This window comes from Flavobacterium sp. (assembly GCF_013823965.1).
In the GTDB taxonomy this organism is placed as follows: Bacteria; Bacteroidota; Bacteroidia; order Flavobacteriales; family Flavobacteriaceae; genus Flavobacterium.
In genome coordinates this window covers 1-57,671 of sequence record NZ_PNNA01000066.1, presented here as the reverse complement: position 1 = coordinate 57,671, position 57,671 = coordinate 1, and the positions used below count along the sequence as shown (strand labels likewise).

Genomic DNA, 57,671 nt, shown 5'->3' with positions numbered 1-57,671 from the left:
GGATTGGCTTGATTTGGGATAATTTTTTTAGTTACGCTAAAAGGAACAGCCATAAGGATTGAAATTGAGATTGATACCCACAAATATACTAATTCATCCTGATGAATCAAATAAATGGCCGCGACCAAATGATTATTTTGCCGCGACCATTTTATTAATTGGCCACGGCCATTTTAAGGTCTCGTCTTGATCAGTGGAATGGTTTAGCAGGATGTTTTAAAAAAAAAGTCCCACCGAAGCAGGACAAAAGATTTTAATCTACGGCATATAGCCTTATTGTGATAAGATTAAAGATTAGAAATTTTAATCAGTTACAAATGTAAATAAAAAAAACTTTAGTTTGAATGAGGAAAACCGTAAAAGGGGTAATTATTTTTTCAGTAACTTTAAAAATCTTAAAAAGACAGATTATTATGGCTAAAATATTAGGATTGGATTTAGGTACAAACTCGATTGGATGGGCTTTGATTGATGATAAATTGAATAAAATTATTGGAATGGGAAGCAGAATATTTCCTGTTGGTGTTGATAATTTAGGAGATGGTGAAGGAGAACTTTCCAAAAATGCAAGCAGAACAGGAGCAAGAGGAACGCGAAGACAATTTTTTAGAAGAAGATTAAGGAAGCGAGTTTTATTAAAAGAATTGGCATCGTTAAATATGTGTCCTTTGTCTAATGAAGATTTCGAGAATTGGAAAACCACTAAAAAGTTTCCAACTCAGGAGTTAGCTTCTTGGTTTGCCCTCAATCCTTATGAATTAAGACATAGAGCATTAAATGAAAAGTTGTCTTTTGAAGAAATTGGTCGTGTTTTTTATCATTTAATTCAACGAAGAGGATTTTTGAGTAATAGCAGAAGTGCTGGAAAAGATGATGGTGCCATTTTCAAAGGGAATGCTAAAGAAGGAAAAATAGGAATCGATGAAACTAGAGAACAAATTGAAAATAAAACTTTGGGTTCTTACTTTTATGAAATTGCACCAAAAGAAAATCAGCCATTTGTAGATGGATTAGAGCGAATTAGAAATAGATATACTACACGACAAATGTATGTTGACGAATTTGAACAAATTTGGGAACATCAAAAAGTGTATCATTCTAATTTGACTCACGACATAAAAGAAAAAATTGGCGGAAGAAAGAGTGATGAAGGTTATAAAGAAGACGGTATTTTGTTTCATCAAAGACCTTTGCGTTCACAAAAGCATTTAGTTGGTAATTGCACATTTGAATCAAACAAGACTAAATGCCAATTGAGTGCAATTCCTTTTGAATTATATAGATTGCATCAATGGATTAACACAGTTGAATATAATGGTCATAAGTTGCACGCTGACGAGAGAAAATTAGTTTTTAATTTTCTAATTGAAAAAGAAAAACCAAGTTTTAAAGACATTCGCAAAGCCATCAACAAACTCGATACAATTTATAAATTCAACTATAAAGATGAAGACAAAATTGTGGGGACTCACACCATATCAAATCTTTGCAGTAAAAAGTTTTTTGGTAAAAAATGGTTTGGTTTCACTGAAAAAGAACAAGAGGATATTTGGCACGTTTTGTATTTTTTTGACAGCAAGGATAAAGTAAAAGAATATGCCATTAAAAATTGGGGTTTTGATGAAACACAAGCAGAAGCTATTTCTAAATTCAATCTAAAAGATAAATATGCCAGTTTAAGCAGAAAAGCAATTAACAATATTTTGCCTTTCCTGGAAATGGGATTTCAATATGACATTGCTGTAGTTCTTGGAGGAATAAAAAATGCTTATGGACAAAATTGGGAAACCTTAGATAGTGGTGACAAAGGGTTGATTTTGGATAATATATATGAAATTGTTCGCTCGAATATGAAAGGGGGATTTATTGAACCTTTAAAACATTTTCTGAAAACAGATTTGCATCTTACCGAAAAGCAGTTAACTAAACTATACCATCATTCAGCCAATATTGAAGAAACTGTTTTGTTGGATAAACTTCCAGTAAATGCAAATGCGGACAAGGAAATTCAGGCCATTAGAAATCCAGTTGTAATAACTGCTTTATTTGAAATCAGGAAATTAGTAAACGAAATTGTTGATGAATATGGAAAACCTGACGAAATAAAAGTGGAACTAGCTCGAAACTTGAAAGCTTCGAAATCAGGAAGAAATGAAGAGCGAAAAAGGCAACAAAAATTAGAAAGAGAAAATGACAGGGTAAAAGTAGAACTCAATAATCTGGGAAAACACATTTCTCAAGATAATCTTTTACTTTATAAACTATGGGAAGAATGTAAACATACTTGCCCTTATACAGGAAGAAGCATCAGTGTAACCCAATTGTTTAGTGGTGAAGTTCAAATAGAACACATTCATCCTTGGAGTAAATCCTTGAACGATAGCTTTATGAACAAAACACTTTGTTTTGCTGATGAAAACAGGGCAAAAGGTGATAGAACACCTTTTGAATTTTATAGTTTGCAAGGTGAAAATAAATGGCACGAAGTAAAAGAAAGAGCGTTGAAACTGTTTTCCGACACAGCTCAATATCCAAACAGTTATCAAAAATTCAAACGTTTTGTGCAACAAAAATTTGATGATGATTTTGCAAGTAAAAATCTAAATGATACGAGATATATTAGTAAGGAAGCCAAGAATTATATGTCTAAGATTTGCGAGAAAGTTTCTGTTTCTCCAGGTCAAATGACGGCTAATTTGCGTCAAAAGTGGGGATTGAATGCTGTACTTAATCCAGAAGATAAAACCAAAACCAGAGAAGATCATCGTCATCACGCTATTGATGCTTTGGTTATGGCTTGCGGAACCGTTGAGCATTTAAAGAAATTATCCGAATGGAACAGATACGATAGAAAACCCGAAAACAAAAACTTTCCTATGCCTTGGGATGGTTTTGTTAAAGATGCTGAAGTAGCGGTTGATAAAATTCTGGTTTCGCATAAAAAACTAAACAATATAATAACCGTCAGAACTCATAAAACAGAAAAGAATGGACACGTTCATAGAAATGTTGGAGTAGCTGCAAGAGGACAATTGCATAAAGAAACGGTTTTTGGAAAGCGAAATTTTAATGGAGAAGAAGCATACCACGTTCGTAAACCAATAGAAAGTTTGACTACCGAAAAACAAATAGACAAAGTCGTTGACGAGTCTACTCGATTGTTGATATTGAAAAGAGTGCAAGAATTAGGCGGGTTTGAAAAAGATAAAGTTCCTGCCAACACCTTTTTTGTAGTTGATGAGAATGGAATAAACCAACCACAAATTTTCTTGCCTAATAAAAACGGTGCTCCTGTTCCTATCAAAAAAGTAAGAATGAAAGAAAGTATAGGTAGAGCAGAACGATTGAAAGAAGACATTAATCAATATGTTAACCCTAGAAATAATCATCACGTTATTATTTACAATGATGAAAAGGGAAATCTTAAAGAAGATGTAGTGACTTTTTGGACAGTGGTCGAACGCAAACGTCAAAAGCAAACTGTTTTTCAATTACCAGCCGATGGAACTTCAATAGTAACCACTTTACAAATAAATGATATGTTTTTATTGGGGCTGAAAGAAGAAGAAATTAATTGGGAGAATCCTGATTGTGAAGTTTTGAAGAATCATTTGTATAGAGTTCAGAAGTTGTCTTCTAAATTTTATGAATTCAGATTGAGTAAAGAAGCTTCAATTCAAAATAATTTTCAACCTTATTATGTCAGAATACAAAGTTTTGGTGAAGGCAAAACTGGATGGTTATCTTTTAATCCAATAAAAGTAAAAATTTCAGTTTCGGGTAAAATCGAAAAGTTGTAAGTTTGAATGTTCTTTGACATTTCGTTCTAACTCTTAAACATCTCAAACCACAACTGAAAGGTAGGACATCCGCCCAGTAGGGATGTAGTAGCTTTCAGTTGTGGTTTGATTAAAGATTAGAAAACACGATATTCTATGTCGTGACATGCGGAACGTCCGTTTAGTTGTGGTTTGATTAAAGATTAGAAAACACGATATTCGTCTGCATTTTTTTGCTCAACCCATTCCCGTTGTGGTTTGATTAAAGATTAGAAAACACGATATTGTTTTAAGCATTTCTAATGCTTCTGAACCGGTTGTGGTTTGATTAAAGATTAGAAAACACGATATTGGTTCGATTCCTGTAATTGTCGATTTATGGGTTGTGGTTTGATTAAAGATTAGAAAACACGATATTGACTATCTGGAAACGGATTGTTGCTGGCTGGTTGTGGTTTGATTAAAGATTAGAAAACACGATATTTTGAAGCGGTTCTTTCGTCATTTAGTGTCTGTTGTGGTTTGATTAAAGATTAGAAAACACGATATTTAGTAAAAGCATCGCTTCTGGACCATCCTTGTTGTGGTTTGATTAAAGATTAGAAAACACGATATTAGGACCTATTTTTGATAATATGTATGGCTGGTTGTGGTTTGATTAAAGATTAGAAAACACGATATTTAAAGATTCATTTTTTGTAACGCCTTCGCTGTTGTGGTTTGATTAAAGATTAGAAAACACGATATTTATTCCTTTTTTGCTTCTTTATTATCTATAGTTGTGGTTTGATTAAAGATTAGAAAACACGATATTAGTTGGCTTGTTACCTTCTAATTATCAATGGAATAAAGAAGAATATCGTAAAATAAAATGCTCCTTTTTAGTGTTATATCGGCTAGATTGGAGCATTTTTTCGTTTCTATGCAATTGCAGTTGTTCAAATCTGAAACACAATTGCAATAATTTGTATATTTGTAAAAACATGGATTATGAGAGTAGTTATTGAAACCAGCGACAAGTATAAAAGTATGTTGCAAGAAATTGCATCTGCCATAAAAGCAAAAATTACTTTTGAAGAAAAAGAAGTTGATTTTTGGGAGGAACTTCCCGAGCACGTAAAAGCAGGGATCATTGAGAGCCAAGAACAATTCAAACAAGGAAAATTTTCTACGCACGAAGAAGTTATGGCCAAATATAAAATCAAATATGATCTATGAAAGTGGTTTGGTCAGAAAATGCCGAAACAACTTTTGATATAATTGTACTTTATATTGAATCCGAATTTGGTATTATTTCAGCCAAAAAGTTTATCACTAAAGTAGATTCCGTAATCCATTCCATTTCCATACAACCCTACATTTATAAAAGTTCCAGTTTCAACAACAAGGTCAGAAAAGCGAGTATAAGTAAGCAATGTTCTTTGTTTTATGAAATAAATCAAGAAGCCATTCAGTTGTCTTATTTCTGGGACAACCGCCAAGACCCAATGATTTAAAACAATTCCAATTGTGTTGGTGTAGCTACGGCATCTTGTTTGGTTTTGCCCAAATAATTGATTATCATTCCAAATTGTTTGTCGGTTATTCTTAAAACACTGACTTTTCCCAAAGGAGGGACGAGTCTGTGAATTCTTTTTTCGTGTACATCGGCACTTTCACCGCTGGCACAATGGCGAATGTACACCGAGAATTGCATCATCGAGAAGCCATCTTTAATGAGGTTGCCTCGAAATTGAGAGGCGTTCCGTCGGTCTTTTTTGGTTTCCGTCGGTAAATCAAAGAACACGAACAACCACATTATTCGGTAGGCGTTAAGTTCCATAATTTGGGGTATTTAATTTTCTTTCTGTTTCCCGCAAAGCATTGTTGCAAAGAACTGGCCGTTTTTTGTAGCGCCACCATCAATGGACTTTTTTCGTCCTTGAAATAAACGGTTCGGGTCAATACTTGCAAAAGTTCGGCCTTGATTTTAGTATTCAATTCCTGTTCGTCATAGTTTTGCATAATTTCAAAAACTTTTTCGTCAACCAAGGGTCGGAAAGGTTCCATAATATCATCGGCTAGGGCAAAAGCGTTGTATTTACTCTTGTGATGAATACCCAGGGTGTTCAACAATCCACTTCCAGACAAAGCCCTGGCGGTGGCTGCCCGAAGAATGGCATAACCGTAATTGAGAAAATTATTGGGGTAATCGCCAAAACGTTCCCGTTTGAAATCAAGTTCAAAAAAGGATTTCCAATATTGTTGGGCAGCAACACCTTCCATATTGGTCGTGTCACCACTCAAAACCTTGCTGGCCAAGAATTCAAAGGTATTCTTGTTTTCGGTGATTTTTGCCAAAAGAATGCCTTGATTCGTTATTTTTTCGACAACAGTTTGTTGCCACAATTGCTTTTTGAGTGGAACGGTAGCCTCAATCTGGTTTTTGAAAACTTCCTGCTGGATGTGGTGGCTGTTGAGGTTGAGAAACATTCCATTTGGCAAATGATTTTTGGAACAAATGATGACGGAAGTATTGTTCTCCACCAATAAGTTCATCGCAGGTAAACTAATGTAAATTTCTTGATGATCTAAAACCAAAAAACCAATGTCTTCAATAGAAATAGTACTTTCGCGGATTTCGGATTTGATTATTAGTTGCAAGTTTTTTGCGGTAATAGATGTTTTGTTCTCTATCAAAATGGATTTCTTTATCATAATTGGACTATTAATGAGTTATGATTGAATTGGGGTTATGTAAATTTAATGAAAAAGAGATTGTGTTTTTTATGGATTTCCGTAAAGTGCTTTAGTTTAGTGTATTTTAGATGTTGCGGTGGTTTGGAATAATTTTAATTTCAGGAGACTTTTGCAGCTAGTCGTTCAATTTGTTTATTTTTACACGAAATTCCAAGTCTGAATGTCCAATCACCATCACTTCATCCTACACAAACCTTACGGTTATTTGAGCCAATTTATTTATGAATTGAAACGCAAGAAAAAACTCTTGGGAGAATTGCACGATTTCCCGGCAGGAACAATGGCCATAGGTCGCCTCGACGAAGATTCGGAAGGCTTGCTTTTGTTGACCACGGACGGCAAGATGAGCGAAATCGTCCGAAGTAAAAAAGTGGACAAGGAATATTATGTTCAAGTCGATGGAATTATCACGCAAGAAGCGGTTGATAAAATGAAAAAAGGTGTCGAAATTGGGTTCAACGGCACGAAATACATCACCAAACCTTGTGAATCTTTCATAATCAACGAAATTCCAGCTTTTGGCGCCAGAGGAAAAAAAATAAGGGACGAACGCCACGGCCCCACTTCTTGGGCGTCTATCACGGTCAATGAAGGAAAGTTTCGTCAAGTTCGAAAAATGACCGCAGCCGTTGGTTTTCCTACCTTGAGATTGGTGCGCGTTCGAATTGGAAACGTACATTTGAATGATTTGAAAGCAGGAGAAGTGATTGAAGTTGATGCTTTTTTTTAATAAAAAAATAGTTTTAGACCATGAATTTCATTTTCGAATGAAGGAAAGACAGAAGCAACTCTAGCAATTGATCTTCGCCCTTTCGGGTCAACGTGGTTTAGATGCTCCATTTATAAAAAACCAATGATTTCATTTTAAAGTTTTTTGTTTGTAAATTTGCAACCTCAATTTTTTGACAACGATTTCATTGATTGAGCAATTTTATGGGAAATAGAAAAAAAGTCGCCTTTTATACTCTTGGGTGCAAATTGAATTTTTCGGAAACTTCAACCATTGCCAGAAGTTTTCAGGACGAAGGTTTTGACCGCGTCGATTTTGAAGAAGTGGCCGATATGTATGTCATCAACACCTGTTCGGTGACCGAGAATGCCGACAAACAATTCAAGCAAGTCGTTCGAAAAGCGATGAAACTCAACAACAAGGCTTTCGTTGCCGCCATTGGTTGTTATGCCCAATTGAAACCCGAAGAATTGGCCAATGTTGACGGAGTTGACTTGGTTTTGGGCGCCACCGAAAAGTTTAAAATTACCGATTACATCAACGATTTATCAAAAAATGATTTTGGCGAAGTGCATTCTTGCGAAATCGAGGAAGCCGATTTTTACGTGGGCAGTTATTCCATTGGCGACAGAACCCGTGCTTTCCTGAAAGTGCAGGACGGTTGCGATTACAAATGCACCTATTGCACGATTCCATTGGCGAGAGGAATTTCCCGCAGTGACGAATTGCAAAATGTACTCAAAAATGCCAAAGAAATTTCCGAACAAGGAATCAAAGAAATTGTCTTGACTGGCGTGAATATTGGTGATTACGGAAAAGGAGAATTCGGCAACAAAAAACACGAACATACTTTTCTGGAATTGGTTCAAGAATTAGATAAAGTGGAAGGAATCGAGCGTTTGCGAATTTCTTCTATCGAGCCGAATTTATTGAAAAACGAAACGATTGAATTCGTGTCGAAAAGCCGAACTTTCGTGCCGCATTTTCATATTCCGTTGCAATCTGGAAGCAATGATATTCTCAAATTAATGAAACGCCGTTATCTTCGTGAGATATATACTGAACGGGTAAATAAAATTCGTGAAGTGATGCCGGATGCCTGCATTGGCGTGGACGTGATTGTTGGTTTTCCGGGTGAAACCGACGAACATTTCTTGGAAACCTATCATTTCTTGAATGATTTGGATATTTCCTATTTGCACGTTTTTACCTATTCAGAGCGTGACAATACCGAAGCTGCCGAAATGGAAGGGATTGTTCCTGCCAATGTTCGAGCCAAACGCAGTAAAATGTTGCGCGGATTGTCAGTAAAAAAACGTCGTGCTTTTTATGAAAGCCAAATTGGAACCAACAGAACCGTACTTTTTGAAGCCGAAAATAAAGAAGGCTACATTCACGGTTTTACTGAAAATTACGTGAGAGTGAAAACTCCTTGGAATCCAGAATTGGCCAACACTTTGCAAGAAATCAATTTGACAAAAATTGACGAAGACGGAAGCGTGAGATTGGAATTTCTGAATATTGAAGTATAAAAACAATACAATACAATACTTTTTGTCACATCGAGCGCAGTCGAGATGTATTAATGGTTCTCGACTGCGCTTGAACCGACAAAAAAGAAAAACAAATCAAGGATTTGTTGACCAAATGCTGCTGTTTTTTATAAAAACGCGTCGGTTCAATTTTAATTGGGCGATGATTAATTCGGCCATATCTTCGGATTGCATCACTTTTTCTGGGTTTCCGTCCGTTAGGTTTAGTTCCTTGGCCATATCAGTGGCGACGGTGCTTGGCGTGAGAGCCGTCACCCGAATATTGTGTTTGCGAACTTCCTGCATCAATGAATCAGTCAATCCTAGAACAGCAAATTTTGAAGCACTATATGCGCTTGTCATGGCATTTCCATTGAGTCCCGCCGTTGATGAAATGTTGATGATGTCACCGGTTTGTCTTTCGATCATATTGGGCAAAACGGCACGGGTTACATAATACGTTCCCATTACATTGACTTGGATAATGCGTTCCCAAGCGGCTGGTTCCAATTCCAAGAATTTTCCAAAAGCGGCAATTCCAGCATTGTTGATCAAAATATCGATGGTCTTGAATTCGGACAACGCTTTTTCAATGGCAGTATTTACAGAATTGATATCGGCAACATCGGCGGTAATTGCCAATGATTTTACTCCAAAAGTGGTTGCTTCTTTTGCAACTTCATCAATATCGGCTTGTGTTCTTGCCAATAAAATTACGTTGACTCCTTCTTTGGCCAAAGCCAAGGCTACGGCTTTTCCAATTCCTTTTCCAGCTCCGGTAATCAGGGCATTTTTATTTTTTAAATGGCTCATTTTTTTACTTTTTGTTCAAAAACAAAGTTAACGCATTTGTTTAGGCTTGAAGTTGTAGATTGTGTGAAAAAAAAGATAAATTTTTCGGATGGAAATAAAAAAAAGACCTAACAGGTTTTCAAAACCTGTTAGGTCTAAAATTATTATATCTTATTTCACAGTTTCCACCAAACGGACAAATTCTGCTTTGTACCCTTCGTCGTCATTGGATAATCCTTCTTTGGCCAGTTTTTTAATGTCTTCCGTTGTTTTATTTGGAACCAGATTAGAATCTCTTAATTTTAATCCGAACCAAGCCACGGCAGTACTAAATTTGAAATCATCAGAGGAATTCTTCAGAGGAATGGATTTGTTTTCAATCACTTTTACCATTTCGATGCTTTTGTCTCCATCTGGTTTTTTATAACGGAATTTTATCGTTGCCAGTTCATTGGAATAATTATCTTCATTTGAATTGGTTTTTGTGTATTTCAAATCAGGTGTGTTGTTCAAAAATTCGCTTTTTACACCAGTCGGAATCACTTCATACAAGGCTGTAACGGTATGATTACTTCCTAATTCTCCAGCATCGATGGCGTCATTGGTGAAATCTTCGGGACGCAATTTTCTGTTTTCATACCCAATCAATCGGTAGGCTTGAACCTGTTTTGGATTGAATTCGATTTGGATTTTCACGTCTTTGGCAATGGCAAACATCGAACCTTTGAATTCTTTGCCCAAGAAACGATTGGCTTCCTGAATATTGTCGATATAAGCGTAATTTCCGTTGCCTTTGTCGGCTAAAGTTTCCATTTTGCTGTCTTTGTAATTGTCCATTCCATAACCCAAACAAGTCAAGAAAACGCCTGATTTTCTTTTTTCTTCAATCAAGGTTTGCATATCCGTATTGGAGGATGCGCCAACGTTAAAATCGCCGTCAGTAGCCAGAATTACTCGATTGTTTCCTCCTTTGACAAAGTTTTCTTGGGCTAATTTGTAGGCTAAATTAATTCCTGCTCCACCGGCCGTACTTCCGCCAGCGTTTAGATTTTCCAACGCATTGATGATGGTTTGTTTTTCGTCTCCTGTCGTCGGAGGCAAAACCATTCCTGCGGCTCCAGCATAAACCACAATGGCTACTTTGTCTTTTTTGCGGAGTTCATTGACTAAAATTTTCAAAGATTGTTTCAGTAACGGCAATTTGTTGGCATCGCCCATCGAACCCGAAACATCAATCAAGAAAACCAAGTTGGAAGCTGGCAAGTTTTCCGTTGGAATATTTTTGCCTTGCAAGCCAATTTTTAACAATTTATGATTGGAATTCCAAGGGCAATCACTGTATTCTGTGTTAATCGAAAACGGATTTTGATCTTGCGGTTGCGGATATTTGTATTTGAAGAAATTCATCATTTCTTCGACTCTCACGGCATCTTTTGGAACTGACTGTCCATTGTTGATAAAGCGTCTCACATTGGTATAAGAAGCATTGTCCACATCAATGGAAAAAGTGGAAAGCGGTGCTGATTTTGGGCTTTCGAATTGATTTTCCACAAAATTGTCATAGTCTTCCTGGGAAACTTCGATGGATTTTGGTGGTAATGCTATTTGTTCCGGTTTTTTGTTTTTGTCCAGTTTTTTGAGTTTTCGTTCTAGTTCTTTTTTCGAAAGATTTTGATAGGTTCCGTTTTTAGTATTTATGATAATCACTCCATTGGATGCTCGGCTTCCGTATAAAGAAGTTGCTGTGGCATCTTTAAGCACATTTATACTTTTAACGTTTTCGGGTTTTAATTGCTTGAAATCAGCAGCATTTACAGGAACTCCATCAATAATATATATAGGGTCGTTCGATTGTGAAATGGAAGCATTACCTCGAATGGAAATTGTTGGCGATAGTTCAGGCGAGCCTTGGCTTAAAAATCCAGGATTGTTTGTGATTTGAACTCCTGCAACTCTTCCTTGAAGGGCTTGGCTAACATTTACTGATTTTTGTTTTGATAAATAGTCATTAGAAACAGAAGTGACTGAGCCTGTTAAAGCTGATTTTTTTTGAGTTGCGTAACCCACAACAACTACTTCATTGTAGCTATTATTGTCTTCTTCTATTGTAACGATTTTGTTATCGGATGAAGATTCAGTTTTTAAATTTCTTGAGGATGTATCAGCTATGACTAAGGCAACTGGTTTTTCTATCTGTTTTTTCAGAATAACTTCTGCATCCGATTTGATGATTTCTGATGGTTTTTTAGTGGAGTTGGTATCTTGCTTTTCTTGAATAACCACATTGTTTTCCTTCGTTCCGTTTGGTGCGATTATTTTTGATTCGGGTTTAAGAAATTGATAACCCAAAGAAAAGAACAATAGGAGTGAAGCGGCAACGGCCAATTTTTTCCAAAGTGCAATGGCTTTTTTGTCTTCTTTTTTGTCGAGTTTTTCTTCTACACGCATCCATACTTTTTCGAATGCCGGAAAGTCTTTTTCTTCTGCTTTTTGGGCAGCATTCTTTATTTTATTGAATATTTTATCTTGATTGTCCATGACTATTTCGCTTTTTGGTAATACAAATTATTTACTAATTCTTTTAGCTTGGTTTTCGAAGCATTCAATTGTGATTTGGATGTGCCTTCGGAAATGTTGAGCATAATTGCAATTTCTTTGTGGCCATAGCCTTCGATAACGAAAAGATTAAAAATAGTTTTGCAACCTTCGGGAATGTGATTGAGCAAATTCAGTAAATCTTCCTCTTCGAGTTCCGTTACTTCATCTGTAAAGGGTTGCGAAAGGGTTTTGACATCATCGAGATACAAATTGAAATTGGTATTTTTCTTGATGGTCGCCAAACAATGATTGACCGTAATTTTTCGGGACCAAGCTTCAAAAGCTTCAAACTCTTTGAGTTGGTCGAGTTTTGTAAAAATAGTGTAGAAAGCATCGGCCAAGGCTTCTTCTATTTCTTCTTCCTTCTTTAGGTAGCGCTTGCAAGTGCGGTACAATTTTGGAGCCATAAGCTCATACACTTGACGCTGGGCATCGCGGTGCATTTTTTTGCAATCAGAAATTAAGTTTTCGTTTATCACAATTGTTGTCTTTCTACTAAAGAGGGTTGAAAAGAGAAAAAGGTTGGGAGGAGGTTAAAAAAAAATTAACCGCAGATTCGCAGATTATTTTCTTACCACATTAAAAATCTGTGTAAATCAGTGAAATCAGTGGCAAAAAAACTGGATATTTATTAATTCTAGTCATAAGATTATTGTAATGGAATCGACAATTTGTAAATATTGGTTTCCAAAAGGTCTGAATCATTGTCTTCGCAAATCAGAAATTGGATTTCGGTTTCGGTTTTATTGTAAAGCGACAATCCTTCGAATTTATGGTTGTCGGAGATTTTTTGGGTGAATTCAATTTCGAATGTTTGGCTGTTCATTCGTCCAATGAGACTTCCCAATATTTCGCCATCATCGTAAGTGGAAGTCGTGTCTTCGGCCGTGGCCAAAAAGTAAATTTTGTCATCAACCAAAATAGCATCGGTAAACGAAGTTTCCACATGTTTGATTTTTGGCAATGGTACTTTGATAAACTCGATTTGATTTTCTGTTTCAAGTGATTTAGTTTTGAAAATCCCATTTTTGGAGTTGGCTCCGTTTCCTCGTTGAAACAAATGCCAATTTTCGTTGCAAAATAAAGCACCTTCAATATTTAACTCATCATCAGCAATCGAAGTGGTTTCTTTTAGGTTTTTGTACAATTTCGACAACTCTTTTTCTTCTGTTTTTTTGGAATCAAGATTGTAAATTATCCTTTTTTCTCTTTTGGAAGTGGAACCGGAACCCAAAAGATGGAGTTTATTTCCTTTCAGGGCAATAGATTCAAAATCGAATTTGTCTTTTTTGGGAATGTTTTCTTGGCCGTTTTCGAAGAGTTTTATTCTCGAAAGTTCTTTTTCCTGAATTTTGTATTCGTATAGAAAGGAACTGTTGTCGGAAATAATGAACAAGGAATTGTCTTTGTGGACGAGTCCTGATGCAGAACCAAGACCGATGATTTCAAATAAAAGTTGGAGTGCAAAGTTTGGCATAAAAAAGCTGTTGACAGTTGTTTCGTGAGGGTTTGGTGCGCCATTCGAAATTAGTAAAATCAATCGAATTTGTGATGTGTTTTACCATATCTTTGCCAACTAAAAAAAAACAAAGTGAATTTTTCTCGATATACCAAAGAGTTCTCCTATAATCTGAGTCTGGCTTATCCTGTCATTCTGGGAATGCTTGGACACACATTGATAGGGATTGTTGACAATTTTATGGTGGGAAACCTTGGTTCCACTGAATTGGCGGCAGTTTCGCTGGGCAATAGTTTTATCTTTATAGGAATGTCGCTGGGAATTGGATTTTCCACAGCCATAACGCCTTTAATTGCTGAAGCCGATGCCGAAAAAGACGACAAAAAAATCCGAACCACTTTTCATCACGGCTTGTTGTTGTGCACGCTTTTGGGGATTGTCATATTCATTTTGATTGTTTTGGCCAAGCCCATAATGCGCTTGATGAACCAGCCCGAAGCGGTGGTCGATTTGGCCGCTCCTTATATTGATTGGGTTGCTTTTTCGCTCATTCCCGTGATTATTTTTCAAGGATACAAACAATTTGCCGATGGTTTGTCACAAACCAAATATTCGATGTATGCCATTTATTTGGCCAATGTGGTTCATATTTTCTTCAATTATGTATTGATTTACGGCGTTTGGGGTTTTCCAAAATTGGGAATTCTCGGAGCAGCATTGGGAACCGTGATTTCCAGAATCATGATGGTGTTTTTTATGCACTTTATTCTTCGAAAAAATGCGGCTTTCAAAAAATATTTCAAGAATTTTACTTTCAAGGAAATTCGAAAATCCATCTTGAAAAAAATCATTAATTTGGGTTTGCCTTCGGCGATGCAAATGTTGTTTGAAGTGACTTTGTTCACGGCGGCCATTTGGCTTTCGGGTTCGCTAGGGAAAAATAGCCAAGCGGCCAATCAGATTGCGTTGACTTTGGCATCTTCCACTTTTATGGTCGCCATGGGATTTAGCGTGGCAGCGATGATACGCGTCAGCAATGCCAAGGGAATGAAAGACTACAAACAATTGATAATCGTTGCCCGCTCCATATTTTTGTTGGCAATAATGGTGGAAATTTTCTTCGGACTCGTCTTTGTTGTTTTTCACCATTACCTTCCGCATTTGTTTTTGAACATGACGGACTTAAAACAGCTGTTGGATAATAATGAAATAATAGAAATTGCGTCCAAATTACTTTTGGTGGCAGCCGTATTCCAAATATCAGATGGGATTCAAGTAGTGGTTCTGGGTGCTTTGAGAGGAATGCAGGACGTGAAAATCCCAATGTATATCACCTTTGTGGCCTATTGGATTGTTGGTTTTCCTATTTCGTATTATTTAGGAAAACATACTGATTTGGGCGCAACAGGAATCTGGATTGGCCTTTTGGCGGGATTGACGGCGGCAGCTTTATTTTTGTATATTCGCTTTGCGAGATTGACTAAAAAGTTGGCAATGCAAAACCTCTAAAAATTTTAAGTTTTTTCTTAAAACTGTGTAACTTCCAATATAATTCATCGTATAATCATCGAACAAATTAATTTTCAAAAAAATGATACTATTTATTATTATTGGGGTTATTTTACTGATTGTGAGTTTTGCTTTAAGAAGCAATGCAAGCAGTCCTTTTTTCAAGTTTTCGAATACGCTTAAAATTATTGGAGTTTTAGTAATTGCTTTGGGTGTTTTCTCGTCGATGTTCAAGCAAATTGATGCTGGAAAAGTAGGTGTTAAATCACTTTACGGAAGCGTTCAATCCGATGTTTTGGAAAGTGGCTTGCATTTGATTAACCCACTTTTGGACGTAACTGATTTTGACATTCAAACCCAGAATTACACGATGTCTGCTGACCATAGTGAAGGGGCACAAGAAGGCGACGATGCGATCCGTGTTTTGTCTAATGATGGATTGGAAGTGGTTATCGATTTAACAGTTTTGTATAAAATTTCAGGAGCTGATGCACCAAAAATTTTTAAACAAATAGGCGTAAATTATACCGATAAAATTGTGCGTCCCGTTACCAGAACCCGTATTCGTGACAACGCTGTTTATTATGACGCCGTGGCTTTATACTCTACAAAAAGAAACGAATTTCAAGAACGAATTTTCAAAAGTATTGAAGAAGATTTTAAAGCAAGAGGTTTAATTTTAGAGCAGCTTTTGATTAGAAACATCAACCTTCCAGCTTCGGTAAAAACAACTATTGAAAGCAAAATTAATGCGGAGCAAGACGCCCAAAAAATGCAGTTTGTTTTGCAGAAAGAAAAACAAGAAGCCGAACGAAAAAGGGTAGAAGCACAAGGGATTGCTGATTATCAAAGAATTATTTCTTCTGGCTTGACCGATAAACAATTGCAATACGAACAAATTAAAGCACAAAAAGAAATTGCCACATCTCCGAATACCAAAATTATTTTTATGGGAAAAGGAAGTGCGCCAGTAATTTTGTCTGATAAATAATTTTTTTCGGTTAATCGGTTATTTATTTAATCGGTTAATCGAAAAAACAAATAACCGATTAACCGAATAAACAAATAAAATGGAATTACCAAAATTTTTACTAGGCGACAACACTGATTTTCCAGATGATATTTTCATCATTCACTTGGATTATCCTAGATTTATTATCAATCTAAAAGACGATGAGGTGGAGTTTTTAGAAGAAGCGGAAGACCTTGACGAAGGTGAATTGAATGCAGAAATGGAAGGCCTTATTGTTCTTGCCAATGATTTTTATGACCGAGAAATGGAGCGTTATGAAAAAGAGTAAGTTGTTTTTTTAAATACTTTTCCAACATTAATTGAGCGGATGCAAAAGGTGAAAATTCATCGTTTTGCTCCGCTTTTTTATTATTAATCAATAAAAAATAATTTTCAAATGAAAATAATTGTAACTTGGGAAGTTGTTTTTTATAAAAACAGGGTAACAAAAATTAATTGCAACGGATATATCACAAACCTTTAAATTTAGATTATTATGAAAAATTTTAAAAAGATAAGTATGTGGACTGTTTTGTTTTTGTTGGCTTTTGCCAGTTTAAACGCCCAAGACAAACTAAAGTCAGCAGGAAAAATAAGTGATGTCAATACGGAAAGCATTTCGGCTAATGTCAATCAAAAAAGCAGTATCAATAGCCTCAATAGTGGCATGCCAAATCGAATTTCGATGAATGTCACTGTTGCCAAACAAACTCAAGGAGCAACTTTTGGCGAAAAAGTAAATTCAGGAAAAATAAATGTAACATTGGTTGAAGGAGGTTGCGTTGTTTTGTTTCCTTCCAGCGAAGGATACAGAGTCAATACCACTGACAAAAGCATCAATGAATTGTCTAGAAGTGAATGCAAAACTTTTGGAGAAAAAGTGAATGCAGGTTTGCACGCCGCTGGTAGCGCTTTATCGCAAGGTGCTTCCCTGTTGGGTGGAGCGTTGCCAGGTGGCGCCGTTATTTCGGCAGCTGTTTCCAGTGTGGGCAATTTAGCCGGAGGAGCCGGAGGTGGAGCGGCTTCAGCTTCGTATGCAGCCACGGGAAGAATAAACAACCCTAATTCAGGGAAACAGGTTTTCAAAATACAAGATAGTGAAAAAGACGCTGCATTTGAACTGGCTGACGGGGAATATGAATTGGCGTTTGTTATAGTAGAAAAGGCCACTTCAGGTTTAAAGGATACTTTAAAAACTCAAGTTCGTATTGGTTTTACCGTAGAAAATGGCGTTTTAAAAACAAAACATGATACTGCCAAGAATTCGGTGAGTAACATTCGTTAAAAAGTCATTTTGCTAAACATTAAAATATTTTTCCAGCAATAATTGAGCGGCTGCAAATGGTGAGATTTCATCGTTTTGCACCGCTTTTTTTGTGGAATCCAATAGATTTTGAATTTCAGGATGGTTGTAAAAGTTGGTTTTCAATTGCTCATTGATGGTTTCCAACATCCAATATTGATTTTGTTCTTTTCGTTTTTCGAAGAAATAATGATTCTCTTTTGTGAGTTCTGAAAATTTTAAAATGGTTTCCCAAACTTCCGGAATTCCATCGTGGGTTAAAGCACTGCAAGTAGCAGTAGTAGGAGTCCAACCTGATTTTTTGGCTGGAAAAAGATGCAAAGCTTTATTGAATTCCGTTTTTGCCAAATTTGCTTTTTTGATATTGTCACCATCGGCTTTATTGATTATGATGGCATCTGCCATTTCCATAATGCCGCGTTTGATGCCTTGCAATTCATCGCCGGCGCCAGAAATTTTCAGTAATAAAAAGAAATCGACCATACTGTGAACCGCGGTTTCGCTTTGGCCAACGCCAACCGTTTCTATAAGTATGGTGTCAAATCCGGCAGCTTCACAAAGGGTTATGGTTTCTCTGGTTTTTCGTGCCACGCCACCAAGAGTTTCCCCGGATGCCGAAGGTCTAATGTAGGCATTGGCATCTTTTACCAGTTCTTCCATTCGAGTTTTATCGCCCAGGATACTTCCGTGTGAAATCGTGCTGCTGGGATCAACGGCGAGAACGGCCACTTTTTTTCCTAACGAAGTCAAATATTTTCCAAAGGCTTCGATAAAAGTACTTTTCCCAACGCCGGGAACTCCCGTAATTCCTATTCGAACTGATTTATTTGCGTGTGGCAAGCAAGCATTAATTACTTCATTGGCTTTAGCCAAATGACCGGCATTGGTGCTTTCGACCAAGGTAATCGCACGACTCAATGCAGAAATGTTTCCAGATAAAATTCCGTCAATTAATTCCTGAGAGGAAGGTTGAATTTTTCTAAATTTCTGAACTTGGTTCACGGCATTGGAACTGACAATTTCCGGTGGAGAAATTCCAGGTTTTTCGTGAAGCGCAGAGTTTTTTATTTTGTCTTTTTCCAAAACTTAAAAAGGTTTTAGTAAAATTAGTGCTTAAATTTTAATTTAATCCAAAAATAGCACATTTACATTTATGTATTGGGGAAATACCAAATTAGTCAATATCTTTGGGGCATATGAGCAACTTCATTCTAATCTTCGTTTTTTTATCACTTGGAATTGTATTGCAAAATGTAAAACGGTTCCCAACCAATAGCCATAAATTACTAAACCAAATTGTGGTTTATTTTTGTCTCCCTGCATTGGCGCTGTATTATATTCCAAAAATTAAATTGGACAGCCAGCTTTTTTTTCCGGTTGGCGTTGCTTGGATTGGGTTTGCCGTTTCTTATTTGTTTTTCAGCTTTCTTGGAAAAAGATTGGGTTGGTCCAAAAAACTTACGGGTTGCTTAATTATTACCGCAGGTTTTGGAAACACTTCGTTCTTGGGGTTTCCCATCATTGAAGCTTTATATGGTCCAGAAGGTTTAAAAACAGCCATTTTAGTGGATCAGCCGGGTTCTTTTGTCGTGCTTTCTACCTTGGGAATTTTGACGGCAATTTTATATTCATCGGGAAGTTCCAGTGGAAGTCATATTGTGAAAAAAATTCTATTTTTCCCGCCATTCATCACCTTTGTTATTGCTTGTTTGATGAATGTGTTTCATTATGATTTTCAAGACATGATTCAATTTTTGTTGCAAAAAACAGGAAGTGCGATGACGCCATTGGCCATGCTTTCGGTTGGTTTGCAGCTGCATTTTGACAGGAAAAGCCAGCATTGGAAATTCCTTGGATTGGGACTTTTATTTAAATTAATGTTAACTCCGGCACTGTTTTATTTTTTGTACGTTGTGGTTTTGAATCAACATTCCCAAATTATTCAAGTATCCATAATGGAATCGGCGATGGCGCCAATGATTACGGCTAGTATTCTGGCCTCTTCTTATGGTTTAAAACCAAAATTGAGCAGTATGATGATTGGTTTTGGAATTCCAATTTCTTTTATCACATTAATCTTTTGGTATTTTGTGCTTGGTCATATTTAAAATCTATTTTTGCTTTTGAAATATTTTTACAGCCAAATTCTATTTTTATCATTCAAATATGAGCACTTTTATTGAAACAGCATCTAAAGAAAATCAAAATCCTATTGTGCAAAAAACAGTTTATTCGGTATTGTTTTCGATAGCATTTGCCCATTTGTTGAATGATTTGATGCAAGTGGTTATTCCTTCTACTTATCCATTATTGAAGCAAAATTTTAATCTGACTTTTACTCAAATTGGTTTGATAACATTTGTTTTTCAGCTTACGGCTTCTTTATTGCAACCTTTTATTGGGTTTTATACGGACAAGAATCCAAAGCCTTATTCATTGGCAATTGGAATGTTATTTACGATTTCAGGTTTAGTGTTTTTGTCTTTTTCAACTTCTTTTTGGATGTTATTGGTTTCAGTTTCCTTTGTGGGAATTGGCTCTTCCATATTTCATCCGGAAGCTTCGCGTGTTGCTTTTTTAGGTTCTGGTGGAAAGCGAGGTTTGGCTCAATCCATTTTTCAATTGGGAGGAAACACGGGCAGTGCAGTTGGACCATTGTTGGTGGCTTTGATTGTGGCTCCTCACGGGCAATCGTACATAATATGGTTTGTAATTGTTGGATTTATTGGGATACTCATTACGTCAAGAATAGCGATTTGGTATCAAAATCATTTGGATTTGAGGGCTTCAAAAAAAATATTTTTGGAAGAAGGAGCCACCCATTTTTCTAAAAGAAAAGTCATTATCTCCATCGCCATTTTGTTGCTGTTGATATTTTCGAAGTTTTTCTATATGGCCAGTATGTCCAGTTATTTTACTTTTTATTTGATGCATAAATTTGGATTGACCATTCAACAATCGCAATTTCATTTATTTGTTTTCTTGGCCTCGGTGGCAGCGGGAACATTGATTGGCGGTCCTTTGGGAGATCGTTTTGGTCGAAAATATATCATTTGGATTTCTATTCTCGGCGCTGCACCATTTACTTTATTGTTGCCGTATGCCAATTTGTTTTGGACTGGCGCTTTGTCCGTAATTATTGGAGTAGTTTTGGCTTCGGCATTTTCGGCAATTTTGGTTTTTGCCCAGGAATTGATGCCTGGAAAAGTGGGGATGATTTCTGGATTATTTTTTGGATTTGCTTTCGGAATGGGAGGGTTGGGTTCGGCAGTTTTGGGTTATTTAGCGGATCAAACAAGCATTGAATATGTATATAAATTAAGTTCTTTTCTTCCGTTAATTGGAGTCATAACTTACTTTTTGCCCAATTTGAAAAAGAAAAAATCTGACAGTTAATTTATGTTTTATTTATAATTTTGGGTTGTTGTTAGTGTTGCTTTTTTAATTAATTTTAGATAATCAAAACACACACACTTATGGCAACACTACGATTAGGAGACATTGCTCCAGATTTTGAAGCAGAAACCACATTGGGGAAAATCCATTTCCACGAATGGTTAGGTGAATCTTGGGGCGTATTATTTTCGCATCCAGCGGATTTTACGCCGGTTTGCACCACGGAATTGGGAACGGTCGCAAATTATTACCCTGAATTTGTAAAACGAAATACAAAAGTTATCGCTTTGAGCGTCGATGATTTAGAGTCTCATTTAGAATGGATAAATGACATTAACGAAACCCAAAACACTACGGTAAATTTTCCTATTATTGCAGACGAAGACAAGAAAGTATCCATTTTATATGACATGATTCACCCCAACGCAAATGATAAATTCACGGTGCGTTCGGTTTTTATAATTGGATCCGACAAAAAAATAAAATTAATTTTAACGTATCCTGCATCTACCGGAAGAAATTTTGACGAGATTCTGCGTGTCATTGATAGTTTGCAATTGACCGCCAATTATAGCGTGGCAACTCCCGCAAACTGGAAAGACGGCCAAGACGTGGTTATTTCGCCAGCTGTTCCCGACAGTGATATTCCCGAAAAATTTCCACAAGGGTTTAAGAAAATCAAATATTATTTGAGGATGACCCCACAACCGAATAAATAGGATTTGTAGGTTTAGGATAATAAAAAAAGTACAACAAGGAATTTTCTTGTTGTACTTTTTTATAATGAGAACTTTCGTCTTATGCCATCAAACAAGGTTGTTGATTTTGGCATATTGCAAAAGCATTATGGTTTTGGCATCTTTTATTTTTCCTGTTTGAATCATTGCAAAAGCTTCGTCAAAAGTATATTCCAGGACTTCGATATTTTCCTGTTCGGTATCGACCCCGCCACCTTCACTCACTTTCATTGTTGCGTCATATTCGCCCACAAATAGATACAATATTTCGGTAACTGCACCCGGCGACATGTAGGTTTCCATAACTTTTTGAACTTTTGAAAGGCGATAGCCGGTTTCTTCTTCGGTTTCTCGAATGATGCATTGCTCGGGGTGGTCTTTGTCCAAAAGTCCTGCGCAAACTTCAATCATCATTCCGGTTTTGTTGCCGTTGAGATAAGTGGGTAACCGAAATTGTCTGGTCAGGATTACGGTTTTTTGAGTGGAGTTGTAAAGCAGAATTGCTGCACCATTTCCACGATCATACACTTCCCGAATGTGGGTTTCTACAGTGTTATCTTCTTTTTGATACTCGTAAGTTACCTTGTTCAAAACATACCAATTGTCTGAAAGCAACTCGGTTTTTTGGATTTTGATGATTGGGTTTTTCATTCGTTTGATGCATTTATTTCCATAAAAAAACGTCCCGATAAATCGAGACGTTTAGAATTTTTATTTTAAAATCGTTTGCTTTCTGTCCGGTCCGACAGAAACAATTTTTATGGGAACTTCAACTTCTTTTTCTATAAATTCGATGTATTCTTTCAACTCGATTGGCAATTCCTCATAAGTGGTCATTCCAGTCAAATCAGCTTGCCAGCCTTTGAATTCTTTAAAAACAGGAGTCACGTTCTCAGGTTCGATGTTGTAAGGAAAATGTGCAATGTTTTTTCCTTTGTAATTGTATTCCGTACATACTTTCAAGGTTGGAAATCCAGAAAGAACATCTCCTTTCATCATCATCAGTTGGGTTACGCCATTGATTTGAACGGCATATTTCAATGCTACCAAGTCTAACCAGCCACAACGTCTTTGTCTTCCGGTAACAGAACCAAATTCATTTCCAACGCGTGCCATTGTTGCTCCGTCTTCGTCAAAAAGTTCCGTTGGAAAAGGGCCACTTCCTACGCGAGTCACATACGCTTTGAAAATTCCGTAAACTTCTTTTATCCTGTTTGGAGCAATTCCTAAACCAGTACAAGCACCGGCCGCAGTTGTATTGGACGAAGTCACGAATGGATACGTTCCAAAATCAACGTCCAATAATGAACCTTGGGCGCCTTCACACAAAATTGCTTTTCCGGCTCTTTGGGCTTGGTTTAAATATTCTTCGCTGTCTATGAAATCTATTTTTTTCAATTCTTCGATGGACTCAAAGAATTCTTTTTCCATTTCTTCTAAATTGTACTGGATGTTCACATCGTAAAATGCGATCATTTCTTCGTGTTTGTTTGCCAATGCACGGTATCTTTCTTTGAAATCTTCCAATTCTATGTCGCCAACACGAATTCCATTTCTTCCAGTTTTGTCCATATAAGTTGGACCAATACCTTTAAGAGTGGAGCCGATTTTTGCTTTTCCTTTTGAAGCTTCGGAAGCGGCATCAAGCAAACGGTGTGTCGGTAAAATTAAATGTGCTTTTCTTGAAATGATTAACTTATTTTTGATGTCCAAATTAAATTTGGCCAAGCCTTCAATTTCTTTTTGAAAAACAACGGGGTCGATTACAACTCCGTTTCCAATGATGTTCACGGCAGTTTTGTGAAAAATCCCGGAAGGAATGGTTCTCAAAACGTGTTTTATTCCGTCAAATTCTAAAGTGTGTCCAGCATTTGGCCCTCCTTGAAAGCGTGCAATAATATCGTATTTTGAAGTAAGGACGTCAACTATTTTTCCTTTTCCTTCATCTCCCCATTGTAATCCTAGTAATAAATCTACGGTCATTCTATTTGTTATTTGTAGTTAGTTTGCGTGTTATTTTTTTCTTTTGGTTCCGTATAAATATAAGGAGTGATTTGTTATGTCAATATCGAATATTTCTTCAATTGTTTTTTTGATGGTCTGAATTCTCGGATCACAAAATTCGAATACTTCACCTGTATCAGTCATGATAATATGATCGTGTTGCTTGTCGAAATATGATTTTTCGTAATGTGCTTGATTTTGTCCAAATTGATGTTTGCGAACCAAACCTGACTCCAACAAAAGCTCAATGGTGTTGTACAAAGTGGCTCTGCTTACACGATAGTTTTTATTTTTCATTTTGATATACAGGTTTTCTATGTCAAAATGCTCTTCGCTTTCATATATTTCTTGAAGTATAGCGTAGCGTTCAGGAGTTTTGCGATGTCCATGATTCTCAAGATATAGTGTAAAAACATTTTTTACGATTTCTTGATTTTTACTATTATCCGATGAAATTTGTGTCATATCAGGCAAAGATAAATTTTATTTTTTTAGTTTAGAAGTTTAGAAGTTTAAAAGTTTAGCAACTCAATCCATAACCTCTTCTGTTTAAAATTTTTTATTAATTTTTATATTCTCGACTTACTTTGTCAATACCGTCAATTTTCTTGATATTGTCGATTAGTTTTTTCAAAATAGTGTTGTTTTGAACGATGACGGTTATTTGTCCTTTAAATATTCCGGCATCTCCACTCAAGGAAATGCTTTGAATGTTTACGTTCATATTGTCCGAAATTACTTTGGTCAATTTATTGGTAAGTCCAATCGTGTCCATTCCGGTAATGTGCAAAATCGCCTTGAATTCTTGTTGGGAGGAATCGATCCATTTTGCTGGAATAATTCGATAGGCATAATTTGATTGCAGACTGATGGCATTCGGGCAATCTTTTTTATGCACTTTTATCCCTTCATTGATGGTTATGAAGCCAAAAACTTCGTCACCGGGAATTGGACTGCAGCAGCTTGATAATTTATAATCTAATTTGTCCTGGTCAGCGCCAAAAACCAGCATGTCATAGTTAGTGTTCAGTACTTGCTTGTGAATGTCATCATTGGCCGTGCTTGCAGAACGCTTGATTTTGCTTTTGAAAAAATTAATGAACGTATTGCTTTTTTGTGCGGCGTAATCTTTTAATTGTTGGTTTTCAATGGCTCCAACTCCAACACGGTAAAACAAATCCAGACTTGTTTTGAGTTTAAAAAAATTGACTAATTCGTTGACAACCGATTCGCTTAGCGTGATTTTTAAGTGTTTTAATTTTCGAGTCAGGAGTTCTTTTCCTTCTTCGGCAATTTTTTTCGTGTTTTCGTTTAGAACATTTTTAATTTTATTTTTTGCTCTTGAAGTTGTCACGTAATCCAGCCAGTTGATAGTTGGTTTTTGATATTGGGAAGTGATAATTTCGATTTGGTCACCACTTTTTAACTCGTGGTTTAAAGGAACTAGTTTTCCGTTGACACGCGTTCCCCTGGTCCTGATGCCAATTTCGGAGTGAATACTGAAAGCAAAATCAAGTGACGTGGCTCCTTTTGGCAATGATTTTATTTCCCCTTTTGGCGTGAACACAAAAATTTCCTTGGAATATAAATTCATTTTGAAATCTTCCACAAAATCCACGGCATTGGTTTCTGGATTTTCCAAAGCTTCTTTTAAAAGATTTAACCATACATCCAAACCGCTATCTTCTGAGCCGCCTTGTTTGTATTTGTAATGGGCGGCATATCCTTTTTCGGCAATTTCATCCATGCGTTCACTTCGAATCTGGACTTCGACCCAACGGCCTTTTGGTCCCATGACTGTAATGTGCAGAGCTTCGTAACCTGTGGTTTTTGGCGATGAAATCCAATCCCGCAAACGGCTGGGACTTGGTCTATAGTGGTCTGTTACTATTGAATATATTTTCCAGGCCAAGAATTTTTCCTCGTGAGGATTTGATTTGTAAACGATTCGCAATGCAAATTTATCATATACTTCGTCGAAGCCTACGCCTTGAGCTTTCATTTTTCTGTAAATGGAATAGATGGATTTTGGTCTTCCTTTTATGATATAATCCATTTTTTCTTCGTCCAATGTTTTCTTCAGCACATCCGAAATGTCTTTTATGTAAGCATCTTGCTCTTCTTTTGTCTCTTTTAATTTGCTTACAATGTCATTGTAAATTTCGGGTTCGGTATATTTTAAGCCTAAATCTTCGAGTTTGTTTTTTATTTTATACAACCCCAAACGATGCGCCAGTGGTGCGTAAATGTATAAAGTTTCGGATGCAATTTTGACTTGTTTGTAATTGTCCATCGTGTCCAAAGTTTGCATGTTGTGCAATCTGTCGGCGATTTTTATCAAAATTACGCGCACGTCATCATTGAGTGTCAGCAGCATTTTTCGAAAATTTTCGGCTTGCATCGAGACATTCATTTCCTTTTGGACTTTCGATATTTTGGTCAGTCCTTCTACAAGTTGGGCAACTTTTGGATTGAACATTTTTTCGATATCTTCCACGGTTATTGGAGTGTCCTCCACAACATCGTGCATTAATGCGGCAGCAATGGCGGTGGCTCCCAAACCTATTTCCGAAGCGACAATTTTTGCAACGGCAATGGGATGAAAAAAGTAGGCCTCCCCAGATTTTCTTCGTTGGTCTTTGTGCGCATCCATGGCAACATCAAAAGCTTTGCGAATCAATTTTTTGTCTTCGGGAGTCAAGGTTTGATAACTGATTCGAAGTAACTCTTTGTATTCCTGGAGGATTGCTTTGTTTTCTTTTTCGAAATCTATTTCTAACATAAAATAATGGTTCAATTCCTAAAAATAGGAAAAAGTATTGAAATATGCAAGTTGCAAATTTGAATTATGGTTTTTGAAATAATCTATGGTGTGACTTTAATAAAATTTAAATCTTGAAAATCATAACTAAAATCGGTTAATTCTGAAATGGGTTTCATTTTTAAGACATTCAGATTTCCGTTTCCATCTAATTCAAAAGACAAAAAGGCATCGGCATTAAAGCTGCGATTATTCCATTTTACGACTAAAGTATTGTCTTTGAAAAAGAAAATTTCGCCAATTAAGGCTTTAGAACGGTTTGAACTAAAGTATAGTTTTCCTTTTTTTTCTGAAATTAAAATGGTGCCAAACCAATCATCCTTGAAAGTTCCCGCATATTTTTTTAAATCGATTTTCAGGTTGTCTTTTTTGTTTTTCGCCACTGTTGCCCATACTTCATCGGTTTCTTTGTCTGATTTGGAAACATTGTCTTTTTCTCTTTTGGAGTATAATTCCACGTAATCAGTATAAGGAATGCCAAGGTAACTGTCTTTTATCGTGTTTGTAATAGCGCTAAAAGCTGCTCCAGATTGCTGGTTTGTCAATACCACAATTCCCAAATTCAGTTCGGGAAATAAGGTGACTTGGGTAACAATTCCTTCTAAGCCGCCGGTGTGGCTAACTTGTTTGTATCCTTTGACGTCGCTTAAAAACCATCCCAAGCCATAACCGCTAAAATGAGTATTGTATGGCGCTTTTGCGTTCGTTGGGATAATGGTTTGTAACTGCCACATTTGATTGTGTTCTTTCTCTGAAAACAGCCTGTTTTGTTTTTCTGTGCCGTATTTTCCGTCTTGCAATTGCATGATCATCCATTTGCTCAAATCGTTTACGCTCGAATAAATTCCGGCAGCAGCGTCGAATGTTTGATTTTTATAACGTGAAATCACTTTTAATTTTCCATCCGTGGGAACGTGTGGAGCGATAATATTTGTGGTGTCTTTTAATCGAACATAAGAGGCGGCACTGTTGTTCATTTCTAATGGTTTCATGATGCGTTCTTCGATAAAATCACACCAAGTTTTACCACTTGCCCTATAAATAACTTCACCGGCCACGATGTAAAGCAAATTGTCGTAATCGTATTTAGTTCGAAAAGCCGAAACGGGTTTCAAATATTGTAAATTATTGATAATGTCTTGGGTTTTAAAATCACTTCCATCCGGCCAAATCATCAAATCACCGGCGCCAAGACCCAATCCGCTTCGATGTGTCAATAAATCTCGAATGGTAAATTCATTGGTTACATAGTCATTGTACATTTTGAATTCGGGAATGTATTGAATTACTTTGTCGTCCCATTTCACTTTTCCTTCATCAACTAACATTGCCAAGGCTCCTGAAGTAAAGGCTTTACTATTGGAAGCAATTCCAAAAAGCGTGTTTGCATCGACTTTTTCGTTAGTCAAAATTGATTTTACACCATATCCTTTGGCGTGAATGATTTTTCCATCTTTGACAATTGCCACGGAAATTCCCGGAACATCGAAACTTTTCAGGGTGCGTTCTACTAGTTGGTCTAATTGTGGCTCCGTTATCTGGGCATTCACATTGAAATTGATAAACAACAATGACGCAATGACTAATTTATAATTCATGATTCGTAATTTTTAATTCGTAATTTTTTTAAAATCCTCTTTGTCTTTTGGCTTCAAAAATCAAGATTGCCGCTGCCACGGAAACATTCATGCTGTCGATTTCGCCTTGCATGGGAATAATGATGTTTTGAGTGGCTGCTTTTCGCCATTCTTCGGTCAAACCGGTGGCTTCTGTTCCTACAACTAATGCTGTTGGTGTTGTGTAATTTTGCGTATGGTAAGAAGTCGAGTTTTGTAAAGTGGCGCAATAAATATTGATTTGTCGCTCTTTCAGAAAAGCAATAATTTCCTCCGTGCTTCCTGTGGCAATTTGGTTGGTAAACAAACATCCCACGCTGGAACGAACAATGTTTGGATTGTACAAATCACTTTTTGGATTGGCAATAATCACGGCATCAAGATTTGCGGCATCGGCAGTTCGAAGTAAAGCGCCAATGTTTCCCGGTTTTTCTGGAGCTTCGGCAACAAGAATCAATGGGTTTTTGGATAATTTTAAATCCGATAATTGCAAGGATTTGGTTTTGGCTACAGCCAAAATTCCTTCGGTAGTATCGCGATACGCCAGTTTTTGATAGACCTCTTTCGAAATTTCGATTAAGTCAACGTTTGTCGTCAGTTTTTTAGCTTCGGATTCTGAAATTAATTCGGGTAAAAATAAAAGAGTTTCCATTTCGTATCCGCCTTTTATTGCCAATGAAATTTCGCGATTTCCCTCGATTAAAAAGGTTCCCGATTGTTTGCGGGCTTTTGCCTTTTCCTGCAACAGCACCAATGATTTTATAAATGGATTTTGAATGGAAGTGATTTGTTTCAAAAGATGTTCAAAAATTAATTATTTAATAAAAACAAAGATACACAGAGTAAATCCAGTTTTATAAATTTAAACAAGAATATTTGGTTTTCCATGAAAGTGATTGATTATTAAACTTTGTCAGAACTGTTATTAACGGGTATTTTTCTTTAATTTTGCTGTCGTTTTACATTATTTCGAATAGGTTTCTTCATTTAAAATCGAAAATTTCATGTTTCATTTATTAGACATCATCGGTACGATGGCATTTGCCATGTCAGGTGCATTAACTGCGATGCATAAAAAGCTGGACCCATTCGGTATTTTTATAATTGCGTTTGTCACCGCGGTAGGAGGAGGAACTTTGCGTGATATCTTGATTGGCAGGACGCCGGTAGGCTGGATGCTTGACGTGGATTATGTGTATGTGATTGTTGCGGGATACATTTTGGCGATTATTTTCAGAAAGAAATTCGATAGATTACGGACTTCTTTGTTTCTTTTTGATACCATTGGGCTGGGCGTTTTTACTTTGATTGGGCTTGAAAAAGGAATCAACATTGGTTTGCAGCCGGTTATTTGTATTGCATTGGGGACAATGACCGCTTGTTTTGGAGGGGTGATTCGCGATATTTTATGTACGGAAATCCCCGTTATTTTCAGGAGAGAGATTTATGCAACAATTTGTATTTTTGGTGGGATTGTTTTTTTTATGCTTAAAAAATTAAATTTGGAAGCGGATGTTTTGTATCTGACGACCTCTTTGTTTATCATTTCGGTTCGATTAATGGCCGTGAAATTCAAATGGCATTTACCTCCTTTAAGTTATAAATAAAAAATGCTTAATTTCACAAAGTCAAAATCAAAATAGTGAAAAATTACTTCGTCAAACGATACCAAGACAACGATTACGAGAATTGGAATGCATTTATTGGCCAAGCCAAAAATGCTACCTTCTTGTTCCATCGTGATTTTATGGAATATCATAAAGACCGATTTCTGGATTATTCCTTGATTGTTTTGGATGGAGAAAAATGGGTTGCCGTTCTTCCAGCCAATCTTGTAGGGAACGAAGTTTTTTCGCATCAAGGACTTACTTATGGCGGATTGGTTTACAATGAAAAAGTAAAATTGGCTTCGATTATCGAAATTTTCAAAAGTATTTTGTCTTTTTTGAATGAAAATAAAATGGAGAAATTGCAGCTAAAATTAATTCCTTCCATTTATCATCAAAAGCCTGCCGAAGAATTAAATTATGCCTTATTTTTGGCGGAAGCCCAATTGATTAGAAGAGATTCTATGGCCGTTCTTGATTTGTCAAAACCGTACACTATCTCGAAAACTAGAAAAGAATGCATTCGAAGAGGGAAAAGGAATAATTTGATTATTAAGGAAGAATTAAATTTCAAGTTGTTTTGGGAAGAGGTTTTGGAGCCCAATTTAGATAAAAAATATCAGGCAAAACCCGTGCATACTATTGCCGAAATAGAAATGTTGCAACGAAAATTTCCCAACAATATTCGCCATTTCAATGTCTATCAAGACGATAAAATTGTTGCCGGCACGACTGTTTTTATATCAGAAAATGTGGCTCATCCACAATATATTTCAGGTATGGATAATAAAAATGAGTTGGGTTCTTTGGATTTTCTTTATCATTATTTGATAGCTAATGTTTTCAAGGACAAACGTTTTTTTGATTTTGGAATTTCCAATGAGGAACAGGGCAAAAAATTAAACGAAGGATTGGTTTTTTGGAAAGAAAGTTTTGGTGCCAGTGTAATTGTTCATGATTTTTATGAGGTAAAAACTTCAAATTACGGTTTATTAGACACAGTTTTGATATGATACAATTCCTCGACTTGAAAAAAATAAATGTACCTTACGAAACTGCTTTTCAAGAAAAATTAAAATCGGTTTTAGAAAACGGCTGGTATATTTTGGGCAATGAAGTTTCAGCCTTTGAGAGCAATTTTGCCAAGTATTGCGGAACAAAACATTGCATAGGATTAGGGAATGGTTTTGATGCCTTAGTCTTGATTTTTAAAGGCTATATTCAACTTGGTAAATTACAAAAAGGGGACGAAGTAATCGTTCCTGCAAATACTTACATTGCGAGTATTTTGGCGATTTTAGAAGCCGATTTGATTCCGGTTTTGGTTGAACCAAAGTTGGAAACCTATAACCTCAATCCCGATTTAATACAAGAAAAAATCACGCCCAAAACCAAGGCAATTCTAGCAGTTCATCTTTACGGACAATTGGCAGAAATGGATAAAATAAACGCCATTGCCGCCGAAAATAATTTATTGGTAATAGAAGATGCAGCCCAAGCGCACGGAGCCATTTCGGATTACGGAAAATCTGGAAATGTTTCGAATGCTGCCGCTTTTAGTTTTTATCCTGGTAAAAATTTGGGTGCTTTAGGCGACGGAGGAGCGGTTGCCACAAATGATGATGCCCTGGCAAAAGTTATTCAATCTTTGAGAAATTATGGTTCTGAAGAAAAATACAAAAATGAATATATTGGCGTAAATTCAAGATTGGACGAATTGCAAGCGGCTTTCTTGAATGTCAAATTACCTAATTTGGATACAGAAAACAATGTCAGAAAAGCAATTGCCAAGCGCTATTTATCAGAAATAAAAAATGATAAAATAACCTTGCCATTTTGGGATTTTTCAGATAATCACGTTTTTCATTTGTTTGTCATTCGAACCAAAAACAGGGATGAATTACAGCAGTATTTATTGGAAAATGGAATTCAAACGATGATTCATTATCCAATTCCGCCACACAAACAAAAAGCTTTTTTTAATTGGAATCATTTGTCTTTTTCAATTACCGAAAAAATCCACCGAGAAGTTTTAAGTTTGCCAATGAGTCCAGTGATGACAATGGTTGAGGTAGATTTTATTATTTCAATTTTAAATCAATATTAATATTAATATGCGAATTATTAAAAAAATAGTAAGGATTTTATTCTTTCATTTACGAATTTGGAAGTATAAAACCCTTTCAGATTGCGAAAGGATTGTAGGTGTGCCAAAATTGTATATGCCTCTATTGCTGAGTGGTAAAGGGAAAATTTCATTTGGTGATAATGTCCAAATTGGTGTTACTGCTGCACATTATACCTATTCAAGTTATAATTATATACTCGCATTTGGAGAAAATAGCGAAGTATCTGTTGGTAATAATGTTGTTATGGCAAACGGAGCTTCTATACAATCTGCATCAAAAATTGAGATTGGAGATAATGTCATGATTGGTATAAATTGTTTTCTAGTTGATACCGATGGGCATGATCTTGATCCTCAAAAAAGAATGACAGGAATTCCTAAATCTAGTCAAATTACTATAAAAAAGAATGTTGTTATATTTTATAATTCAGTAGTTTTAAAAGGAGTGACTATTGGTGAAAATTCTGTAATTGGAAGCTGCTCGGTGGTAACAAAAGATATTCCACCTAATGTTTTTGCTGCAGGAAATCCAGCACGTGTAATTCGAAATCTTTAATTTTGAAATTTTTCAAACAAAATATACTCGTAAAAGTTTTATCTGTTAATTCCATTTCGGTTGGAATAAGTTTTGTTTTGGGTATTTTTTCCATAAAAATAGTATCAATTTTTTTAGGTACTCCTGGAATGGCTTTAATGGGCAGTTTTAGGAACTTCACATCGATGCTAAAATCTATAGCTACATTAGGTATTAACAATTCAATTATTAAATTAGTAGTCGAAAATAAAGAGGATAAAGCAGAATTGGCAAGTATTTATTCGACCTTTTTTTGGCTATTTTTAGGTGTTTCTGTATTGCTGGGTATTGGTACTATCTGTTTTGCAAATGCTATTTCGACATTCCTTTTTTATTCTTCAGATTTTTCTATTCCCATACAATTTTTCGGCTTGATATTACCATTAATTGTCATCAATACTTTTTGGTTGGCAATATATAATGCTTTAGAAAAATTCAAAAAGATTATACTAATTCAAATTATTTCAAATATTTTAATTTTTATAGTTGCTGGATTATTAATTTGGAAAAAAAATATTTCTGGCGGTCTTTTTTCTGTTGTAATAGGGGAAATTTTAATGATAGCTGTTGCATTTGTTTTTGTTATAAAAGAAAAAGAATATTTTAAATTTGATTTACAGAAATCAATAAATTTAAAATATCTTAAAAGTATAAAATCATTTACTCTAATGGCTTTGCTAAGTGCAATTCTTGCTCCGCTAACATTAGTTTTTATTAGAAATAATATAGTTCAATACAATTCTATCGAAGAAGCTGGTGTTTGGGATGCTATTAATAGATTTTCAGGGTTTTATATGGTGTTTTTTAATTCAGGATTGTCTCTTTATTATTTGCCTAAATTAGCATCTTTGAAAACTGATTTTGAATTTAAAACCGAATTAAAATCCTATTTTAAGATCATTGTACCGATATTTTTGCTGATGTTAGTTGTGATTTTTTTATCAAAAAAAATCATAATTGATTTGGCTTTTACAACTGCTTTTTCAAATATTAATCAGTTATTAATATGGCAATTGTTGGGCGATTTTTTCAAAATAATGACTTTGGCATTTGGTTATCAAATTGCAGTAAAAACGATGATGAAAGAATACTTTATTGGCGAGATATTTTTTAATGTATCTTACTTTTTGCTTTCCGTTTATTTATTGAAGAGCAATTCTATCGAGGGAGTTTTAGAGGCTTATTTTTATACAAATGTTGTGTTGTTTTTCTTGATTTTATTTTTCTTTAGAAAAATTTTATTAAAATCTGATTTAAACGAAAGTTAGAGAATACAAATACTTTTTTAATGGCTTATTTGCTTATTTAGAAAAGCATCAATCACAAGATTATAGCAACACAATTGTATTAGTTTAAGTAATAACAACCTTATAATTACGACCAATTATAATATTTTTTGTTCATTAATATTGATTCTCCTGTTATTTTTATTTCTCCCGTTATTTTTTCGAAGATTTCGTTTTTATATAAAACTCTATTTTTTTTATGAAATAATTCTTTGACCGTAAAAACGGCGGTGTACTCGACACCTGTAAAAATGGGTTTCAAATATTTGGCATTTTGACTAATTAGAATATGTTCCTCTGGATATAAAATGGTGCCATATATTTTTGAAAATATACTGATACTGTAATAACCATGTACAATGCACTTGCCGAAAATGGATTCCTTACCATAATTTTCTGAAACATGAATTGGATTGCAATCTCCAGATATTTTTGCATACATTTTTACTTCTTCATCCGTGAAACTAAAATTATATTTAAAGACATCATTAATTTTAGGTTTTTCCATTTTAGGTTTTTAATTTATTATATAAAATCTATATGCAAATATAAAAATAGGATAATTATTTTAAATAAAGCAAGAAACATGGTAACCAAATAAATTATATGGATTCATATTTGAATCCACTCAAAATTTAGGTATTTTTGAAAAATAAATAAATAAAAATGATTCCATTATACTTTGATCCAGGAACAGGGGCTTTGATTGTACAGTTTTTGGCAGCAGCTGTTGCTGGAGTTTTGTTGTTTTACAGAACTATTGTGCATAAAATAAAAGCTGTTTTTGGCATAAAAGACAAAGAAGAAGACGATTTTATGGATGAAACCGATAGTAAGGAAAAACAAGAATAAATGGAATCCAAAAGAAATACTTCGTCTTTTAGAGATCCGTCAGGGTATGTTTTTATTGAAGATGACAAAGTAAAAAGAGTCATAAATCCAATCTATTTTGAGCAGTACAAGGCTTTAACTGATAGCGGTTTTTATCAAACTCTTTTCGATAAAAAGTATTTAATTCCGCATCAAGAAGTTTCGAAAACAGATTCAGAAATCAGTATTGAAGCTTCAAAAATTTCTTTTATAAATTACCCTTACGAATGGGGTTTTTTGCAATACAAACACGCAGCTTTGCTGACTTTGAAAATCCAAAAGCTATGTTTGGAAAATAATTTCACCCTAAAAGACGCTTCGGCTTTTAATATTACTTTTCACGAAGGCAACCCCATTTTTATAGATACGCTGTCGTTTGATTTTTATCAGGAAAATAATCCGTGGCTGGCTTACAAGCAATTTATAATGCACTTTTTGGGACCTTTGGTTTTGACAAAATATTTCGGACAAGATCATTTGAAAACCTTGTCTCAAAACTTGGAAGGTATTTCATTGCAACAACTGTCGAAATTATTACCATTCAAAAGTTATTTTAGTCCCACATTATTGACTAATATCCATTTGTTGGCCCAATACGACAAAAAATACGAATCCGATAAAAAAACGGTAAACAACAATTTATCGAAAGCTTCCCAGCTAAAATTATTGGATGGATTGTATGATTTTATTTCCAATTTATCGGTTAACGAAAAAACGGAATGGGATCATTATTACAATCAAATCAACTATGATGAAAATGCATATCAATTCAAGAAAGAAGTTGTAAAAGATTGGTTTTTATCCATAAAAGGCAAAACTTTGATTGATATTGGAGGCAATGACGGCACTTTTTCAAGAGAATTGAAAGACGTTGCTAAACGTATTATCGTTGCCGATGTAGACCCAAATGCTGTCGAACAAAACTACAAACGGGTATTAAAAAACAAAGAAAAAATGATTTTGCCAATAGTTGCCGATGTTTTAAATCCTTCTGCAAATTATGGTTTTAACAATGAGGAACGTTTTTCATTCATTGACAGGGTAAAAGAAATTAATCTTGACGGTTGTTTAGCTTTGGCCGTAATTCATCACATTACGTTGTCGGGAAACATTCCCTTTTCGTTATCGGCTCAATTTTTCTCGAAAATGGCTCCTAATTTATTGATAGAATTCCCCACAAGAAGTGATTCTTGGGTTCAGTTTATATTGGATAGCAAAAGAGAATTCAAAAACCATTTCGATTTTTATAATGAAGATAATTTCGAAAAAGAATATTCCGTTTATTTTGAGATTATCAGCAAGCAGAAAATTGCTTCCTCCGAGAGAATTTTATACAGTTTAAAACGTCGTTAATCCTAATTTAAATTGCCAAAATGAAATTCGACATCAAGGAAAAATTCAATGACTTTTTAAAGAACTCGAAGGATTATCCAATATTAGCAGGGTTTAGTGTCGGGCTTTATGCTTTTGTTTTTTATTTTTCCAATAATTTTGATTTGGTTAATTCTTGGCAACAAACACTGGTTTTCTTGCTCAACTTTATTGTTTTCCCAACAGTGATTGTGTTCGGAATATTTAAAATCATCCAAAAAAGCAGGTTTTCTTCTTTCGCGACACAAAGCATTTTTATAATGATGTTGGTATTATTGCCCATCTATTTATTTGGGATTTCAAATTTATTGGCATCCTACAAAAAAATGGGATTGCTCGTCATTCTAATCTTGGGTTTAATTATATTCAAAATCAAGAATTACAAATATTTCATTGTACTTGTTTTTCTGATGACTGTTTTGCCAATAGTGAAACTCGGAAAAATAATCTACTTAAATTATACAAATTCAACGGAATGGCAACTGCAACCTGATGCTATTTTAAAAACCGAATTCAAGAAAAAACCAAATATATATTACATTCAACCTGATGGTTATACCAATGGAACGAATTTAAAAGGTTCACTTTATCGATTTGATAATTCAGAATTTGATGGTTGGCTGAAGGACAATAAATTTTCTTTGTATGATGATTACAGGAGCAATTACCCATCTACTTTGTATTCTAATTCGTCTTGTTTTTTTATGAAACATCATTTTTCGAATGAATTCTCGAACTTTAATTATGCCAGAGATTATATTGTAGGGAGAAATCCTGTTTTGGAAATTTTCAAGAATAATAATTACAAAACTTTTTTTATTACAGAAATACCTTATTTATTGATGAATAGACCAAGCGTTTATTTTGATTATTGCAATTATAAATTAGCGGAACTGCCTTATTTTAAAGATGGTTTGTCTTGCTTTACAGAAATCACAAACGAAATCGAAAATCGAATAGTGCTAAATAAAGGGACGAGTAATTTTTTCTTTATCGAAAAATTCAATCCAGGTCATATCAATCCAAGTAAAATAAAAGGAAGCAGCATTGAAAAGGAAAGACTGGAATATCTTAAAAGTTTGCAAATCGCAAATGCGTGGTTGAAGAAAACGATAACCATTATTAAAAAAAATGATCCAAATGCAATCATTATCATTGGTGCAGATCACGGCGGTTATGTTGGATTTGAATATACATCGCAAGCCCAAAACAAAATCACGGATAGCAAACTATTAAACTCTATTTTTGGCGCCAAACTAGCCATTAAGTGGAATGGCTCTCATTCAGATTATGATGCACAATTAAAAACATCGGTAAATTTATTTAGAATTCTATTTTCCTATTTAAGCGAAGACAAATTGCTTTTAAATAATCTTCAGCCTGACGCAAGTTATAATAATTATGATGCTTCTGATTTTTCAAAAGTTTACAAAGCAATTGAAGATTAATCGAATGATTCTTTCTTCCAAGTTTCCAAATATTTTTCTGCAATTTTGGTGTAATGATGTTCTTTTTCTATAAAGGCTCTGGCTCGCTTTCCAATGGCAATTATTTCGACTGGATTTTCAATCAAATACGACAATTCATTTACCAATGAATCCACATCTGGCGAAGCATTTACGACAACTCTATCGGTCAAATTGTAATGTTTTGTAAACTCGTTTTCGGCTCCAGTAAAAACTACTTTTCCTTTTGCCATCGCTTCGAGCGCATTGTATCCTTGGTCGTAAGCATAAACTTGGTCCAATAAGATATGGGCTTTGTTGTAAAGTGAAATATATTGGTTGTAAGGAACGTTTTCGGTAATTATGATTTCTACTTTAGAGTTGTATTTTTCTTTGATGAGGGTTAAAGCTTTTTCGAAAAAAGATATTCCTTTTTTGATGTAACTGCCGCGATTGATTCCCAAGAAAATCACAACTGTGGTATTGATTTCTAATTCTTTAAATTCAATAATGTTCGTGTTGATGGGGTTTGGTATGAAATGAGGTTTGTAGTTCATTGCTTCTAAAGGAATCTTGTAATCCAAATCAGAAGCAATTAAAGAATTGCAATTGTTGTGTAGCCAATCAAAGGTTTTTCGATAACTTTTTGTCCTGTATTTTAATGGAAAATGAAACTGTTTGGCTAATGAATTATCGTTAAAATAAGGAGTCAGGACAGAATATTTCATTTCCTTTTTGAACAAATAATCGATAACGGGAGTTTCGTCGCCACAAACTAATAAACTGCGGCTTTCAATATTCTGAAATACTTTTTTATAAAGAAATCGAGTCAAGAATGGATAAGTTTCAATGGCATCGGAATTGATTAATTGTACGTGGTGGAAGTCTTTTAATTTTGGAAGCAAGAAATAAAATCGAACGGCTCTTTCAATTTTTTCCAAATCGATTGTGGTGATTTTAAAAACTAGATTTTTAGCTTTTCGAATGAGCCAAAAAGGAGAAAAAAAAGCCGAATGAAACGAATAATCAGTAGGGTATTTTTTGAAATCATCACCGCTGGCAACTGTAATTGCCTCGTGACCCAGTGCAACGAGACCTTCTTTTAACGAATTATGCAATCGGCTGTATTCTCCTAACAAAAGTATTTTCATTTGGCTGACATAAATTTCTATATTTGTGTAAATATACTAACAAATTGACAAACGAATTTAAAAACCAAGATTTAGAAATTCTGATTTCGACTATGAATCGAAACGTTTTGGACTTTTTGATTCCTATGTTTCCTTTTTGCCATTTTTCCGAATATTCTATTTTAATCATCAATCAAACCCAGGAAAATAATCTGTTAGTTTCAGACTTTCCTTCCGTTCGAGTCATCAATTCTTTTGAAAAAGGATTGTCAAAAAGCAGAAATTTGGCTTTAAAAAATGCTAAAGGTAAAATTGTTTTAATTGCCGACGATGATGTAGTTTATAAAAAAGATTTTGACGCAACAATTATTCGAGCTTACAATCAATACAATAACAAAGCCGCGATTAGTTTTTGCATAGAAAAACCTAATGGGGTGTTATTCAAAAAGTATTTTCCATTAGCAAAAATGAATTTGAGTTTAATGGAATTATTCAATGTTTTGTCTGTAGAAATAAGTTTAAATAAGTCGATTTTAGACAAATCAGGTGTTGTATTTGATGAAGATTTTGGTCTTGGAAGTCAATTTGAAATGGCAGAAGAAGCTGTTTTTTTGTCAGATATAAAAAATACAAATCAGCAAATTGCCTTTATGCCAAACGTAATTGCAATGCATCCTGAACTTTCTTCAAATGAAAAACTGGATTTTTCAAAACGCTATTATGTGCAAGGAGCTTTTTTAGCAAGAGTTGTAGAAGTGAGTTATTTTAAGAGCTTGGCAACCAAGATTTTTTTCGATTTGAAACAAAAAAAACTAAAATTAAGTCAGGTTGTTGCTGCCATAAAAAATGCAAACCAAGGAAAAGCTGATTATTACAAATTAAAAAACCGAAGCAATGCTTAACGATATTCAATTCCTGAATTTTCCAGTTGTAGAAGATACTCGCGGAAATTTGGCCTTTATTCAAAATGATGTTTTGCCCTTTGAATTCAAACGAATTTATTATCTTTTTGATGTTCCCAGTAACGCTTTTAGAGGAGGACATTCCCATATAAACCAGCACGAAATTTTGATTGCTTTAAGCGGTAGTTTTGAAGTCGTTCTTGATGATGGGTTCGAAAAAAGAACCGTTCTTTTGAATAAACCCAATATAGGTTTGCCTATAGCCACTGGAATTTGGCGTGAATTGCAAAATTTTTCGTCAGGAGCTGTTTGTCTTGTCATTGCTTCAGATGTTTTTGATGAGTCCGATTATATTCGGGAGTATGACGCATTTTTAGATTCTAAAAAATGAAGATTCTTTATATAACTCCATTCGTTGAGGGGGCAGGAGGTGTCCAAAGAGTACTTTCTACAAAAACTAATTATTTAATTGATAGGTATAATTATGAGATTAGTATCCTATCTACCAATTCAGGTATTGACAATAAGCATTATGATTTTAATGACAATATAAAATTTTATTCTGAGCAAGTTTCAGGCAGTGTTTTTACTTATTTGTATAATTATTCAAAAATTTTAAAAAAACACATCGAAAAAATTAAGCCTGATATTATTGTTGTTTGTGATAATGGGTATAAAGGGTATGCGATTCCGTTTTTGATTTCTGTAGAGCAAAAAATAATTTTCGAATGTCATGGAACTAGGCATACAGAAGAGAAAGGAAATAGAATTTGTAATTATATTTTAAATAGTTTCAAATATAAATTCTTTGATATTTGTGCTGCGCAATTCTCAAAAATTATAGCTCCAGTTGATGATTTTAAAAATGAATTCAATTCTAATAATTTAGTTGTTATTCCAAATCCACTATGGTTTTTTACCGATAATGAACCAAATTATAACTCGAAAAAAGTTATTGCAGTTGGAAGACATAGCTATCAGAAAAATTTTGAAGTAATGTTGTCAATTTGGAAAAAAGTAGTTGTCAAACATCCTGATTGGGTTTTAGAAATTTATGGTGAATCAGATTCTAATATTGATTTAAAATCGGTTTCAAATATATTGGGAATTAACAAAAACGTTGTTTTTTATGATGCCGTCAGAAATATTAACGAAAAATATCTTGAAGCATCTTTCTTTTTATTAACGTCAAGATTCGAAGGTTTTGGTATGGTTTTAATTGAAGCTATGGCATCTGGTTTGGCCTGTGTTTCTTTTGATTGTCGCCGTGGACCAAAAGATATTATTGAAAATAATAGGAATGGATTTTTGATACGATTTGGAGATGAAGAAGCGTTTATGGAGAAAGTAAATCTTTTGATCGAGGATGAAAATTTGAGGTTGCAAATGGGTAAAAATGCTCAAGAAAGCATTGGTAAATATGATATTGACAGCATAATGCAACAATGGAAATTGCTTTTTGAAAGTATTGTGTAAGTACTATTTTAAAGTACTCATATAACCCAATCGATACAAATCCAAACAGACTAAATAAGGGTGTTTTTTTAGAATTAATTTTTTCAATAACGGTTTTAAAAGTAAAAACAATAGTTTTGTTAAGCCAGTGATTTTATACTTATTAAGTATTTTGTAATATTTTATTAACGAATTTATTTCTTCGATTCGAGGCATATGAAGTAATGTTTCTTTTCTGCTTTTTACAGATGCTAAACATTTTTCAAAAAAAACAGTGTCATTTTCCAACCCCAAATGATAGACACTATTGTCAATGTGATAAACAGTATTTCGGTTCATCATTAAATTATAAGACAAAAAAATATCCATACCATAATATTTTTCGGCTTCTTTGTAATTAACACTTTCAAAAACTTTTTTTTTGATTAACATGTTTCCAGAAAGAATATATGCATATTTTTTTTGATTTCGGGTCAAAGCACTTTGTTGCTCTCTCTTTGTCCCGTAATAAAACCTTAAATGATTGTGCTCATTCAGAGATTCAATTTTATAGGAGCAGCCACCAATTAGTACATCGTAATTGCTTTCTAGTATGCAGTCTAAGTAATTTTTTATAAAAAGGTTGGTTGACGGAATTACATCCGCATCTAAAAATAAGAGGCATTGGAATTTAGCGTTATTTGAAAGAGTATTTCTTGCTTGTGTCCTGCCTTTGTTTTTAGAAGAAGAAATGTAGTTGCAATAAACTAATTCCTTGATTTTTAAATTTTCATGTTCAAATTGAGTTCCACCGTCATTATAAACGATAATCTCAAAATCAATCTCGCATTCCAAGCATTGTTTGTACAACTCCGAAACCAGCGGATAAACATTGTAATTATAAACCGGAATGAGTATCGAAAGCATTACACTGTTTTTTGAACTACTTCAAAAAGTTTCATGTCTTCACATTTCAACGTTTTGGAAGGAAACTTCATCAACAAGGCATAATCGTGGGTAGCCATAATAACCGTTTTTCCGTTGGCGTTTATTTTTCTCAAAACATCAAGCACTTCAATGCTGGTCTGGGGATCCAGATTTCCTGTTGGTTCATCGGCAAGGATGAATTCGGGATTGTTGAGTAAAGCACGAGCAATGGCAACTCTTTGTTGCTCTCCTCCAGAAAGTTGGTGTGGCATTTTATCGGCATATTTGTTCATTCCCACTTTGGTCAAAACTTCGTCGATTTTGTTTTCGATGTCAATCTCGTTTTTCCATCCCGTGGCTTTCAAAACAAACAATAAATTGTCTTTTACGGTACGATCCGGTAGTAATTTAAAATCTTGAAAAACAAAACCTATTTTTCTTCTCAAAAACGGAATGTCATCTTCTTTTAGAGTGGCTAAATCAAAATCAACAATTCTTCCTTCACCTTCAGCCAAAGGTAAATCGGCATAAAGTGCTTTCATGAAAGTACTTTTTCCAGAACCTGTTTTTCCGATGATGTAAATGAATTCACCGTGATTAACTTCGAGGTTTATTTTTGATAAAATAATTTTTCCATCTTGAGCAATAGTCGCATTTTTTAGAGAAAGTACAGATTGAGACATAACATGAATTGTTTATTGGGTAAAAGTAACAAGATAACGGATGCATTCAAAATAAATTTTGCCCAATATAAGAGAAATACTAAAATTAGTATCCCTGACAGAACACTTTCAAAACTAATTTCCAGATTCAAATTCCCGATTGTTTAAAAAGATGTTCATAATAAAAACAAATAGCCCACCGTTATACCGTACAGAATACGATACATTTGAATTTTTAAATCAAAACTACAATGCGTAACCTTTCTTGGCTTTTCTTTTTAGTAATTTTTGTCCAATCGGTATCCGTTTTGGCTCAAAAATCAGCAATTTATACCCACGATTCGAAAGATTTTGACAAAGCACTTTCTTTGTACAAAGAAGGGCAATATGCTTCTGCCCAAATTATTTTCGAAAAAGTAAAATCGGCTGCGGCCAATGAAGAACTGATTTCAGACTGTTCTTATTATGTTGCCAATTGCGCCATTCGTACCAATCAACCCAACGCAGACGTATTGATGGAGCACTTTGTTACGGATTATCCAACAAGCGTGAAACAAAATCAAGCTTACATTGAAGTGGCACATTATTATTTCAAACAAGGAAATTATCCCCAAGCTTTGGAATGGTTCGATAAAGTGGACGAAGGCAATTTGAGTGGAAACGACAGCGATCAGTACAATTTTCAAAAAGCATATAGTTTTTTTGTTTCCAAAAATAAAAAGGAAGCCACTTCCTATTTCAATAAAGTGGTGAATTCTGCCGAATACGGCTCGCAAGCCAAGTATTATTTGGGTTTTATGGCTTACGAAGGAGACGATTACAAACAGGCAACCAAGTATTTTGACGAAGTCTCGGGAGAAGAAAAGTACAAAGAAAAATTGTCGTATTACCAAGCCGACATGAATTTCAAATTGGGAAATTTCGAAAAAGCGATTGATCTAGGTTTGAAAGCAATGGAAAAATCAAATCCTGTCGAAAAATCAGAATTGAATAAAATCATTGGCGAAAGCTATTTTAATCTCAAAAAATACGACAAATCCATTCCGTTTTTAACTTTGTATAAAGGCAAAAAAGGCAAATGGAACAATACCGATTTCTACCAATTGGGATATGCTTATTACAAGCAAAAGGATTATGAAAATGCCATTTCACAATTCAATAAAATCATAGACGGAAAAGATTTTGTGGCTCAAAATGCCTATTATCATTTGGGTGAAAGTTACCTCAATTTAGACAAAAAACAACAAGCCTTGAACGCTTTCAAAAACGCTTCCGAAATGGAATTTGAAGCAGCCATTCAAGAAGATGCGAATTTAAATTATGCTAAATTGAGTTACGAAATAGGGAATTCCTACCAAAATGTTCCATCGGTTTTGACGAGTTTTATAAAGAAATATCCAAACAATGCCAGCAAATCCGAGATTGAAAAGTTGTTGATTGATTCCTATATTTCATCAAAAAACTACAAGGAAGCTTTGGTTTTATTGGAAAAGAATAAATCTCCCGAAAATAAATTGGCCTATCAAAAAGTGACTTTTTATCGTGGATTGGAAGAATACAACGATGGAAAGTATCAAGCGGCAGCAGCACTGTTCTCGAATTCTTTAGACGTTCAAAAAGACCCCAAATTCACGGCTCGTGCCACTTTCTGGAAAGGTGAAACCGAATATGTTTTGGATGATTTTGACAATGCTTTGTTGAGTTACAAACAATTTCAAGGTTTGTCAGCTACCAAGGAAACGCCGGAATACAAAAACAGTAATTACAATATTGCCTATGCGTATTTCAAGTTGAAGGAATACGACCAGGCCGGAAATTATTTCCAAAACCAGATTGATAACGTGAAAGATGACAAAGTGCGTTTGCATGATTCTTACTTGCGTTTGGGCGATTGCAGATTTGTAACTTCAAAATATACTTCAGCTTTGGAAGCATACAATAAGGTAATCGAATTGAAAAGTTTTGATGCAGATTATGCTTATTTTCAAAAAGCCGTTTGCTACGGGTTTGTCTCTAAAAACGACAAAAAAATAACGGAACTCAATGCGTTTTTACAATTGTATCCAAAATCAGAATACAGGGACGATGTTTTGTTTGAACTCGGAAATACTTATGTTGCCGAGAACAAACCAGACCTTGCCATAAAAACCTACGATCGATTGAATGCTGAATTCAAGAAAGGTTCTTACACTTCGAAAGCGATTTTGCGCCAAGGATTGATTTATTATAATTCCGATAAAGACGAGCAAGCCTTGACGAAATTCAAGAAAGTAGCTGCCGATTTTCCTAAAACTCCCGAAGCACTCGAAGCGGTTTCCACAGCACGTTTGATTTATGTCGATAACGGAAATGTCGATGAGTATGCCACTTGGGTTCGCACCTTGGATTTTGTTGCTGTTACCGATGCTGAATTGGATAATGACACTTATGAAGCCGCCGAAAAACAATATTTGCAAAACAATGTCAAACAAGCCATTACTGGATTTAACGGGTATGTTTCCAAATTTCCAAACGGAATTCACTCCTTGAAAGCTAATTTTTATTTGGCACAATCTTATTTTTCAGATGCGCAGGAAAGTAAATCAGTTCCTAATTATGAATATGTTATCGGAGAACCTCGAAGCGAATTCACAGAACAATCTTTGGCACGATTGGCGCAAATTTTCTTGAAAAGCAATGATAATTCTAAAGCGATTACAGTTTTGTCTCGATTGGAAAACGAAGCCGATTTTCCTCAAAACAAAACTTTCGCCCAGTCTAATTTGATGCGCTGTTACTACGACAAAAAAGATTACGACAATTCAGTTGTGTATGCCGAAAAAGTTTTGGCAAATCCCAAAACAGATGATAATGTAAAAAGTGATGCTCAAATTATTATTGCTCGTTCCGCCATTCAAACAGGTGATGAGACCAAAGCTCGTACAGCTTACGCCAAATTGCAAACCATTGCCCAAGGAGAATTGGCTGCCGAAGCTTTGTATTATGATGCTTATTTCAAAAACAAGGACGAAAAATTCGAAGCTTCGAATACGGTAGTTCAAAAATTGGCCAAGAATTATTCCAGTTACAAATATTTTGGAGCGAAAGGATTAATCTTGATGGCGAAGAATTTCTATGGATTGAAGGATAGTTTTCAAGCAACTTATATTTTGGACAGCGTGATAAAAAACTTTACCGATTTCCCAGATGTAGTTTCAGAAGCCCAAACGGAATTGGACAGGATTAAAAATGAAGAATCCAAAACAAATTCATCGATAACAAATTAGACTGATAGATAATAGACGAATAGATAAAAGATGAAGTAATATGAGTGAATTTAAGAGGCATAATTTTAAAAAACTAAAAATATGGCAAATGGCAATGGAATTGGCAAAGGAGATTTTTAAATTATCGTCAAGTTTTCCAAGTTCAGAAAAGTTTGGGTTGACAAGTCAAATGAATAGATGTTCTGTTTCTATGCCATCTAATATAGCAGAAGGCTCAAGTAGAACTAATAAGTCCTTCAGTCATTTTTTAGATATTTCGTTAGGTTCGTCATTCGAACTTCAAACTCAATTGTTGTTGGCTAATAGCCAAAATTATGTTGCAGATGATTTATCGCAGCATATTGAAAATAAAATAGAAGAATTTCAAAAAGCAACAATGTCTTTCCAAAATACATTAAACCAATAATTTATGTTAAATAGTCTATCATCTCTTCGTCTTTTATCTATCTGTCTTTTATTAAGTTTTCAATTTTCTTTCTCCCAAAAAAAAGAAGAAAACATTGGGACGGAAGTCGTAAACGTTGTCAAACCATATACGCCAACCATTTCTGATGCCTTTAAAGTAAAAGAAATTCCCGTGCTTGACGACGAAGGAAATGCTAAAAAAGAAACCATAAAATACAACATTTTTTCCTTTCCGGTAGCCTCCACTTTTACGCCATCAAAAGGAAAAGCCGAAGGGGTCGAAAAAGAAAAGCAAGCCCATTTGTATAATAATTATGCGACTTTTGGAGGTGGAAACTACGGAGTTTTTAACGGAGAATTATTCGTGAATCAAGAGCTTGGCGCCAATAATTATTTGGGCGGAATGTTTCGTCACCTTTCCTCGCAAGGCGGCATAAAAAGTGTGGAACTGGACGATTCTTTTTATGACACTTCCATTGATTTGACTTATGGAATTCGCGAAAAAGAGTTGTCTTGGAATTTAGATTTGGGCTATCAAAACCAAATCTATAATTGGTATGGATTGCCAATGGATTTTGGCAGTTCGCTAAATGCAAATGACAGAGCTAATTTGATAAACGGAATAAATCCGCAGCAAAGTTACAACAGCATCTATTTAGGAAGTAAAATTGCACTTGAAGGAAGTATCGTGAAAGAAGCAAGCGTGAGATTCAATCATTTTTCGGATGTTTTTGGGTCTTCGGAAAATAGATTTTATGCGAAGCCATCTTTCGAATTTGAAATCAACGACACAGCAATAAAAACAAATTTGATTGTGGATTATCTCGCCGGAAGTTTCGAAAAAAACTATTGGAATACGAATGCAAACCCGGTAAAATACGGTTTTACTAATTTTGGAATTGCGCCTAGTTATGTCATGCAGGGAACGGATTGGACATTGAATATTGGTGCGGGGTTGTTCTACAGTATGGATTTGGAAAACGACAACAATAGCTTTTTAATTTATCCAAAAATTGATGTTTCTTATAAAGTCGTGGGCGATTTGATGATTTTTTATGCTGGCGCTGTAGGTGATTTGGAACAAAACACTTATTCGGATTTTGTTAATGAAAATCCCTATTTTTCTCCAACACTGGACATTAAACCAACGGACAAGCAATATGATATTTTTGCCGGTTTGAAAGGAAAATTAGCCAACAATGTGAGTTACAATCTTCGAGGTTCTTATGTGAATGAAAGAAATAAAGCCTTGTTCAAAAGCAACGATTACAACGAAAACAGCACGAATGAAGATTATGCTTTTGGGAATTCCTTTCAAGTGGTTTACGATGACACAAAAACCGTGAGTTTTTATGGAGAATTAAAAGCTGATTTTTCAGATGATGTGACTTTTGGCATCAACGGAACTTTTAGCAGTTACACCAACGAATTTCAGGGAGAAGCCTGGAATTTACCGGCAATAAAATTGAGTTCTACCATAGATTTCAACATCACTGAAAAATGGTATGCGGGAGTGAATGTGTTCTATGTTGGGGAACGAAAAGACCAAAAATTGAATACGGACATTGTTTATATAACGCCTCCAAGTCCAATTACTTTAGATAGTTATTTTGATGTAAATGCGCATTTGGGTTTCAAATATAGCGACAGATTGACGGCTTTTTTAAGAGCCAATAACATCACCAATAAAGCCTATCAAAAATGGTTGGATTATCCGGTTCAGGGATTTCAGGTAGTTTTGGGAGCCAATTATAAATTTGATTTTTAATTTTTTCTTAAACACAAAACTCACAAGAAAAGCTCGAAGAACACAGGGAAAATTTAAAAAATTTGTGAACTTTGCGCCTTCTTTTCGTCCTTTGTGGTTAAACTTTAAATAATGACTTTCAAACAAAAAATACACCAATATTATCTGCAATTAGTTCAAGACAGAATCGATGCTTTTCGCGATATGATTGCAGCTTTGACCGAAGATTCCAAGAACGACGCCAAAGGTTCGGCTGGCGATAAACACGAAACGGCTTTGTCGATGATGCATATCGAACAGGAAAAAATCAATCACAAATTGAAGGAAGTATTGGCTCAAAAAGCCATTCTGGACAAAATTGATTCTACCACAATTGCCAAAAACATTATCGTGGGGAGTTTGGTCAAAGCCAACGGAATTTATTTGTTTTTAAGTGCAGCACTTCCTAAAATCAGTGTCGATGGCGTGAATGTCATTGCGCTTTCTCCCCAATCGCCCTTGGGTTCTCATTTAATGGGGAATTCGGTGGGCTTTACTTTCGAAATTAACGGAACGAAGTATTTGATAGAGAGTGTGGAGTGAAAATCCTTTTCATCCGTGTTCTATTCTCCAGAACTTAACCACTATTTCAACATAGTTTTCGAATAATAAAATCAAATCTAACATAATGTTAAATTGACATCTTCTTTAACAAAATACTACTGAAATCATTAAAATAAAACACCATTCCCTAATAAAACTTTCGTAATTTTGCCAGCTTAAAAGTTAGACTTTAAAACTACCTAAAATTATGAGTAAAATAATGACAGTCGACATCTTGTCGAGTATTAAAGGAGCACAGCCTTCGGAGAGTGTGAACAAATTATTTGATGTAATCAAGAATGCAAATTCATCAAATGATAATTCCTTGAATAATGTCAATCGTAATTGTGTGTCGGTGAATAGTTTAAGGGAAGATGTCGTGGTAGAGAGTTCGGCTATGGAGAAACAGATTATTTTAGAAAATTTCCCGAACAAGAAAAATGGTTTTTTAGTGGTTGCAAAAGTTATAGAAGGATAAAATGGATTCTCAAATAAAAAAGATACACCAACAATTGGTGTCAAAACAAATCACTTGTACGGCTTTGGTACAAGAAAAATTAGACTTACTCAAACAAAATACCTATAACTCTGTAAATTCTTTGTTGGATACTTTGGCTTTGGACTTGGCGGCCAAGGTTGATGCCAAAATTGCAAACGGAGAAACAATTGGCTTGTTGGAAGGAATTCCTTTTGGGATCAAAGATGTGTTTATGGTACAGGGAACTTACACCACTGCGAGTTCTGAATTGCTGAAAAATTATAAATCTCCCTACACGGCGACTGCAATTCAGAAATTATTGGATGCAGGTGCTATTCCGTTGGTAAAAGAAAACTGCGACAGTTTTGGTCACGGTTCTTCGAGTGAAAATACCATTTTCGGTGCCGTGAAAAATGCCATCGATCCTTCTTTGGTTGCCGGTGGTTCAAGCGGAGGTTCTGCGGTTAATGTTGCCAAAGAATATACTGCTTTTTCTATCGGTGGTGACACGGGAGGTTCTGTTCGTCAGCCTGCAGGTTACAATCATATTTATGGTTTGAAACCAACTTACGGAAGAATTTCTCGCTATGGTTTGATGGCTTATGCATCTTCTACGGATTGCGTTGGTCCATTGGCGAAATCAATTGAAGACATCCGAATCGTACTGAATGTAATGAGTGGAAAAGATCCAAAAGATCAGACTTCAATCGTTTCAAACGAAATTACCGAAGAAGCAATAGCAACTTCAACGGTAAAAACGGTTGGTTACTTTAAAAACTTTATCGAAAGTGAAGCTATCGATACTCAAATAAAAGCTGATTTTTTAGAGAGTATTGAAAAAATAAAAGCCAAAGGAATTGCGGTGAAAGAATTAGATTTCTTCAAATCAGATATTTTGGTTTCGACTTATTATACTTTGGCAATGGCCGAAACGGCTTCGAATTTATCTCGTCTCGACGGTACCAATTACGGAAACCGAATTGAAGCTGAAAATTTAATTGAAACTTATGCAGTGACGCGTTCTGAAAACTTTTCGGAAGAAACAAAGCGCAGAATTGTAGGTGGTAACCAAGTGTTGTCTCAAGGTTTCTCAGATGAAATCTATTTAAAAGGATTAGCTTTGAGAGATCAAATTTCTGAAAATTTCAGTAAAGATTTCGAAGAAGTGGATATCATTTTATCACCAGTTACACCAAGTACACCGCCTAAAATTGGGGACAGCTTAAAAGATCCACACGCGATGTATTTATCGGATGCTTATACGGTTGGTTTTAGTTTGGGGCAATTGCCAACATTGACCGTGCCACAAGGAACAAGTACGGGACTTCAGGTGACTGGAGTAAAAAATAATGACGAATTAGTGATGCAGTTTGCTAACTTCTTAAAAGATACAATATAATGGAATTGGAACAATTAACAGCGGCTTTAAAAGCCCACGATTTAGAATTGGTAATCGGACTTGAAACTCACGTTCGATTGAATACCAAAACCAAGTTGTTTTGTTCTTGTCCAAATCAAGAAATAGAAACACCTAATCAAAATATATGTTCTGTTTGTACGGGGCAAATGGGCGTCTTGCCTGCCTTAAATAAAGAAGCGATTACAAAAGCGATTTATTTTGGTAAAGCGGTTGATTCGTCATTCAGTAATGAAATTATCTCTTGGGATAGAAAGCATTACGAATATCCGGATAACCCGAAGAATATTCAGATTACGCAATTTCACAACCCGATTATTCCTGACGGACACGTGTCTTGTTACCGAAATGACGGTACACAATTTACAGTGAATTTAACTCAGGTTCATATTGAGGAAGATGCTGCTAAATTGATGCACGAAAAGAAAATTTCGTTAGTCGATTTTAACAAAGCGGGAGTTCCTCTGATTGAGATTGTTACGGAACCTTGTATTCGTAATATTGAAGATGCTTCAACTTATGCGCAGTACATTCAGCGTATTGTTCAGAATTTAGGAATCTCTGAAGCAAACCTTGAAAAAGGAGAATTCAAATCGGATGTTTCTGTGTCTTTGCGCAAGAAACATAGTTATGATTTGAATCCAAGAACCGAAATCAAAAACTTGAACTCGTTTAAGTTTATGGTGGAAGCTTTGAAAGAAGAAGTGGAGAAACAATTCAATTATTTTATTGAAAACAAAGAGTTTCGACCTGATCAAACAACCGTGTTATGGGATGCCGATTTGAAGCAAACCAAAACAATGCGTAAAAAAGAATTTGAAGCGGATTACCGATTTATTTCGGAACCGGATTTACCTTTCGTAAATATCAAGGCTGAAATCGAAGCGATTAAAGTAGATACAAGTGCTTTGCCTTATGCGGTGGAATCCATTTTGATTAATGGAGGCGTTTTGCCACAGGATGCCAAGTTTTTCACGGCTGATAAGTTGCGTTCGCAAACATTTGTGGAAATAAACAATGAAATCAAAGACCCTTCGTTTGTGGCCAAGACTTTGGCGAACAACATCAAGGCTGAAGACTACGCTGAAATTCATAGCATTCCACAATTAACGGATATTTTTAAATTATTTAAGGCTGAAAAAATCACGGCGGTTTTAGTTCAAAATGCGATTACGGGTTATTTGAAAGACAGGACTTTTGACTACAACAAGTATTTTGAAGAAAACACCATTTCCGAAGATAAAATTCAAGAAGTTATTGCCACTGTAATTTCAGAAAATGAGGCTGTTGCCAATGATATTAAAGCGGGTGACCAAGGAAAAGCCGGTATTCTAGTTGGTAAAGTTCTTGGTGTTATCGGAAAAGGAGCAAATGGAAAAGTAATTCGTCAAATTATTTTAGACAAATTAGGTGCTGATGCAGTTTTAGAAAAGAAAGAGGCGTCTGAAAAAGTTTCCAATGAAACAGTTACTGAGAATAAAGAAAGTCAAGAAGAAGCACTTCCGGAAATTCCAATTATTATAAAAGATACGTATAGAACGCATAAAATTTCCCAATTATCCGAAGAAAACATCGGTCAAGAAGTGATGTTGTCGGGTTGGGTGGCGAGTGTGCGTGACCACGGCGAATTGATGTTTATCGATTTGCGTGATTCCAGTTACGAGATTTTCCAAGTTCGTATTAGTAGAGAATCATTCCCAAATATTGACGAGTTGGTGAAATTAAAACCAGAATCGGTGATTTCAGTGACGGGTAAAGTAGTTGGGCGTAATGAAGATGATTACAATGCAGGATTGCGTACGGGTAAAATTGAATTGGAAACTTCGGTATTGGAAATTCTGAATTTATCCAAAACATTGCCTTTCGAAATAAAAAGAGCTTCAAAAACGAATGAAGCGATGCGTTTCCAGTACAAATTTTTGGACCATAGAAATGAAGAAGTAAGAAGAGCCATCGTAAACCGTCATAAAGTAATAAAATTACTGCGTGACATTTTAGATGAAGAAGAATTCTTGGAAATTGAAACCCCAATTTTAAGCGCAGGAACCGATGAAGGTGCGCGCGAATTTATCGTTCCGACACGTAAACAAGGAGGTTTGTTTTATACCTTGCCACAAGCGCCACAGCAGTTTAAACAGATGTTGATGGTTAGTGGTTATGAGAAGTATTTCCAAATTGCTCGTTGTTTCAGGGACGAAGATTCCCGTGGAGACCGTCAGCCAGAATTTACACAATTGGATATGGAAATGGCGTATGGAAATATGCAACAGATTATTGATTTGAACACCAAAATGTTTAATGAAGTAGTTAAAAAAATATACGGCAACAAGTGGATTTTGCGTCCGTTTGAAGTGATTACGTACAAAGATGCGATGGATTTTTATGGCTGTGACCGACCCGATTTGCGTTACGGCTTGAAAATGCAAGATATTACCGAGATTGTAAAAGACACCACTTTCCAAGTTTTCAGTAAACCAATTGAAGAAGGCGGAATCGTGAAATGTATCAAGGTTTCGGCTAAAGAGCAAGGCAACAAGCGTATGTCAAAAGGGCAGATTGAAAACCTTACCGCGATTGCGCAACAGCACGGTCTAGGCGGATTGGCTTACATTATTGTAAATGAAGATGAACTGCAATCGCCAATCATTAAATTCTTGGGTGAAGATATTGCGGCTGGAATCATAAAAGCAACCAATGCACAAGTGGGTGATATTGTGTTCTTCTCGGCAGCAGATTATGCCACGGCAAACAAAGCTTTGGATGCTGTTCGTCAGGAAATGGGTAGAATATTGCACTTAATCAATCCGAAGGAATTATGTCCGGCTTGGGTTGTTGATTTTCCAATGTTTGAAAGAACCGATGAAGGAAGATGGACTTTTACACACAACCCATTTTCGATGCCTGCTGTTTATGATTTGGAAAAACACATGAAAGGAGATGACGATGAAATTGGAACGATTATCGCGCAACAATACGACATTATCTTGAACGGTTATGAAATTGGTGGAGGCTCTGTTCGTGCACATAAATCGGAGATTCTGGAAGCGACTTATAGAAATATGGGTTACAACAAAGAAGAAATGATTAAGAGTGTGGGAACTATGCATAAAGCGTTCCAATATGGAGCGCCACCACACGGAGGAATCGCTTGGGGAATCGATCGTTTGATGATGATTTTGGAGAAAAAAGCATCCATCAGGGAAGTTATGGCTTTCCCGAAAACAGGAACCAGTGAAGATTTATTATTTGGAGCACCATCAGCTTTATCCGATAAAAAGTTAGAAGAAATGAATGTTCGAATCATAAGAAATTAGATTAGATTTTATAATCTAAAATCATAAAAAAACGTTCTCCATTTGAGAGCGTTTTTTTATGCGATAAATCAACAAAATGTTAATAACTTACCTACTTAAAATAGGATTTTAACCATTAATTCCTGTAGGGTTTCATATATTTGCGTGTTATACGAAAAATACATTTTTATATTAAAAAAATATGAGCGAAGAAATCAAGAAGGACAATTATTCAGCAGATAGTATTCAGGCATTAGAAGGGATGGAGCACGTAAGAATGCGTCCTTCGATGTATATTGGAGATGTAGGAGTTCGAGGGCTGCATCATTTAGTTTATGAAGTGGTGGATAACTCTATCGATGAAGCGATGGGTGGTTATTGTGATACGATTCGAGTAGATATAAATGAAGATGGTTCTATTTCGGTAGAAGACAATGGACGTGGAATTCCAGTTGGGATTCATAAAAAAGAAGGCGTTTCGGCATTAGAGGTTGTAATGACTAAAATTGGTGCTGGAGGTAAATTTGATAAAGATTCCTATAAAGTTTCTGGAGGACTTCACGGTGTTGGTGTTTCGGTGGTAAATGCCTTGTCAAAACATTTGAAAGCGACCGTACATAGTAGTGATGGAAAAGTTTACGAACAAGAATACGAAAGAGGAAAAGCTTTATATCCTGTAAAACAAATTGGGGAAACCACAAAAAGAGGAACCATTGTCACGTTCTATCCGGATCCAGTTATTTTTACACAAACTATCGAGTATTCTTACGATACTTTGTCTGCTCGTATGCGCGAATTGTCTTTCCTCAACAAAGGAATTACAATTACTTTTACGGACAAAAGAGAAGTGGATAAAGACGGGAATTTCGTTTCAGAAATTTTCCATTCTGATGAAGGGCTAAAAGAATACATTCGTTACCTAGATGGTAATCGTGAGCCAATCATTTCTCACGTAATCTCCATGGATTCCGAAAAAGGTGAAATTCCGGTTGAGGTTGCCTTGATTTATAATACAAGTTATTCCGAGAATATTTTTTCTTATGTAAACAACATCAACACTCACGAAGGAGGAACGCACTTGCAAGGTTTTAGGACAGGTCTAACAAGGTCTTTGAAGAAATATGCAGATGCCTCCGGAATGTTGGACAAATTAAAGTTCGAGATTGCTGGAGATGACTTCCGTGAAGGACTTACCGCCATTATTTCGGTAAAAGTGGCTGAACCGCAATTCGAAGGTCAAACCAAAACAAAATTAGGAAATAGAGAAGTTGTTTCGCCGGTGAGTCAAGCCGTAAGTGAAATGATTGAAATTTATTTGGAAGAAAATCCAAACGATGCTCGTGTTATCGTGCAAAAAGTTATCCTTGCTGCCCAAGCTCGTCACGCTGCAAAAAAAGCCCGTGAAATGGTGCAGCGCAAAACCGTAATGGGAGGAGGAGGATTGCCAGGAAAACTATCGGATTGCTCAGAACAAGATCCTGCAAAATGCGAAGTATATCTTGTAGAGGGAGATTCGGCAGGTGGAACCGCCAAACAAGGACGTGACCGAATGTTTCAAGCCATTATGCCTTTGCGTGGTAAAATATTGAATGTCGAGAAAGCAATGCATCACAAAGTTTTTGAAAACGAAGAGATTCGAAATATTTTTACCGCACTTGGAGTGACAGTAGGGACTGCAGAAGACAGTAAAGCATTGAACATAGAAAAATTACGCTACCATAAAGTAATTATTATGTGTGATGCCGATGTCGATGGTAGCCACATTGCAACCTTAATATTGACTTTCTTCTACCGTTTCATGAGAGAATTGATAGAACAAGGATATGTTTATATTGCTGCACCGCCTTTGTATTTAGTAAAAAAAGGAAACAAAAAAGAATACGCTTGGACAGAAGACCAACGAGATCAAGCCAACGCAAGAATGGGTGGAAGCGCATCAATTCAACGTTATAAAGGTCTTGGAGAAATGAATGCAGAGCAATTATGGGAAACTACGATGGATCCAAGTTTCAGAACGTTGCGTCAAGTGAATATTGACAGTTTAGTAGAGGCAGACAGGGTTTTCTCCATGTTAATGGGAGACGAGGTGCCGCCAAGAAGAGAATTTATCGAGAAAAATGCTGTTTATGCAAATATCGATGCGTAGATAAAATTTATGGTTTGTTGTTTTTAGACAGCAACAATCCATGTCGTGAACAACAAACAACAAATAATAAATAAAATTAATTTAAATGAAAGTTACAATTGTAGGAGCAGGAAATGTGGGAGCATCCTGTGCAGATTCAATTTCTTATAGAGGAATTGCCAGTGAAGTAGTATTATTAGACATCAGGGAAGGTTTTGCCGAAGGTAAAGCGATGGATATATCTCAATGTGCAACCAATACAGGTTTCAATACTAAAGTATCAGGTATTACAAATGATTATTCAAAAACCGCAAATAGCGACGTGGTGGTAATCACATCAGGAATTCCTAGAAAACCAGGAATGACGCGCGAGGAATTAATAGGCATCAATGCAGGAATCGTAAAATCAGTTGCCGATAATGTATTGGCACATTCGCCAAACGCAATTATCGTTGTGGTTTCAAACCCTATGGATACAATGACTTATTTGACATTGAAAGCTACAGGTTTACCAAAAAACAGAATCATTGGAATGGGTGGAGCGCTTGATAGCTCTCGTTTTAGATATTATTTATCAAAAGCATTGGACAAACCATCCAACGATGTTTCAGCAATGGTTATTGGTGGTCACGGTGATACTACAATGATTCCATTGACAAGATTGGCTTCCTATAATGGTATTCCAGTTTCTGAATTTTTGTCAGATGAAGAATTAGCTAAAGTTGCTGCCGACACAATGGTTGGTGGAGCTACTTTAACAGGTCTTTTGGGAACATCGGCTTGGTATGCACCGGGAGCTTCTGTGGCATATTTGGTAGATAGTATTTTGAATGACCAAAAGAAAATGATTGCTTGTTCAGTTCTATTGGAAGGTGAATATGGACAAAGCGATATTTGTATTGGAGTTCCATGTATCATTGGTAAAAACGGAATCGAAGAAATTCTGGACATCAACTTGAACGATACTGAAAAAGCAGCTTTTGCAAAAAGCGCGGATGCTGTTCGAAATATGAATGCTGACCTAAAATCAGTTTTAGCATAATAATATAGGTAAAAAATAAAAAAGACTGCACTTTTGCAGTCTTTTTTTTGACATTAATCAATAAATAAATTGGTTAATCTTTACGTTAATTATATATTTGCTCGGTTTTAAAAAGATGATTTAATTCCTAACGTTTTATTTTTCAATAAAAATAGATGTTAAGGCTTATTTTATAAGGGTTAAAACAAACAATAAATAAATAAAATAATTAATTTTTAGTAATAATGCAGAATAAAGGACTTATTAAATTTTTCGCAATTCTATTTGCATTGGTAAGTATTTACCAACTTTCTTTCACTTTTGTTTCAAATAAGGTGAAAAGTGATGCAAAATCTTTTGCCGCTGGAAATCCTGATAAAGAATTAAAATATTTAGATTCCATTGGAAAGGAAAATGTGTTTAATCTTGGGTTTACCAAATTCACTTTCAATGAAGTAAAAGACAAACAAATCAACAAAGGTCTTGACTTGGAAGGTGGTATCAACGTGATATTGCAAATCTCGGTTAAAGATGTTTTGAAAGGATTGGCCAATAATTCTAAAAACCCGGTTTTTAATAAATCATTGGCAGACGCAACTGCAAATATGCAGGGAAATAAAACGTATATCGATAAGTTTTTTGAAGCCTTTGATGCAAATTCAAAAGGAACGGTAAAGCTTGCTTCTCCTGATATTTTTGCCAACAGAACTTTGCAAGGTGAAATTGATTTTCAAATGACCGATGCTCAAGCCCAAAAAATAATCAGAAGAAAAGTTGATGAATCAGTAGACAGTGCTTTTGGTGTATTGAGAAAACGTATCGATAAATTTGGTGTAACCCAACCCAACATTCAAAAAATTGGAGAAACTGGAAGGATCCTTGTGGAACTTCCTGGAGCCAAAGATGTTGACAGAATTAAAAAATTATTACAAAGTACGGCTCAATTAGAGTTTTGGGAAACTTATAAAATTGAC

General features: G+C 35.4%; 50 protein-coding genes, 1 pseudogene and 1 CRISPR repeat array (1 of these 52 running past the window's edge). Of the genes and pseudogenes, 33 read left to right on the top strand and 18 right to left on the bottom strand.

Annotated elements, in window-relative coordinates; all coding sequences use genetic code 11:
- On the bottom strand, positions 1 to 53 hold the beginning of the coding sequence (locus tag C0430_RS07760; protein ID WP_290867627.1) for an HU family DNA-binding protein. 337 nt of this gene lie to the left of the window's left edge; only the first 53 of its 390 coding nucleotides appear in the window; its start codon is at positions 51 to 53; the stop codon falls past the left edge of the window.
- A gap of 360 nt (positions 54 to 413) precedes the next feature.
- On the opposite strand from C0430_RS07760, the gene cas9 reads away from it, so the two are divergent.
- From cas9 to C0430_RS07745, 3 genes are all read left to right on the top strand, one after another.
- Positions 414 to 3,800, top strand: coding sequence for a type II CRISPR RNA-guided endonuclease Cas9 (gene cas9, locus C0430_RS07755; protein WP_290867624.1), 3,387 nt, complete (start codon positions 414 to 416; stop codon positions 3,798 to 3,800).
- A gap of 97 nt (positions 3,801 to 3,897) precedes the next feature.
- Positions 3,898 to 4,593: a CRISPR direct-repeat array (repeat unit 36 nt; unit sequence GTTGTGGTTTGATTAAAGATTAGAAAACACGATATT).
- 176 nt (positions 4,594 to 4,769) lie between these two features.
- Positions 4,770 to 4,997, top strand: coding sequence for a hypothetical protein (locus C0430_RS07750; protein ID WP_290867621.1), 228 nt, complete (start codon positions 4,770 to 4,772; stop codon positions 4,995 to 4,997).
- Positions 4,994 to 5,275, top strand: coding sequence for a type II toxin-antitoxin system RelE/ParE family toxin (locus C0430_RS07745; protein WP_290867618.1), 282 nt, complete (start codon positions 4,994 to 4,996; stop codon positions 5,273 to 5,275). The genes C0430_RS07750 and C0430_RS07745 overlap by 4 nt, the downstream gene beginning before the upstream one ends.
- On the opposite strand, the gene cas2 is transcribed toward C0430_RS07745, so the two are convergent.
- Positions 5,272 to 5,601: a CRISPR-associated endonuclease Cas2 gene (gene cas2, locus C0430_RS07740; RefSeq protein ID WP_290867614.1), complete on the bottom strand. Its 330-nt coding sequence runs from the start codon at positions 5,599 to 5,601 to the stop codon at positions 5,272 to 5,274. The two genes, C0430_RS07745 and cas2, sit on opposite strands and share 4 nt — an antisense overlap.
- Positions 5,577 to 6,476: a type II CRISPR-associated endonuclease Cas1 gene (cas1, locus tag C0430_RS07735; RefSeq protein WP_290867611.1), complete on the bottom strand. Its 900-nt coding sequence runs from the start codon at positions 6,474 to 6,476 to the stop codon at positions 5,577 to 5,579. The genes cas2 and cas1 overlap by 25 nt, the downstream gene beginning before the upstream one ends.
- A gap of 202 nt (positions 6,477 to 6,678) precedes the next feature.
- Here cas1 and C0430_RS07730 point away from each other — a divergent pair, with 202 nt between their 5' ends.
- Positions 6,679 to 7,248: a pseudouridine synthase gene (locus C0430_RS07730; RefSeq protein WP_290867609.1), complete on the top strand. Its 570-nt coding sequence runs from the start codon at positions 6,679 to 6,681 to the stop codon at positions 7,246 to 7,248.
- A 203-nt stretch (positions 7,249 to 7,451) separates the two neighbouring features.
- Entirely contained in the window at positions 7,452 to 8,780 is a 1,329-nt protein-coding gene (gene mtaB, locus C0430_RS07725) for a tRNA (N(6)-L-threonylcarbamoyladenosine(37)-C(2))-methylthiotransferase MtaB (protein ID WP_290867606.1), read from the top strand.
- A gap of 96 nt (positions 8,781 to 8,876) precedes the next feature.
- Here mtaB and C0430_RS07720 read toward each other — a convergent pair whose 3' ends face one another.
- From C0430_RS07720 to C0430_RS07705, 4 genes are all read right to left on the bottom strand, one after another.
- Positions 8,877 to 9,593 (bottom strand): 3-ketoacyl-ACP reductase, encoded by a 717-nt coding sequence (locus tag C0430_RS07720; protein ID WP_290867603.1) that lies wholly within the window; start codon positions 9,591 to 9,593, stop codon positions 8,877 to 8,879.
- Between the two features lie 150 nt (positions 9,594 to 9,743).
- Positions 9,744 to 12,110 (bottom strand): von Willebrand factor type A domain-containing protein, encoded by a 2,367-nt coding sequence (locus C0430_RS07715; RefSeq protein ID WP_290867600.1) that lies wholly within the window; start codon positions 12,108 to 12,110, stop codon positions 9,744 to 9,746.
- A 2-nt stretch (positions 12,111 to 12,112) separates the two neighbouring features.
- A complete protein-coding gene (locus C0430_RS07710; RefSeq protein WP_290867702.1) occupies positions 12,113 to 12,613 on the bottom strand; it encodes a sigma-70 family RNA polymerase sigma factor in 501 nt (166 codons plus the stop codon).
- A 206-nt stretch (positions 12,614 to 12,819) separates the two neighbouring features.
- A complete protein-coding gene (locus C0430_RS07705) occupies positions 12,820 to 13,710 on the bottom strand; it encodes a hypothetical protein (RefSeq protein ID WP_290867597.1) in 891 nt (296 codons plus the stop codon).
- 51 nt (positions 13,711 to 13,761) lie between these two features.
- Here C0430_RS07705 and C0430_RS07700 point away from each other — a divergent pair, with 51 nt between their 5' ends.
- The 4 genes from C0430_RS07700 to C0430_RS07685 all read left to right on the top strand — a co-directional run bounded on the left by C0430_RS07700 (position 13,762) and on the right by C0430_RS07685 (position 17,435).
- Entirely contained in the window at positions 13,762 to 15,138 is a 1,377-nt protein-coding gene (locus C0430_RS07700; protein ID WP_290867594.1) for an MATE family efflux transporter, read from the top strand.
- An 82-nt stretch (positions 15,139 to 15,220) separates the two neighbouring features.
- Positions 15,221 to 16,129, top strand: coding sequence for a prohibitin family protein (locus C0430_RS07695; protein WP_290867591.1), 909 nt, complete (start codon positions 15,221 to 15,223; stop codon positions 16,127 to 16,129).
- Between the two features lie 79 nt (positions 16,130 to 16,208).
- A complete protein-coding gene (locus tag C0430_RS07690; RefSeq protein WP_290867588.1) occupies positions 16,209 to 16,439 on the top strand; it encodes a hypothetical protein in 231 nt (76 codons plus the stop codon).
- A gap of 207 nt (positions 16,440 to 16,646) precedes the next feature.
- Positions 16,647 to 17,435, top strand: a complete 789-nt coding sequence (locus tag C0430_RS07685; protein ID WP_290867585.1) for a hypothetical protein — start codon at positions 16,647 to 16,649, stop codon at positions 17,433 to 17,435.
- Positions 17,436 to 17,447: 12 nt separating this feature from the next.
- Here C0430_RS07685 and meaB read toward each other — a convergent pair whose 3' ends face one another.
- Positions 17,448 to 18,536: a methylmalonyl Co-A mutase-associated GTPase MeaB gene (gene meaB, locus C0430_RS07680; RefSeq protein ID WP_290867582.1), complete on the bottom strand. Its 1,089-nt coding sequence runs from the start codon at positions 18,534 to 18,536 to the stop codon at positions 17,448 to 17,450.
- 113 nt (positions 18,537 to 18,649) lie between these two features.
- On the opposite strand from meaB, the gene C0430_RS07675 reads away from it, so the two are divergent.
- The 3 genes from C0430_RS07675 (at position 18,650) to C0430_RS07665 (ending at position 21,568) form a co-directional block, all read left to right on the top strand.
- On the top strand, positions 18,650 to 19,561 hold the full coding sequence (locus C0430_RS07675) for an AEC family transporter (protein ID WP_290867578.1): 912 nt from the start codon (positions 18,650 to 18,652) through the stop codon (positions 19,559 to 19,561).
- Positions 19,562 to 19,619: 58 nt separating this feature from the next.
- Positions 19,620 to 20,849 carry an MFS transporter gene (locus C0430_RS07670; protein WP_290867575.1) on the top strand — a complete coding sequence of 410 codons (1,230 nt, stop codon included), beginning with the start codon at positions 19,620 to 19,622 and terminating at the stop codon, positions 20,847 to 20,849.
- 80 nt (positions 20,850 to 20,929) lie between these two features.
- Complete coding sequence (locus C0430_RS07665; protein WP_290867571.1) at positions 20,930 to 21,568, top strand: peroxiredoxin; 639 nt, start codon at positions 20,930 to 20,932, stop codon at positions 21,566 to 21,568.
- A gap of 87 nt (positions 21,569 to 21,655) precedes the next feature.
- On the opposite strand, the gene nudK is transcribed toward C0430_RS07665, so the two are convergent.
- The 6 genes from nudK to C0430_RS07635 form a co-directional block, all read right to left on the bottom strand.
- Positions 21,656 to 22,237, bottom strand: coding sequence for a GDP-mannose pyrophosphatase NudK (gene nudK / locus C0430_RS07660; protein WP_290867568.1), 582 nt, complete (start codon positions 22,235 to 22,237; stop codon positions 21,656 to 21,658).
- 60 nt (positions 22,238 to 22,297) lie between these two features.
- The gene (locus C0430_RS07655; protein WP_290867566.1) at positions 22,298 to 23,569 is read right to left on the bottom strand and encodes an adenylosuccinate synthase; all 1,272 of its coding nucleotides are present in this window, start codon (positions 23,567 to 23,569) and stop codon (positions 22,298 to 22,300) included.
- 30 nt (positions 23,570 to 23,599) lie between these two features.
- Positions 23,600 to 24,055, bottom strand: a complete 456-nt coding sequence (locus tag C0430_RS07650) for a transcriptional repressor (protein WP_290867564.1) — start codon at positions 24,053 to 24,055, stop codon at positions 23,600 to 23,602.
- A 97-nt stretch (positions 24,056 to 24,152) separates the two neighbouring features.
- A complete protein-coding gene (locus C0430_RS07645; RefSeq protein ID WP_290867560.1) occupies positions 24,153 to 26,372 on the bottom strand; it encodes a RelA/SpoT family protein in 2,220 nt (739 codons plus the stop codon).
- 83 nt (positions 26,373 to 26,455) lie between these two features.
- Positions 26,456 to 28,009, bottom strand: coding sequence for a serine hydrolase (locus C0430_RS07640; RefSeq protein WP_290867556.1), 1,554 nt, complete (start codon positions 28,007 to 28,009; stop codon positions 26,456 to 26,458).
- A 28-nt stretch (positions 28,010 to 28,037) separates the two neighbouring features.
- Positions 28,038 to 28,823 (bottom strand): RNA methyltransferase, encoded by a 786-nt coding sequence (locus C0430_RS07635; RefSeq protein ID WP_290867553.1) that lies wholly within the window; start codon positions 28,821 to 28,823, stop codon positions 28,038 to 28,040.
- 208 nt (positions 28,824 to 29,031) lie between these two features.
- Between C0430_RS07635 and C0430_RS07630 the strand changes: the two genes are divergently transcribed.
- Genes C0430_RS07630 through C0430_RS07610 form a run of 5 tightly spaced genes read left to right on the top strand, consistent with a single transcriptional unit; the run spans position 29,032 to position 33,604 of the window.
- Positions 29,032 to 29,634 (top strand): trimeric intracellular cation channel family protein, encoded by a 603-nt coding sequence (locus tag C0430_RS07630; protein WP_290867550.1) that lies wholly within the window; start codon positions 29,032 to 29,034, stop codon positions 29,632 to 29,634.
- Between the two features lie 35 nt (positions 29,635 to 29,669).
- Positions 29,670 to 30,647, top strand: a complete 978-nt coding sequence (locus C0430_RS07625; RefSeq protein ID WP_290867547.1) for a GNAT family N-acetyltransferase — start codon at positions 29,670 to 29,672, stop codon at positions 30,645 to 30,647.
- Positions 30,644 to 31,741: a DegT/DnrJ/EryC1/StrS family aminotransferase gene (locus tag C0430_RS07620; protein ID WP_290867543.1), complete on the top strand. Its 1,098-nt coding sequence runs from the start codon at positions 30,644 to 30,646 to the stop codon at positions 31,739 to 31,741. The genes C0430_RS07625 and C0430_RS07620 overlap by 4 nt, the downstream gene beginning before the upstream one ends.
- Positions 31,742 to 31,748: 7 nt before the next feature.
- On the top strand, positions 31,749 to 32,318 hold the full coding sequence (locus C0430_RS07615) for an acyltransferase (RefSeq protein ID WP_290867540.1): 570 nt from the start codon (positions 31,749 to 31,751) through the stop codon (positions 32,316 to 32,318).
- A gap of 2 nt (positions 32,319 to 32,320) precedes the next feature.
- Entirely contained in the window at positions 32,321 to 33,604 is a 1,284-nt protein-coding gene (locus C0430_RS07610) for an O-antigen translocase (protein WP_290867537.1), read from the top strand.
- A gap of 106 nt (positions 33,605 to 33,710) precedes the next feature.
- Here C0430_RS07610 and C0430_RS07605 read toward each other — a convergent pair whose 3' ends face one another.
- Positions 33,711 to 34,130, bottom strand: coding sequence for a MaoC family dehydratase (locus C0430_RS07605; RefSeq protein WP_290867534.1), 420 nt, complete (start codon positions 34,128 to 34,130; stop codon positions 33,711 to 33,713).
- Positions 34,131 to 34,288: 158 nt separating this feature from the next.
- Between C0430_RS07605 and C0430_RS07600 the strand changes: the two genes are divergently transcribed.
- The 3 genes from C0430_RS07600 to C0430_RS07590 are packed head-to-tail and all read left to right on the top strand — an operon-like array spanning position 34,289 to position 37,311.
- A complete protein-coding gene (locus C0430_RS07600) occupies positions 34,289 to 34,474 on the top strand; it encodes a hypothetical protein (protein WP_290867531.1) in 186 nt (61 codons plus the stop codon).
- The gene (locus C0430_RS07595) at positions 34,475 to 35,845 is read left to right on the top strand and encodes a class I SAM-dependent methyltransferase (RefSeq protein WP_290867528.1); all 1,371 of its coding nucleotides are present in this window, start codon (positions 34,475 to 34,477) and stop codon (positions 35,843 to 35,845) included.
- A gap of 20 nt (positions 35,846 to 35,865) precedes the next feature.
- On the top strand, positions 35,866 to 37,311 hold the full coding sequence (locus tag C0430_RS07590) for a hypothetical protein (RefSeq protein WP_290867525.1): 1,446 nt from the start codon (positions 35,866 to 35,868) through the stop codon (positions 37,309 to 37,311).
- Here C0430_RS07590 and C0430_RS07585 read toward each other — a convergent pair.
- The gene (locus C0430_RS07585; protein ID WP_290867522.1) at positions 37,308 to 38,459 is read right to left on the bottom strand and encodes a glycosyltransferase; all 1,152 of its coding nucleotides are present in this window, start codon (positions 38,457 to 38,459) and stop codon (positions 37,308 to 37,310) included. The two genes, C0430_RS07590 and C0430_RS07585, sit on opposite strands and share 4 nt — an antisense overlap.
- Before the next feature lie 44 nt (positions 38,460 to 38,503).
- Between C0430_RS07585 and C0430_RS07580 the strand changes: the two genes are divergently transcribed.
- From C0430_RS07580 to C0430_RS07570, 3 genes are read left to right on the top strand one after another with little or no spacing between them, the layout of a single operon-like run.
- Positions 38,504 to 39,340, top strand: coding sequence for a glycosyltransferase family A protein (locus C0430_RS07580; protein ID WP_290867519.1), 837 nt, complete (start codon positions 38,504 to 38,506; stop codon positions 39,338 to 39,340).
- The gene (locus C0430_RS07575) at positions 39,333 to 39,731 is read left to right on the top strand and encodes an FdtA/QdtA family cupin domain-containing protein (protein WP_290867516.1); all 399 of its coding nucleotides are present in this window, start codon (positions 39,333 to 39,335) and stop codon (positions 39,729 to 39,731) included. The genes C0430_RS07580 and C0430_RS07575 overlap by 8 nt, the downstream gene beginning before the upstream one ends.
- Entirely contained in the window at positions 39,728 to 40,816 is a 1,089-nt protein-coding gene (locus C0430_RS07570) for a glycosyltransferase family 4 protein (protein ID WP_290867513.1), read from the top strand. The genes C0430_RS07575 and C0430_RS07570 overlap by 4 nt, the downstream gene beginning before the upstream one ends.
- A gap of 3 nt (positions 40,817 to 40,819) precedes the next feature.
- Here the strand turns inward: C0430_RS07570 and C0430_RS07565 are convergent, their stop codons facing one another.
- Together C0430_RS07565 and C0430_RS07560 are read right to left on the bottom strand one after the other, a co-directional pair.
- Entirely contained in the window at positions 40,820 to 41,701 is an 882-nt protein-coding gene (locus C0430_RS07565) for a glycosyltransferase (RefSeq protein WP_290867509.1), read from the bottom strand.
- Positions 41,701 to 42,384, bottom strand: coding sequence for an ATP-binding cassette domain-containing protein (locus tag C0430_RS07560; RefSeq protein ID WP_290867506.1), 684 nt, complete (start codon positions 42,382 to 42,384; stop codon positions 41,701 to 41,703). The genes C0430_RS07565 and C0430_RS07560 overlap by 1 nt, the downstream gene beginning before the upstream one ends.
- Before the next feature lie 230 nt (positions 42,385 to 42,614).
- Between C0430_RS07560 and C0430_RS07555 the strand changes: the two genes are divergently transcribed.
- From C0430_RS07555 to C0430_RS07510, 10 genes and pseudogenes are all read left to right on the top strand, one after another.
- Positions 42,615 to 45,629, top strand: a complete 3,015-nt coding sequence (locus C0430_RS07555; protein WP_290867503.1) for a tetratricopeptide repeat protein — start codon at positions 42,615 to 42,617, stop codon at positions 45,627 to 45,629.
- 40 nt (positions 45,630 to 45,669) lie between these two features.
- Positions 45,670 to 46,035 (top strand): four helix bundle protein, encoded by a 366-nt coding sequence (locus tag C0430_RS07550; protein WP_290867500.1) that lies wholly within the window; start codon positions 45,670 to 45,672, stop codon positions 46,033 to 46,035.
- Between the two features lie 3 nt (positions 46,036 to 46,038).
- Positions 46,039 to 47,802 carry a TonB-dependent receptor gene (locus C0430_RS07545; RefSeq protein WP_290867497.1) on the top strand — a complete coding sequence of 588 codons (1,764 nt, stop codon included), beginning with the start codon at positions 46,039 to 46,041 and terminating at the stop codon, positions 47,800 to 47,802.
- A gap of 111 nt (positions 47,803 to 47,913) precedes the next feature.
- On the top strand, positions 47,914 to 48,363 hold the full coding sequence (locus C0430_RS07540; protein ID WP_290867494.1) for a hypothetical protein: 450 nt from the start codon (positions 47,914 to 47,916) through the stop codon (positions 48,361 to 48,363).
- Between the two features lie 208 nt (positions 48,364 to 48,571).
- Complete coding sequence (locus C0430_RS07535; protein ID WP_290867491.1) at positions 48,572 to 48,841, top strand: hypothetical protein; 270 nt, start codon at positions 48,572 to 48,574, stop codon at positions 48,839 to 48,841.
- 1 nt (position 48,842) lies between these two features.
- Positions 48,843 to 50,240: an amidase family protein gene (locus C0430_RS07530; protein ID WP_290867488.1), complete on the top strand. Its 1,398-nt coding sequence runs from the start codon at positions 48,843 to 48,845 to the stop codon at positions 50,238 to 50,240.
- Entirely contained in the window at positions 50,240 to 53,572 is a 3,333-nt protein-coding gene (gene gatB/aspS, locus C0430_RS07525) for a bifunctional amidotransferase subunit GatB/aspartate--tRNA ligase AspS (RefSeq protein ID WP_290867485.1), read from the top strand. Before C0430_RS07530 ends, gatB/aspS begins: the two co-directional genes overlap by 1 nt.
- Positions 53,573 to 53,753: 181 nt before the next feature.
- Entirely contained in the window at positions 53,754 to 55,697 is a 1,944-nt protein-coding gene (gyrB, locus tag C0430_RS07520; RefSeq protein WP_290867483.1) for a DNA topoisomerase (ATP-hydrolyzing) subunit B, read from the top strand.
- An 85-nt stretch (positions 55,698 to 55,782) separates the two neighbouring features.
- The gene (locus C0430_RS07515; RefSeq protein WP_290867479.1) at positions 55,783 to 56,718 is read left to right on the top strand and encodes a malate dehydrogenase; all 936 of its coding nucleotides are present in this window, start codon (positions 55,783 to 55,785) and stop codon (positions 56,716 to 56,718) included.
- Positions 56,719 to 56,942: 224 nt separating this feature from the next.
- A pseudogene (locus C0430_RS07510) lies at positions 56,943 to 57,671 on the top strand (protein translocase subunit SecDF); the annotation flags it as partial.

Excerpts from the sequence above, each read along its gene's own strand:
- cas9 (WP_290867624.1), top strand. The coding sequence starts at position 414 with ATGGCTAAAATATTAGGATTGGATTTAGGTACAAACTCGATTGGATGG.
- C0430_RS07750 (WP_290867621.1), top strand. The coding sequence starts at position 4,770 with ATGAGAGTAGTTATTGAAACCAGCGACAAGTATAAAAGTATGTTGCAA.
- C0430_RS07745 (WP_290867618.1), top strand. The coding sequence starts at position 4,994 with ATGAAAGTGGTTTGGTCAGAAAATGCCGAAACAACTTTTGATATAATT.
- cas2 (WP_290867614.1), bottom strand. The coding sequence starts at position 5,601 with ATGGAACTTAACGCCTACCGAATAATGTGGTTGTTCGTGTTCTTTGAT.
- cas1 (WP_290867611.1), bottom strand. The coding sequence starts at position 6,476 with ATGATAAAGAAATCCATTTTGATAGAGAACAAAACATCTATTACCGCA.
- C0430_RS07730 (WP_290867609.1), top strand. The coding sequence starts at position 6,679 with ATGTCCAATCACCATCACTTCATCCTACACAAACCTTACGGTTATTTG.
- mtaB (WP_290867606.1), top strand. The coding sequence starts at position 7,452 with ATGGGAAATAGAAAAAAAGTCGCCTTTTATACTCTTGGGTGCAAATTG.
- C0430_RS07720 (WP_290867603.1), bottom strand. The coding sequence starts at position 9,593 with ATGAGCCATTTAAAAAATAAAAATGCCCTGATTACCGGAGCTGGAAAA.
- C0430_RS07715 (WP_290867600.1), bottom strand. The coding sequence starts at position 12,110 with ATGGACAATCAAGATAAAATATTCAATAAAATAAAGAATGCTGCCCAA.
- C0430_RS07710 (WP_290867702.1), bottom strand. The coding sequence starts at position 12,613 with ATGCACCGCGATGCCCAGCGTCAAGTGTATGAGCTTATGGCTCCAAAA.
- C0430_RS07695 (WP_290867591.1), top strand. The coding sequence starts at position 15,221 with ATGATACTATTTATTATTATTGGGGTTATTTTACTGATTGTGAGTTTT.
- C0430_RS07690 (WP_290867588.1), top strand. The coding sequence starts at position 16,209 with ATGGAATTACCAAAATTTTTACTAGGCGACAACACTGATTTTCCAGAT.
- C0430_RS07685 (WP_290867585.1), top strand. The coding sequence starts at position 16,647 with ATGAAAAATTTTAAAAAGATAAGTATGTGGACTGTTTTGTTTTTGTTG.
- C0430_RS07675 (WP_290867578.1), top strand. The coding sequence starts at position 18,650 with ATGAGCAACTTCATTCTAATCTTCGTTTTTTTATCACTTGGAATTGTA.
- C0430_RS07670 (WP_290867575.1), top strand. The coding sequence starts at position 19,620 with ATGAGCACTTTTATTGAAACAGCATCTAAAGAAAATCAAAATCCTATT.
- C0430_RS07665 (WP_290867571.1), top strand. The coding sequence starts at position 20,930 with ATGGCAACACTACGATTAGGAGACATTGCTCCAGATTTTGAAGCAGAA.
- nudK (WP_290867568.1), bottom strand. The coding sequence starts at position 22,237 with ATGAAAAACCCAATCATCAAAATCCAAAAAACCGAGTTGCTTTCAGAC.
- C0430_RS07655 (WP_290867566.1), bottom strand. The coding sequence starts at position 23,569 with ATGACCGTAGATTTATTACTAGGATTACAATGGGGAGATGAAGGAAAA.
- C0430_RS07650 (WP_290867564.1), bottom strand. The coding sequence starts at position 24,055 with ATGACACAAATTTCATCGGATAATAGTAAAAATCAAGAAATCGTAAAA.
- C0430_RS07645 (WP_290867560.1), bottom strand. The coding sequence starts at position 26,372 with ATGTTAGAAATAGATTTCGAAAAAGAAAACAAAGCAATCCTCCAGGAA.
- C0430_RS07640 (WP_290867556.1), bottom strand. The coding sequence starts at position 28,009 with ATGAATTATAAATTAGTCATTGCGTCATTGTTGTTTATCAATTTCAAT.
- C0430_RS07630 (WP_290867550.1), top strand. The coding sequence starts at position 29,032 with ATGTTTCATTTATTAGACATCATCGGTACGATGGCATTTGCCATGTCA.
- C0430_RS07620 (WP_290867543.1), top strand. The coding sequence starts at position 30,644 with ATGATACAATTCCTCGACTTGAAAAAAATAAATGTACCTTACGAAACT.
- C0430_RS07615 (WP_290867540.1), top strand. The coding sequence starts at position 31,749 with ATGCGAATTATTAAAAAAATAGTAAGGATTTTATTCTTTCATTTACGA.
- C0430_RS07605 (WP_290867534.1), bottom strand. The coding sequence starts at position 34,130 with ATGGAAAAACCTAAAATTAATGATGTCTTTAAATATAATTTTAGTTTC.
- C0430_RS07600 (WP_290867531.1), top strand. The coding sequence starts at position 34,289 with ATGATTCCATTATACTTTGATCCAGGAACAGGGGCTTTGATTGTACAG.
- C0430_RS07595 (WP_290867528.1), top strand. The coding sequence starts at position 34,475 with ATGGAATCCAAAAGAAATACTTCGTCTTTTAGAGATCCGTCAGGGTAT.
- C0430_RS07590 (WP_290867525.1), top strand. The coding sequence starts at position 35,866 with ATGAAATTCGACATCAAGGAAAAATTCAATGACTTTTTAAAGAACTCG.
- C0430_RS07585 (WP_290867522.1), bottom strand. The coding sequence starts at position 38,459 with ATGAAAATACTTTTGTTAGGAGAATACAGCCGATTGCATAATTCGTTA.
- C0430_RS07575 (WP_290867516.1), top strand. The coding sequence starts at position 39,333 with ATGCTTAACGATATTCAATTCCTGAATTTTCCAGTTGTAGAAGATACT.
- C0430_RS07570 (WP_290867513.1), top strand. The coding sequence starts at position 39,728 with ATGAAGATTCTTTATATAACTCCATTCGTTGAGGGGGCAGGAGGTGTC.
- C0430_RS07565 (WP_290867509.1), bottom strand. The coding sequence starts at position 41,701 with ATGCTTTCGATACTCATTCCGGTTTATAATTACAATGTTTATCCGCTG.
- C0430_RS07560 (WP_290867506.1), bottom strand. The coding sequence starts at position 42,384 with ATGTCTCAATCTGTACTTTCTCTAAAAAATGCGACTATTGCTCAAGAT.
- C0430_RS07555 (WP_290867503.1), top strand. The coding sequence starts at position 42,615 with ATGCGTAACCTTTCTTGGCTTTTCTTTTTAGTAATTTTTGTCCAATCG.
- C0430_RS07550 (WP_290867500.1), top strand. The coding sequence starts at position 45,670 with ATGAGTGAATTTAAGAGGCATAATTTTAAAAAACTAAAAATATGGCAA.
- C0430_RS07545 (WP_290867497.1), top strand. The coding sequence starts at position 46,039 with ATGTTAAATAGTCTATCATCTCTTCGTCTTTTATCTATCTGTCTTTTA.
- C0430_RS07540 (WP_290867494.1), top strand. The coding sequence starts at position 47,914 with ATGACTTTCAAACAAAAAATACACCAATATTATCTGCAATTAGTTCAA.
- C0430_RS07535 (WP_290867491.1), top strand. The coding sequence starts at position 48,572 with ATGAGTAAAATAATGACAGTCGACATCTTGTCGAGTATTAAAGGAGCA.
- C0430_RS07530 (WP_290867488.1), top strand. The coding sequence starts at position 48,843 with ATGGATTCTCAAATAAAAAAGATACACCAACAATTGGTGTCAAAACAA.
- gatB/aspS (WP_290867485.1), top strand. The coding sequence starts at position 50,240 with ATGGAATTGGAACAATTAACAGCGGCTTTAAAAGCCCACGATTTAGAA.
- gyrB (WP_290867483.1), top strand. The coding sequence starts at position 53,754 with ATGAGCGAAGAAATCAAGAAGGACAATTATTCAGCAGATAGTATTCAG.
- C0430_RS07515 (WP_290867479.1), top strand. The coding sequence starts at position 55,783 with ATGAAAGTTACAATTGTAGGAGCAGGAAATGTGGGAGCATCCTGTGCA.